Consider the following 56456-nt stretch of genomic DNA (forward strand, 5'->3'; position numbering starts at 1 on the left):
TCCGCACCTCGGCGCGCATGGTCAGCGACGTCCGGCCGAAGCGGGTGGCGCGCAGCCCCATCTCGACGAGGTCGCCCTGCTGAGCGGAGGAGACGAAGTTGATCTCGGAGATGTACTTCGTCACGACCTTGCCGTTGCCGAGCTGCAGGATCGCGTAGATCGCGGCCTCCTCGTCGATCCAGCGCAGCAGGCTGCCGCCGAAGAGGGTGCCGTTGGCGTTGAGGTCTTCCGGGCGGACCCACTTCCGCGTCCGGAAGTTGATGCCGTCCTCATCGGGTGTGGTGGGTTCCATGTCAGGACAACCTAGGGGACGACTCCCGGTCCGTGGGCACCGCGGTGGGCGCACCGAAGACGACGTGCGCCGGGGCGGGGCGGGCGATGTGGAAGCCCTGCAGCCCGTCCACGCCCAGCCGGCGCAGCTCCCGGGCCTGCTCGGCCGTCTCCACCCCTTCGGCGGTGACGCGCACGCCGAGACCGGCGCCGAGGTTCGTCAGCAGTTCCACGACGGCGCGGTCGCCGTCGCGCGTGAGCATCCCGCCGACGAACGAGCGGTCGATCTTCAAGCCCTGCACGGGGAACGCGGACAGGTGGCGCAGGCTGGACGCGCCCGCGCCCATGTCGTCGACGACCAGGGCGATCCCGGCCCGCGCGAGCCGGTGCAGGCGCGGCGCGGCGGCCTGGACGGTGCCGAGGGAGGCCGTCTCCGGCAGTTCCAGCCGGAGACGGTCGGGGGAGGTGGCGTGCCGGTGCAGCAGCCCGAGGAGGTCCTCGTCGAAGGTCGGCGACTCCAGGGCGGCCGTCGAGACGTTCACGTTGATCGAACCGGGGGCGCCGGGGCGACCCCGCCAGCGCGCCTGCTCGGCCAGGGCCAGGCCGAGGACGTGCAGGTCCAGCTCGACCGACAGCCCCTCCTCCCGGGCCGCCCGCAGCACTCGGTCGGCCCCGAGCAGCCCGGCCCGGGGGTGCTGCCAGCGCACGAGCGCCTCGGCGCTGAGCAGCCGGCCGTCGGCGGCGCTCACGATCGGCTGGAAGTGCAGCACCACCTCCCCCGCCGCCAGCGCGCGCGCCAGACCCCCGTCGGGGGCGGCCTGCGGGTCGACGCGCTGCACCGGCGCGACCCGGTCCCCGCCGGCCTGCTTCGCGGCGTACATCGCGGCGTCGGCCTCGCGCACGATGGCGTCGACCTGCACGTCCTCGTCCAGGGGACCGGACAGGGAGGCGCCGATGCTCGCGCTGCTGCGCGCACCCGCGGCGAGGTCCCCGTCGGTCAGGCGCACCGCCTCGAGGTGGCGACGGGCGACGGCTTCCAGCGCCAGCGCGGCCGCCCCCGGGGACGTCTCCGGCAGCCGGCAGGCCACGGCGAACTCGTCCCCGCCCAGGCGGGCCACGAGGTCCTCGGGCCGCGAGGCCGCCCGCAACCGCCGTGCCACCGACCGGATGAGCGCGTCACCGGCGTCGTGGCCGTGGGTGTCGTTGACGGCCTTGAGGCGGTCGAGGTCGATGAAGACGACCCCGACGCGGGCGCCCGGCTCCGAGCGGGCCGTCAGGACCAGGTGCTGCAGGTGGCTGAAGAACGCGCTGCGGTTGGCCAGGCCGGTGAGCCCGTCGCGGCTGGCGTGCCAGGCCATCCGCGAGGCCGCCGCCTCCAGCACCGACGTCACCGGCAGGCGCCGCCACTGCCGGTCGTCGCGCAGGACCAGGTCGTCGTAGCGGCGCTGCTCCGGTCGCTCGAACACGGCGGCCAGGGCGTCCCCGAGCGAGGCGGTCGCCGGCAGCGCGGCACCGTCGACGTCGGCGACCGCCGTCACCGACCGGCGCGCGAGCAGGGCCCGCCCGAAACCGAAGGGGCCGCTCATCGCCTGCTCGAAGCGCCCGCGCTGGACCGAACCGACCCGGCGGCCCCGGGAGTCCAGCACCACGACGCTGGAGTCCTCCTCCGGCCGCCCGGCCCGGAAACGCGCGTCGAGCTCCCCGCACGTGGTGGACGCGGGCACCACCCACGCCGGGACGGACAGTTCCCACAGCGAGGCCGCGGACTGCGCGGGCAGCGAGCTGAGGGCCACGGCGTCGATGATGGTCACGTCGCCGCGTTCGGCACCTCCGTCGCTCGGGTCCAGTCCCGACGTCGGGAGTTCACCTGGGGACACGGTCAACCACCTGTTCGGACGAGCAGCACACGGCGTCGTCGCGACGTTACCCGGTGTGCGGAACGAGGGGCGTCGAGGGGTCCGGGCAGAACTCCCACGACGCCTGTTCCTCCGGTGTTCACCCCGGGGACACCCGGACGACGAGTTGCGACACCCCGACCGCAGTTCCCTGCCAGCCGTGCAGCTCACCCCTGACCCGGGAATGTCCGTCCGGGACGACGAGGACGAACCCGAACTCCTGCTGGCCGACGGCCGGGCCGTCGACACCTGGCGCGAGGACTACCCCTACGACGCCCGGCTCGGTCGCGCCGAGTACGAGCACGACAAGCGGCTGCTGCAGATCGAGCTGCTCAAGCTCCAGCGCTGGCTGAAGGACTCCGGCGAACGGCTCGTCGTCCTGTGCGAGGGCCGGGACGCGGCCGGCAAGGGCGGCACCATCAAGCGGTTCATGGAGCACCTGAACCCCCGCGGGGCCCGCGTCGTCGCCCTGGAGAAACCCAGTGAGCGCGAGTCGACGCAGTGGTACTTCCAGCGCTACGTGCAGCACCTGCCCGCCGCCGGGGAGTTCGTCCTGTTCGACCGGTCCTGGTACAACCGCGCCGGCGTCGAGCGCGTCATGGGGTTCGCCACCCCGCAGGAGTACGACCGGTTCACCGCGCAGGTCCCGCTGTTCGAGCGGATGCTCGTCGACGACGGGATCCACCTCGTGAAGTTCTGGTTCTCGGTGACCCGCGCCGAGCAGCGCACCCGGTTCCTCATCCGCCAGATCGACCCGGTGCGGCAGTGGAAGCTGTCCCCGATGGACCTGGCGAGCCTGGACCGCTGGGACGAGTACACCGCGGCCAAGGAGGTGATGTTCACGCGCACGGACACCGACGTCGCGCCGTGGACCGTCGTCAGGACGAACGACAAGAAGCGCGCCCGGCTGGCGGCGATGCGGCACGTCCTGGCGCGGTTCGACTACACCGGCAAGGACGCCGAGGTCGTCGGGCGCCCCGACCCGCTGCTCGTCGTGCACGCCCGCACGATCCTGGAGGCCGACCGGCGTCCGGAGACCACGGCCCCCTGAACCTGCGTGCAGCCGGCGTTCACCGGGAGTTCCCCGAGTCGGGTGAACTCACGGTGAACTCTCCCGCGCAGGCCCTTTTCGGGTTCCCGGGGCAACCGCAACGGGTGCAGCCTCTCCCTCGTGGAGACCGCAACCGTCATCCTCGTGCTGGTCGTGGTGGTCGCTCTGTCCTTCGACGTCACCAACGGCTTCCACGACACCGCCAACGCGATGGCCACGTCCATCGCCACCGGAGCGCTCAAGCCCACGACGGCTGTCGCTCTCTCCGGGATCCTCAACCTCGTCGGGGCCTTCCTGTCCGTCGAGGTCGCCCTCACCGTCACGAACGCCGTCGTGAAGATCCAGGACTCCGACGGGTCACCGAAACCCGAACTCTTGCAGGGCGGTGGGTCCGCCCTGCTCCTCATCGTGCTGGCCGGCCTCGTCGGCGCCATCGCCTGGAACCTGCTGACGTGGCTGCTGGGTCTGCCGTCCAGTTCGTCGCACGCCCTGTTCGGCGGCCTGATCGGGGCCACCGTCGCCGGGCTCGGCTGGGCGGGCGTGAACTGGAACGGCGACGGCACGACGATCGACGGTGTCGTGGGCAAGGTCGTCATCCCGGCGGTCGCGTCGCCGGTGCTGGCCTGCGTGGTGGCGACCGTGGGCACCTGGCTCGTCCACCGCGTCGTCTCCGGCGTCTCGCAGCGCTTCACCGACCAGGGGTTCCGCTGGGGCCAGATCGGCTCGGCGTCCCTCGTCTCCCTGGCCCACGGCACGAACGACGCGCAGAAGACCATGGGGGTCATCACCCTCGGGCTCATCGCCTCCGGGCACTGGAGCGACACCGGGTCCGTCCCCTTCTGGGTCAAGGCCGCGTGCGCCCTCGCCATCGCCTCCGGGACCTACCTCGGCGGCTGGCGCATCATCCGCACCCTGGGCAAGGGTCTCATCGAGATCACCCCGCCCCAGGGCATGTCCGCCGAGACGTCGTCGGGGGCCGTCATCCTCATCTCCAGCCACCTGGGGTTCGCGCTCTCGACGACCCACGTGACGACCGGTTCGGTCCTCGGGGCCGGCGTCGGCAAACCCGGCGCCACCGTCCGCTGGCGGGTCGCCGGGCGCATGGTCGTGGCCTGGGTCATCACCATCCCGGCCGCCGGTCTCGTCGGCGCCCTCACCTGGTGGATCGGGCACGCGCTCGGGGGTGGTGTCGCCGGGGCGCTCGTCATCAGCCTGCTGCTGCTGGCCTTCGCGGTGGCCGTCGTGCGCCACTCGCACGAGAGCCCCGTCCACGCGGACAACGTCAACGACGAGTGGGACGCGACCGCGGGTGCCGAACGCACCCCGGCCACCGTCTGACCGGGAGGAACGCACGTGACGCAGACCCTCGTCCTCGTCGGGGACGCCCTCTGGAAGATCCTGCTGGCCGCCCTCGTCCTCGGGGCCGGTCTGCCCGTCCTGTTCTCGGCCGGCGTGCGCGCGATGGCCTTCGGGGCCGGTGGTGACGCCGAGACCGACCACGCACCCGGCCACCCGGCGGGCACGGTCCTCGCCGCCGTGTGCTTCGCCGTCGTCGTGGCGGCCGTGGCGCTCGGCATCACGTTCATCGTCGCCGGTGGGTTCGGCAAGGCGCTGAGCTTCGAGCACGTCTACCCGACCGTCGTCGACCAGTGAGGGGAACCCCTCGATGACCTCCACCACCCTGGCCGGCCGCGTCCTGGACTGGCTGCGCGCCGGCTACCCCGGCGGGGTCCCGCAGCAGGACTACGTCGTGCTGCTGGGCCTGCTGCGCCGCGAGCTCACCGACACCGAGGTCCGCGAGATCGCGGCCGAGATCGCCGGCCTCGCCCGGCAGGGGGAGGTGACGACCGTCGCCGACGTCGAACGCCTCGTCACCGCCGCGACCCTCGACGAGCCGTCCGAGGCCGACGTCGCCCGCGTCTCCTCCCACCTGGCCGCGGGGGGCTGGCCGCTGGCCGACCGGCCCTCCTGACCCCCGCCCGCCACGGGCCCGCGGACCGCGCGCGGGCCTGTGGCAGGGTGGCGCGCGTGACGGCCCCGCACCGCGACCCGCGCCTGGTCCTGCTGGTCGCGGCCGGCGGCGCGGCGGGCACCCTCGCCCGCTGGGCCGTCTCGGACCTGGCGCCCGCGACGGGTGCGCTGCCCGCGGCCACCCTGACCGTCAACGTCGTCGGGTCGTTCGTGCTGGGGCTGCTCCTGGAACGGCTGACCCGCCGCGGCCCGGAGACGGCGGCGGGCACCCGGTGGCGGCTCGGGGTGGGCACGGGGTTCTGCGGCGGCCTGACGACCTGGTCGAGCTTCGCGGTGGAGGTGGACCGGCTCGCCAGCACCGGCGCGGTCGGGACGGCCGCCGGGTACGCGCTCGTCTCGCTCGCGGCGGGGCTGCTCGCGGTCCTGGCCGGGGCCGCCCTCGGGGGGCGGGCCGCGCGGTGATCGTCCTGCTGACCCTGGCCGGGGGAGCCGGCGCCGCGGCCCGCTACGTCCTGGACGGCGAGGTCCGCGCGCGCCGGCCGTCGCAGTTCCCCTGGGGCATCCTCCTCGTCAACGTGCTGGGCTCGCTGCTCCTGGGGTTCCTCACCGGGCTGGTGCTGACCGGGGCCGACCCGCGGTGGGCGCTGGTCCTGGGGACGGGGTTCTGCGGCGGGTTCACCACGTTCAGCACGGCCGTGACGGACACGGTCCGCCTCGCGCGCGGCGGGTCGGTGCGCCTGGCCGCGGGGAACCTGCTGGGGAACCTGGCGGCGACGGTGACGGCGGCGGCCTTCGGGCTCGGTCTGGCCGTCCTGCTCTGAGGACGGCCAGATCCGTGCGCCGGCGAGGCAACCGGGAGCCGGTCCCCGTCGTCCTCCCCGGCGTGGGGGAGGAGTTCGAGGAGTTCGTGACCGCCGGCAGCGACCGCCTGCTGCGGCTGGCGCTGCTGCTCACGGGCGACCGGGCGCTCGCGGAGGACCTCCTGCAGGACGTGCTCGAACGCGTGTACGTCCGGTGGCGGCGCATCGAGGACCCGCACGCCTACGCGCGCACGGCCCTGGCCCGGCGGGTCACCGACCGCTGGCGACAGCGGGGCCGGCGCCCGCGGGAGGTGGCGCTGGAGGACTGGCACGGCGAGGCCGTGGCCGACGGGGCCGCCGAGCGCGCCGAGCGGTCCCGGGTCCTCGAGGCGCTGCGCGCGCTGCCGCCGCGCCAGCGCGCGGTCATCGTGCTGCGCTACTTCGAGGACTGGTCCGAGGAGCAGATCGCCGACCAGCTCGACGTGTCGCGGGGAACGGTCAAGAGCCAGGCGTCCAAGGGGTTGCGGACCCTGCGGACCCTCGTCGGGGAGGAGGTGGGTGCACGGTGGACGACCGGTTGAGCGCCTGGGAGGAACGGCTGAGCCGCGAGCTGGACCAGGCGGTGCGCGAGGTGCGGGCGCCGGCCGGCCTCGCCGCCGCGGCGCGCGCCGGTGGGCGGCGACGCCTGAGCCGGCGCCGCGCCCTGGTGGCCGTCCCGGCCGTCGTCGCCGCCGCGGGCGGCGCGGTGTGGGCGGGGACGTCCGGTCCGGCCCCGCAGGCCACGACACCGGCGGCCCCGTCCCCGGCCACCCCGTCGACCACGCCCTCCACGGCGCCGCGGACCCCGGTTCCGCCCGCGGACCCGCAGGCGGGGAAGCCGGCCGAGGAGATGGCGGCCGTCGACCGGTTCTACGAGCAGTACCGGTACAGCGACGCCGAACGGCTCGCCGGGGTGTGGAACGTCGACACCTGGGAGGCCAAGGTCAAGGGCGGCCGGCTGCTGCTGTCGGGCGGCGAGATCCCGGCCGCTCCGTGAGCGCGCCGGGCAACCCGGGACGGTCCGGCGGCGTCTGGACGGGCATGAGCCGCACACCGCACCGCACCCCCGCCCAGCGCCGCGCCGCCCGCGCCGTCACCGCCACCGTCGTGGCCGGCGGCCTGGCGCTGGCCGGCGGCAGCGCCTACGCCCAGGTCCGCGACCCCGGGACGGACCGTCCCGCCCCGGTCGCGGCGGAACCCGCCGCGGCAGGCGTCGCCGAACCCGTCGCCGAACCCGTCGCCGAACCCGTCGCCGAACCCGTCGCCGAACCCGCCGCCGAACCCGTCGCCGAACCCCTCTCGCCCGACGCTGCGTCCGACACCGCGTCCGACGACGCGGCCCGGCAGACGTACTTCGCGGCCGGGTACACCTACGACGACGCCGTCGTCCTCGGCGGCCGCTGGAACCTGGACTCGTGGGAGGCCAAGGCCGAGGCGGGACGGCGGCTGGCGGCGGGGGAGGCGCTGCCCGTCGCCCCGGGGTTCAGCCCGGTCGCGGACCCGTCCCTCGTGGAGGGTGACGGGTCGGTCGCGGCCGTGGACGCGTTCTTCGCCGCGGACCACGACTACGACGACGCGCTCGCGCTGGCGGCGGTGTGGAACGTGGAACCGTACGAGGCCAAGGTCACCGCCGGGCGGCTGCTCCTGGCCGGGGAAACCCTGCCGGTGGTCCCCTGAACGTTCTGCCCCGCACAGGGTTCGAGGTCGAGCTGCTCGCCCCGCGGGGGGCGAGCCGGCTCGACCTCGCCGTCGAGCTCGCCCGCCGCTGCGCGGGGCGGGTCCTGTGGCGGTTCCACGTCGACACCGAGTCCTCCGCGGCGCCGGGTGTGCGCACGTTCTGGCACCTGACCCCCGCGTTCGACGTCCTCGACGGCGCCGGACGGCTGCGTTGCTCGCTCGTGGACGACACGACGATCGTGGCCGACCTGGACGCGACCGCGCCACCGCGGCCGGGGTGGTTCCGCGTGCTGAGCGACGACCCCCGGTTGCTGCGGCTCGTGCAGCGGTACGCCGACCCGGAGGAGGGGATCGGGTCGGTGCTCGCGCCGGTCGCGGAGGTGTTCGGGGCACCGGTCGTCGAGGTCGGTGGCGTGCACCGCCTCGACGACGTCGCCGGGGCCACGATCGCCCTCGCCGCGCCCCTGCCGGGGGAGCGCGAGCGCCCCTGCGAACTCGTGACGCCGCCGTTCACCGAGGACCACGGGGAACGTCTCGAAGAACTGCTCGGGCCGGCCCGGGACCTGGGTTTCTCGGTGCCGCTGGAGGCGGCCGTCCACGTGAACCTCGATGCCGGGCCGTTCCGGGACGTGGCGGTGTTCCGGCGCCTCGTGGAGCTCTTCGCCGGGCGCGAGGACCTGCACCGGCGGTTCGGCACGAACCCGCACTGCCGCCGGCTGGGAGCGTTGCCCCCCGACCTGGTGGACCTGGTCGGCGCCGAGTGGGCGGGCTGGGAACCCCTGCGCGCCGCGGCGGCGCGCACGGCGGTGACGAAGTACTGCGACGTCGACGTGACCCGCGTGCTGGGGGTCCGGTCCGGGCCGGACGTGCTGGAGGTGCGGCTGCTGCCGGGGTCGGACGACGGGGTGGCCATCGCCCGGCAGGCGGCTCAGCTCCGGGGGTCCCTGCGTTCGACGAGGTAGGTGTGCCCGCCCCGGGTCACGCGTTCCCACTGCGCGTACCCGGCCCGGGCCTCGGCCTCGGTGCGCGGTCCCCGCTGCGGGCCCTCCTCGTGGGAGACCTGGGCCGGGCCGGTGAAGCTGAACACCGCGTCGAGGAACAGGTCCACGACCTTGTTCTTCGACGTCGGCCGGCGCAGCCGCACCGGGGTGCCGGCGTCGTGCCGGGGCGCCGGACCGGGAGATCGTTCGTGCATGAATCGTCAATGTACGCGCGTGGGCCGCACCCCTCAACGCGAGCTGCGTCACGTCCGGCCGGTGGGGCGCTGACCTGCGCGGATGGTGGCCCGTTCACCACCCCGTGGTAGGTGTGTGCCCATGCCGTCGCCCCGCCTGGCCCTCACCCGCACCTACCTCGCGCCGTCGGCCGATCCGGCGCCCGGTGGCGGGGAACTGCCCGGCGTCGCCGACGTCCGGGCCGAGGTCGAGGTGACCAGCGAGGAGACGCACTACGACACCAGCGACCTGGCCCTGGCCGCGGCCGGGGCCTCGGTGCGTCGCCAGACGGCCGCGCGCACCAGCCCCGCCCCCCGCGGCTGGATCCTGGAACTGCCCGGCCGCGGCCCCCGCACGCACGAGGTCCGGCAGGCCCTGGGGCGCGCTGTCCGGACGGCACCGGCTGCGCTGCAGCGCCTCACGTGGGCCGCCGCCCGCGGGCGCACCCTCGGCCCCGTCCTGGAACTGTCCACCACCGCCCGCCAGCGCGACCTGCTCGACGCCGAGGGTGACGTCGTCGCGCGCCTGACGACCCGGCAGGTGCAGGCGCGGGCCCTGGCCCCGGAGGACTCCTCCCCGCAGACGTGGGCGGAGTGGCAGGTCGAGGTCGTCGACGGCCGCCGCGACCTGCTCGACGCCGTCACCGACGCCTGGGAGGCCCTCGGCGCCGAGGAGTCCGACCGCACCGCCCAGCTGCGCACCGTCCTGGACGGCCCCGACGACGAGGACGGCCTGGACGCCGTCTCCGTCGACGACAGCGCCGGGGCGGTCGTCCTGGCCCGCCTGGCCCAGGACGTCGGCTGGCTGCTGTCGCAGGACCCGCTGGCCCGCATCGACGCCCCCGACGCCGTGCGGTCGCTGCGCGTGGCCGCCCGCCGCCTGCGCAACGTCCTGACCACCACCGCCCCGCTGTTCACCGAGGGCGCCACCGCGCCCCTGCAGGACGAGCTCGCCTGGATCGTCGAGGTCACCACCCCGGTCCGCGACCTCGACGTCCTGGCCGAGAAGCTGCTGGAGGACCTCGACGAGGAGGCCGCCGGGCACACCGCCGGGTCCGGCACCGGGGACCCGGCCGTCGTCGCCGACCGCGTCCGCGCCGTCCTCACCGACCGCGCCGCCGCCGCGCACACGGCCGTCCTGCAGGCCCTGGACTCCCAGCGCTACCGCGACCTCGTCGCCGCGCTGGAGGCCTTCGTCGCCGACCCCCCGACCCTCAAGGCCGCCCGCCGCGAGGCCCGCAAGGTGCTGCTGCCCCTGGTCGCGGACGCCCACCGCGCCGCCCGCGAGGCCTACCGCGACGTCGACCTCGACACCGACCTCGAGATCGACCACGACGTCGACCACGTCACCGCCGACGACGCCGGTGCCCTGCACCGGCTGCGCGAGGCCGTGGCCGCCGCGCGCGACGCGGCCGGGGTCGTGGCCCCCAAGGTCGGCGAACCCGCCGAGGAGTACGTCGACGTCCTCAAGGAACTGCTCGACCTGCTCGACGACCACGCCGACACCGTCCTGGCGCGGGAGTTCCTCGCCGGTCTCGTCGACGAGTTCGGTTCCGGTGCCTTCGTCCTGGGCCGCCTGCACGCCCTCGAGGAGGTCCGCTCCGCCGTCGCGTTCCACGACGTCGAGGAAGCCTGGGACGCGGCGAACCGCAAGAAGTTGCGCAAGTTCCTCAAGTGAGGTCCCCCGGGTGAGCGGTAGTTGCCCGGGGTGGTGCGTCGGTAGGGTCGCGGGGTGAGCGAGATCGCGGACCCCGTGCCCCTGACCGGTGACCGTGTCGCCCTGGAACCCCTGTCGGCCGCGCACGCCCACGGCCTGCGGGCCGTGGTCGCCGAGGACGACCTGCACCGCACCTGGTACACCCGCATCCCCGCCCCGGAGCAGGTCGACGCCGAGATCGAGCGGCGGGTGCGCCTGCAGCGCGAGGGGACGATGGCGCCGTGGGCCGTGCGCCGCCTCGACACCGGTGCGGTCTGCGGCACCACCACGTTCATGAACGTCCAGGCCGACGTCCCGCGGGTGGAGATCGGCTCGACGTTCTACGCCCCCAGCGCGCAGCGGACCGGGATCAACGCCGAGACCAAGCTGCTGCTGCTCACGCGCGCCTTCGAGGACCTGCGCTGCATCGCGGTGGAGTTCCGCACGCACTGGCACAACCACGCCTCCCGCGCCGCGATCGCCCGCCTCGGCGCCCACCAGGACGGGGTGCTGCGCAGCCACCAGGTGCTGCCCGACGGGTCGCTGCGCGACACCGTGGTCTTCTCGATCGTGGCCGCCGAGTGGCCCGCGGTCCGCGCCGGCCTGCGGCACCGGCTGGCGCGCGGGGGTGCCCGGTGACCCCCCAACAGCCCGCCGGTCCCGCCCTGGCCCTGCGCGGCCTGGTCAAGCGGTTCGGGGAGAAGGTCGCCGTCGACCACCTCGACCTCGACGTCCCGGCCGGGTCGTTCTACGGCGTCGTCGGCCCCAACGGCGCGGGCAAGACGACGACGCTGTCGATGGCGACCGGGCTGCTGCGCCCCGACGCCGGTCACGCGGCCGTCGCCGGCGCCGACGTCTGGGCCGACCCCGTCGCCGCCAAGCGCGCCCTGGGCGTCCTGCCCGACGGGGTGCGGCTGTTCGACCGCCTCTCCGGCCTGGAACTCGTGCGCTACTCCGGCCTGCTGCGCGGGATGCCGCGCGCCGTCGTGGAGGAACGCTCCCGCGAACTGCTCGACGCCCTCGGCCTCACCGACGCCGCGCACACCCTCGTCGTCGACTACTCCGCGGGCATGACGAAGAAGGTCGCGCTGGCCTGCGCCCTCGTCCACGCCCCCCGCGTCCTCGTCCTGGACGAACCCTTCGAGGCCGTCGACCCCGTGAGCGGGGCCACCATCCGCGCCATCCTCACCGGCTACGTCGGCGGCGGCGGGACCGTCGTGCTGTCCAGCCACGTCATGGACCTCGTCGAACGGCTGTGCACCCACGTCGCCGTCATCGCCGGCGGCCGGGTCCTCGCCGCCGGTGACCTCGCCACCGTCCGCGGGCAGGGGACCCTCGAACAGCGGTTCGTCGACCTCGTCGGCGGGACCCGCGACGTCACCGGCCTGGACTGGTTGCGGTGAGCGCCGCCGCGACGGGGCAGCCGGGCGTGGGGACGTTCGTCCGCCTCAAGTTCACCCTGCTGCGCAACGGGTTCCGCCGCAGCCCCTGGCAGGTGGTGGCCTTCGTCCTCGGCGCCCTCTGGGCCCTGGGCGTCACCGCGCTCGTCGGCGCGGGCCTGCTAGCCCTGCGGTTCAGCGCGGCCGACGTCGCCGGGCCCGTCGTCGTCGGCGGGGGGACGCTGCTCGTCCTCGGTTGGGCGCTCGTCCCGCTCGTCGCCTTCGGCGTCGACGAGACGCTCGACCCGGCGCGGTTCGCCACCCTCGGCGTCGCCCGCCGCCGGCTCGTCCCCGGGCTGCTGCTGGCCGGGCTGCTCGGCCTGCCCGGCGTCGTCACCGTGCTGCTGGCCGCGGCCACCGTCGTGGCCCTGTCGCGGACCCCGGCCGCGACGGTCTTCGCGGTGCCGGCGCTCGCGGTCACCGTGCTCACCGCCGTGGCCGCCTCGCGCGCGACGACGACCGCCGCGGCCGCCCTGCTGCACCGGCGCCGCACCCGCGACGCCGTCGCGATCGTCGGCGGGCTCGTGCTCGTCTCGTTCGGGCCCCTCGCCAACGTCGCCCTCGGCCGCGCCGGGTCCGGGCTGAACGCGCTGGCCGACCTCGGCCGGGCCGTGGCGGGGGTGGCGGGCTGGACCCCGCCGGGGCTCGCGGTCGCGGCCGCCGCCGACGCCGCCGGCGGGCGGTGGGGCCCGGCGGTGCTGCGGTTCGTCCTGGCCCTGCTCGTCCTGGGTCTCGTCCTGGCGGCGTGGGCGCTCGCGCTCGGACCCGCCGGGACGGGCCCGGCCACGCACGCGGCCGCCTCGGCCCCCGCCGACGACCGGCGCCACCGGCTGCTGGACCGGCTGCCGGACTCCCCGGCGTGGGCGCCCGTGACGGCCGTGGCCGTGCGGTGCACGCGGTACTGGCGGCGGGACCCGCGCTACCTCGTCAGCGCGGCCTCCCTCGTCGTCATCCCGCTGCTGCTCGTCGTGCTGCCGCTGTCGCAGGGCGGGCAGATCGGGTCCTGGCCGGTGGCGGCGGGCCCGGCCATCGCCTTCGTCATGGGCTGGTCCCTGCACAACGACGTGGCCTTCGACCACTCCGCGTTCGCCCTGCACGTCGCCACCGGGGTGCGCGGCCGCGACGACCGCGCGGGCCGGGTGCTCGCCGCCGGCCTGTGGCAGCTCCCGCTGCTGCTCCTGGCCGCCGTCGGGGGCTGCCTGCTGGCCGGGCGCGCGGAGCTGGTGCCCGCCGTCCTGGGGGCCAGCCTGGCGCTGTTCGGCGCCTCGCTGGGGGTGTCGTCGGTGGCCAGCGCCCTCGTGCCCTACCCCGCCCCGGCGCCGGGGGCCAACCCGTTCCAGACCCCCAAGGGGGCCGCCGCCGCCACCGTCGGCGTGCAGTTCGGGACCTCCGCCGCGACGACGGTGATCGCGCTGCCGACGCTGGTGCCCGCCGTCGTCGCGCTCGTCGGCCCGGCCTGGGCGGGCTGGATCGCCCTGCCGGTGGGGCTGGTGACGGCGGTCGTGGCGACGTGGGCGGGGATCGTCCACGGCGGGGCCGTCCTGGACCGGCGCGGCCCGGAGGTGCTGGCGCGGGTGAGCTCGTCGTGAGCGCGCAGGGGCGGGGACGGGCCTGACCGTGGGCGCCCCGGTGCTGCCCGTGGCCGGTGCGGTGGTCCTGCTCGCCGGGCTCGCCGTGGGGGTCGGGGCGTTCGGGGGCCTGCGCCACGGCCGGGACGTCGTCACGGCCGTGGCCCGGGCCGTGGTGCAGGTCCTGGCGGTGGGTCTGGTCCTCGGGGCGGTGCTGCGGACCCCGGCCCTGGCCCCGCTCTACCTGGCGCTGGCGCTGGGGGTGGCGAGCTGGACGTCGGCGCGCCGGCTGCGCACCGACGGGGTGGCGCTGCGGCGGGTGTGGCCGGTGACGGTCGTGGCCATCGGCACCGGGGCGGGCGCCGCGGCCGGGGTCGTGCTCGCGGTCGGTGCCCTGCCGACGCACGTGCTGCAGGTCGTCCCGTTCACCGCGCAGCTCGTCGGCGGGGCGATGACGGCCACGACGCTGGCCGGGCGCCGGATGCTCGACGACGTGGCGGCGGGCTGGCACGAGGTCGAGGGGTGGCTGGCGGTCGGGGCCCGCACGGGCGAGGCGGTCGCCCCGCTGGGCCGGACCGCGGCGGGCCGTGCCCTGGCCCCGGCGCTGGACCAGACCCGGACGGTGGGGCTGGTGACGTTGCCGGGGGCGTTCGTGGGGCTGCTGCTGGGCGGGGCGAGCCCGCTGGAGGCGGCCCGGGTGCAGCTGCTCGTGCTCGTGGGCCTGCTGGCCGCCGAGACGATCGCCGTGGTCGTCGTGACGCGGGGGATCGGGCGGTTCCTGGGCGTCCGCCCCGGCGCGCGGGGCTGAGCGCGTCCCGGTTCAGCCCGCCGACGACGCAGGGCCCCCACCCCGGCCGGGGTGAGGGCCCTGCGTGAACACTGCCGTCAGCAGGTCAGAGCGCGACGACCGACTCGGCCTGCGGGCCCTTCTGGCCCTGGGTCACCTCGAACTCCACGCGCTGGTTCTCCTCCAGCGAGCGGTAGCCGCTGCCACCGATGGCGGAGTAGTGGACGAAGACGTCGGGGCCGCCGCCGTCCTGTTCGATGAACCCGTAGCCCTTCTCGGCGTTGAACCACTTGACGGTGCCCTGAGCCATGCTTTCTCCAACACGTTTCCAGTCGGTCAAGTCCCACGCTCGTGCGGGACTCGGGCTGAGTGGAACGCCACGACGGGCCGGTCTCCCGGCCCGCGCGACGCCCGCAACACACTCCGCGGGCGTTCAGAACGATCGAGGAGCTGCGGTGAGCTGCAGCCGTGGGGAAGCTAACACGCAAGGAGCAACCCTGCGCAAGACCTCCACGCCGCCCGATCACCCCCGGACCGTTCCCGCGCCTGCCCCGCGCCCGAGCGTGTCGGGACGGGCCCGCCGGTCCGGTTGCCGGTCCGGCAACCCCGTGCCGGTCCCGGCCGGACGCTCGGGGACACTCGCAGACGTGGGGGAGGCCGGGAGCGTGCACGAGGCCGTGGCGGCGGTGGGGCCGCGGTTGCGCCGGCTGCGCGTGGACGCGGGCCGGACGCTGGCCGACGTCAGCGCCGCGACGGGCATCTCCGTCAGCACCCTGTCCCGGCTGGAGTCGGGGGGCCGCAAGGTCACCCTGGAACTCCTGCTGCCGCTGGCCGAGCACTTCGAGATCGGCCTGGACGAACTGGTCCGCCCGCCCCGCCCCGACCGGCGCCCGGCGCGGCGCTCGACGTACCGCGGGGTGACGTTCCTGCCCCTGTCGGCCGCCCCGGGCGGGTTGCGGGCCTACAAGCAGGTCCTGGACCCGGGGGCGGGGGAGGAGTCGGACGAGCAGAAGGTCCACGAGGGGTACGAGTGGATCTACGTCATGGCCGGGCGGTTGCGGTTGCGGCTGGCCGAGGACGACGTCGTCGTCGCGGCCGGGGAGGCGGCCGAGTTCGACACCCGCCTGCCGCACCGGGTGAGCAACCCCGGGACCACCCCCACGGAGTGCCTCGTGCTGTTCGGGCCCCAGGGCGAACGGATGCACGTGCGGGCCCGGCCGCGGTCGGCCCGTCTCAGGTCGCGGTGAGTTCGCGCACGACGACGGGGCTGAGCGGGCGGTCGGCGTAGAGCAGGCGGACGGCGGCGGGGTCGGGGTTGCCCGCGTCCGGTCCCCGCCACACGAGGTCCAGCCCGGCGCGCTCGGTCGCGGACCTGGAGCGGGTGTTGTGCTCCAGCAGGTAGGCGGTGACGGGGATGTCGGACCGGACCCGCTGCGCCGCAGCCAGCGCGGCGCGGGCCACCTCCTGGGCGAACCCCTGCCCCCACGACGCGCGGGCCAGCCGGTACCCGAGGTTCCACGCCAACCCCAGGCGCAGGTCGCACCCGCCCGTCCCGACGAGGGTGCCGCCGGTGTCGCGCGCCACCCAGCTGCCCAGGCCCACGAGCCGCCAGCTCTCCTCGATCGCGTGGAGCAGCAGCCGCGTCGTGGTCGGGTCGGTGTGGCGCCGGCTGGGGAAGTGCTCCCACACCGCCGGGTCGGAGTACAGGGCGAAGACGTCGTCCAGGTCGGCCGGTGCGGGCCGGGTCAGGACCAGCCGGTCCGTGCGCACGATCTCCTCGGTCACGGGGTCACCCTGCCAGCCGGCGACGCCACCGCCGCGAGCGGCCCGCAGTGCCGGGAGCGGTCCTCCGGCGCAGACTGGAACGGTTGCTTCGAGAAACGAGAGGACGACGATGCGCACCCGCCGCACACGAGGACTGGCCCTGACCCCACTGACCTCGCTGACCGCCCTGGCCCTGGCCGCGGGGTGCTCGGGCGCCGCGGACAGCCCCGAGGCCGACGCCACCACCACCACCTCCACCACCGCCGCGTCCACCGGCACGAGCACCCCTGCGTCGCCCTCCTCGACGGGCGCCGCCGCCCCCGGTTCCCCCGGCCCCACCGCCGGGGTCCCCGACGGGGCGGGGAGCGCGACGACGGTCGACCTCGACGGCGACGGGCGGCCGGACACGGTGTGGCTGGCCGGCGACGCCGAGGGGCACCGCAACCTCGGTGTCACGACGACCTCGCACGGGACGGTCTTCACCGGTTTCACCTCCGCCGCCCCCCAGACCGCGTCGGCGAGCGCGGCCGTCCTCGCCTCCGGTGCACCGGTCGTCCTCCTCGACACGGGCCGGTCGGTGGAGCTGTACGTCTACCGCGTCGAGGGCCCGTCGCTGGGCCCGGTCCGCGGGGTGGAGGGGGACCCGTACTCCTTCAGCCTGGGGTTCACCCCCTACGGCACGGGCCTGACGTGCGAGGCGCAGGGCGACGGGCTGCACCTGTACGGCGAGAACGCCGTCGCCGACGGGGACGCGTTCACCGTCACCCGCACCGAGGTCCACGTCAGCGCCGAGCACTCCGTGGCCCAGAACGGGGAGCAGACCACGGTGGGCACCGGGTTGTCCGCCGACGACCCGGTCGTCAAGGCCGCGCACGGGACGACGTGCGGGGACGGCGGGGTCGCGCACGAACCCCGGTGAGAGCCCGCGCCGACCCCGCGGGTCCACCGGGACTCACCCCCCGTCCGCCGCGTCGGCCCTCACCGCGGCACGATCGAGCACCCGGACGCTCGTCGTGTTGCGGCCCGCCGACGTCGACAGGTACACCGCCTTGTCCGCCTCGGAGGTCAGGGTTTCGAGCAGGTGCCCCGCCCCGTCGGAGGGACCGCACTCCGCAGCCGGGACGAGGGCGACGCCGAGGCTCGCCGTGACGAGGAAACCCACGACCTCCTGGATCTCGACCTCGAGCCTGCGGCGCAACGCGGACGCGGCCGTGAGAGCCTGCGCCGGGTCCGCCCAGGTCGAGCACCAGATGAGTTCCTCACCGCCGATGCGGGCCAGGACGTCCCCCTCGCGGGCCGTGCGGCGCATCACCTCCGACACGGCCACCAGGGCGGCGTCCCCGACCGCGTGCCCGTGGGTGTCGTTGACGGCCTTGAAGTGGTCGAGGTCCAGGAGGACGACGCCCAGGTGGTTCGGGCCCGTCGTCCCCGAGCGGACGAGACGCTCGAACTCCAGCCGCAGTCCGCGACGGTTCAGCAGCCTCGTCAACGGGTCGCGGTGGGGGTCGCGACCGCGGCGCTGCTGGAGACGAAGGCGCACAGGGTCGACGCGCTCCACCCCGTGGACTGTTCCCAGGCGATCACGAGCGCACCGGACAGCGCGAGGAGGAGGAGGAACAGCGAGCTCCTCGTGCTCCCGCTCAGCAGGACGCAGACGATGGGCACGCCGGCGAGGGCGGTCATGCAGACGGCGGCCTCCACCGCGACCCCGGAGAAGGCCCCGACCGACGTCAGCGCGCAGATCGTCATCGCGAGGGCGATGACCACTTCGACCTGGCTGATGTCCTCCGACCGCACCGCCAACCACACGGCGACCGCGGCCCAGACGAGGGTCGCGGCGGCGATGAGGGGACGTCGGCCCGGCTGGCGGGGTCCAGCCGGTTGACGACGGCCAGCCACAGCGTGAGGAGCGTGACCGCTGCGGCGATGCCGCTGGCCAGCCGGTAGCGGACCACGCCCACGTCGACGACGGTGGTCAGGGCGAGGGTGGAACGGTCCAGGCGCGGCCAGCGCCACCGGTTCCGTCCCATGCGTCCGGTGGTCGGCACCCGGTGCCACCGTCTTGAACGACGGGCGCCGCGGTTCGCCCGGGTGGGCGCACCCCGGGGCGGGTCAGTGGAACCGGCGGCCCTGGTCCCGGCGGATCGCCCAGACGGCCACGGCGCCCAGGACCACGCCCCAGCCCAGGAGCACGGGCACGACGTGGGTACCCGCGTCCAGGCCGGTGACCGCGCTCGTCACGAGGTCCCGGCCCGCGCGCGTCGGGGTCCAGACCGAGATCGCCTGCAACCAGCCGGGCATCCCGTCCGGTGGCACGAACAACCCGCCCGCGAAGGCCAGCGGCAGCAGGAGGACCTGGGCCAGGGCCAGCGCCGCCTTGGCGGGCAGGGAGTACCCGATCGCCAACCCCAGCGCGAGCAGCGGGACCCCCGCGGCGAGCAGGGCGAGCAGGGCCCGGAGGAACTGCGCCGGGGTGACGGTGGCGCTCGTCAGCAGGGCCGAGACCAGGACCAGCGGGACGAGCCCCAGCACGGTGAAGAACGCCCCCATCACCACCCGCGCGACGAACCGCGGGGCGGCGCCGACCGGCAGCGTCCGCAGGTGCGTGTCCCAGGGCAGCGCGCGGTCCTCGGCGATGCCCGCGCCGTGGGTGAACAACGCCACGCTCATGGCGGAGAACACCGCGAGCTGCGCGGTCGCCGCCGTCGCCGCGACCGGGGACATGCCCCCGGCCTGCGGGACGACGAACACGGCGAAGACGAGGGCGGGGAACACGGCGGTGCTCACCACGACGACCGGGACCCGCAGCGTCTCCAGCACCTGGTAGCGGGTGTGCAGCCACGTCAGCCGCAGCGGGCCGGCGACCCCGGTCACCCCGGTCACGACCGGTCCCCGGGGGTTCCGGTGAGGGCCAGGAACGCCTCCTCCAGGGAGGCGGCGGCGACCTCGAGGTCGTGGAACGCCACGTCGCGGCGCACGAGGTCGCGCACGAGGCCGTCGGCGTCGGGGACGAGGAGTTCGACGCGGTCGCCGTCGTGGACGAGCACCTCCGCGCCGGCGAGCAGGTCGCCGGGCACGTGCGCGGCGCGGAACCGGACGCGGCGCACGTCGGTGCGCCCGCGCACCTGCGCGACGGTCCCGGCGACCAGCACGCGGCCGTGGTCGACGACGACGACCCGGTCGGCCAGGGCCTCGACCTCCTCGAGGTGGTGCGAGGTCAGCAGCAGCGTCCCGCCGCCGGCGACGAAACCGCGCACGGCCTCCCACAGCGCGAGGCGGGCCGGCACGTCCAGCCCGGTCGTCGGCTCGTCGAGCAGCACCACCTGCGGACGGCCGACGAAGGCGAGGGCCACGGCCAGGCGCCGCTGCTGCCCCCCGGACAACCCGCCGCACTGCCGCCGGGCGAGGTCGGTGAGGGCGAAGCGTTCCAGGACCTCCCGCCGGGGGACGGGGTCGCGGTGGTGGCCGGCGACGAAGTCGACGACCTCGCGGACGGTGAGGGTCTGCGGCAGGCCGGTGGCCTGGGGGGTCACGCCGAGGCGGCCGCGGGCGCGGGGTTCGCGGGGGTCCCCGCCGGCGACGCGGACGCTGCCGCGGTCGGGGCGGCGCAACCCGGCCAGCAGGGACAGCAGCGTCGACTTCCCGGCGCCGTTGGGGCCCAGGACGCCGACGGCCTCCCCGGCTTCGACGTGCAGGCTGACGTCGTCCAGCGCCGTGACGGGGCCGAAGGTCCGGGTGACGCGGTCGACCTCGACGGCGGGTGCGGGCACGGCTCCACCCTGCCGGGCGACGTCGGTGGGGACAACCGGGGTGGGGAGCGCACCGCGTGCCGGTCGAGGCCCCTCGGAGGGGCGCGGGTGCGCTCCCCGGTTCAGGGGCGGGCGTAGCGGCGGCGGAACTTCTCCACGCGGCCCTCGGTGTCCAGGACGCGGGCGGTCCCGGTCCAGAACGGGTGGCTGGCGGCCGAGACGTCGACGTCCCACACGGGGTAGGTGCGGCCGTCCTCCCACTCCAGCGTCGGCAGGTCGCGCGTGACGATCGTCGAGCGGGTGAGGAACGCGGTGCCGGCGGACTTGTCGCGGAAGACGACGGCTTCGTAGACGGGGTGGATCGCGGGGCGCACGGCGAACTCCTGAGCAATGTCGGGAATGGTTGTCAGTAGCGGTAGTGTTGCACAGACCGCACGGCGACCAGGAGGAGATGACGTGTCGGCTCGATGCCAGGTGACGGGGGCCGAACCCGGGTTCGGCAAGTCCGTCTCGCACTCGCACCGCCGGACCAACCGGCGCTGGGACCCCAACGTCCAGCGCAAGAAGTACTTCGTGCCCTCGTTGGGCCGCACGGTCACGCTGACCGTGTCGGCACGGGGCATCAAGACCATCGACCAGCGCGGCATCGAGTCCGTGGTGGCGCAGATCCGAGCGCGAGGGGAGCGCATCTGATGGCGAGGACCGCCGACGTCCGTCCGGTGATCAAGCTGAGGTCGACCGCGGGGACCGGGTACACGTACGTGACCCGCAAGAACCGCCGCAACGACCCCGACCGCATGGTCATCCGCAAGTACGACCCCGTCGCGCGCAAGCACGTCGACTTCCGCGAGGAGCGCTGATGGCCAAGACGTCCAAGATCGCCCGCAACGAGCAGCGTCGGGCCGTCGTCGAGCGCTGGGCCGACCGCCGCGCCGAGCTCAAGCGCACCGTCGCGAACCCGCACCTGCCGGCCGAGGAGCGGGCCGCGGCCCAGCTCGCGCTGCAGAAGCTGCCGCGGGACGCGAGCCCGACGCGGCTGCGCAACCGCGACGCCGCCGACGGCCGGCCCCGCGGGTACCTGCGCAAGTTCGGCCTCTCGCGCGTCCGGTTGCGCGAGATGGCCCACGCCGGGGAACTGCCCGGCGTCACGAAGTCGAGCTGGTGAGGCTGTGAAGGTCGTCAAGTCGCTGAAGTCGCTGAAGCAGAAGGACGGTTCCATCGTCGTCCGGCGGCACGGGAAGGTGTTCGTCATCAACAAGCGCAACCCGCGGTGGAAGGCCCGGCAGGGCTGACACCATGCACGGGTGACCGTCGCTGAACTGCACGAGGAACCGCCCGGCGGACCGGCCGGGCGGTTCCTGCGCACCGCGTTCTGGGCCGAGACGGCCGCCGTCACCGGGCTCCCGCTGGGCGGCGGTGCGCCGCGGTCGGACCTGACGGACCTCACCGCCCCGCACGGCGCGTTCGTCGTGGCGGGGGAGCGGCTGGGGTGCGTCGGGGTGCGCTTCCTGCCCGACGGCGCGGCGGAGGTGAAGCGGTTGTTCGTCACGCCGCAGGCGCGCGGCACCGGTCTGGGCCGGCGGTTGCTCACCTGGTGCGAGGACTGGGCCCGCGACCGCGGCGCGACCCGGCTGGTCCTGGACACGCACGGGACGTTGACCGCCGCCCGCTCGCTCTACCTGTCCGCGGGTTTCGAGGAGGTCGCGCCGTACAACGACAACCCGCACGCGCAGCTCTGGTTCGCCAAGGACCTGCCGCCCGGAGCGCTGCGCCACCACTGACCGGTCGCGATCCGCGATCGAACCGGATCAGTCTGGAGCAGCTTCGTGACGGTGTCGGCCAGGTCTTCCTGGGACCTCGTAGGTGCCGGCTCGGAGCTGGCGAGCCATCTCCTCCGCTGTGGCCATCGTCCGCTGTGCCGGGCTCACTGGACGAAGGGACTGGCGGCGGTGTTCCTCGCCGTGTCGTTGAGGCGTCGGGCGATCACCTGCCGAGACGCCTCCTCCTCGTGCGGACGGGTCGAGGACCCCGAGGTTGCAGCCCTCCGATCGTCCGCTCTCGACAGCCCCTTCGTCGTGAACGCGTGCGAGAAGTCACCGCCGGAGCGTGCTGGTGAGGCGCTGCCGCGTGAAAGCCTCAAGAAGCAGGCGCTGACGGTCGATGGTTCTACCGCTGACGAGTGAGCTGGGGACCGAGCTGGAGGAGCGATCTGTGGCTGGAGTCACCACCAAAGCGAGGACGCGCGAGATGCCGTCCACGGAATCCCTGCCGCAGCTCGTCGAGTTCGTCGAGGGCGCATACGGACACATCGTCTTCGGTGTGGACGGGACTTGTGTCGCGATCTGGCAATTGACGCCGAGCGGCCGACCCAGCAACGCCTGGCGCATCGATGACCTGGACAGCCTCTCCCCGGAGCGCGCCCGAGGACTGCTGGGCGGAATGGAGCGGCGGCTCGTCAGCGGCACCGCCGATCATCGAGAGCGCGACCTGCGAGTCCTTGACGTCCTCGCCGCCCGGGCCGAGGTCGTCGTGCCTGAGGTGTACTCCGAGGCGTGGCTGGATCTCGCGCTCGTGGAGCGCTTCGTCGCTGTCGAGCGGGAGGCGATGGCGGAAGGAGTGCGTCATCAGCAGACGCGGGCGACGTCGAAGTTGGCGACCCTGAGCTACGATTTGGACCTCCCACGATGTCCCGCCGGCTCAGACTTGGCGACCCTGCTGACCGCCTACCGGATTCGCCCTCGTCCCGGCCGCACCGCCGAGGTCGGTGAGGCGCTTCAGCAAGCCCAGGTCCTGGCCGCTGCCGGGGACTTGTGGCGTGACACCGAGGTCAGCAGGATGCGTCGGAAGTACCTCCGTCCACCGGCGGGACCGGCTGTTCGGGTGATCGCACCGGCGTGGCTGGACTGCCACCTCAAGGTCTCTGCGACGCCGTTCGACTTCTCGGTGACACCCCTCGTCGAGGGGTGATCACGAGAGGGGGTCGACGTGCTCGGGTACGCCGTCATCGACGTGGAGACGACGGGCTTCCACGCCAATGGGACTGACCGTGTCGTCGAGGTCGCAGTCGTGCAGGTCGATCCGGGAGGGGCAGTGGAAGAGGAGTGGCACACGCTCCTCAACCCCCACCGCGACATGGGACCTCAGCACATCCACCGCATCCGTGCCGCGGAGGCGGCCGCAGCACCGACCTTCGACCAGATCATGGGGCATCTCGTCGATCGCCTCGCCGGACGTGTCCTGGTGGCGCACAATCTCCCCTTCGACGTCCGGTTCATCGACGCGGAATTTCGACGGGCGGGGGTCAGGGCCCCCGTCGTCGAAGCCCCAGGGCTTTGCACGATGGAGTTGAGCGACCAGTACCTGTTCGCCGATGGACGCAGCCTCACGGCGTGCGCGCAGGCGGCGGGGATCTCCCACGTCGACGCCCACATGGCTCTGGCGGACGCACACACAGCTGCCGCGCTCCTTCGTCACTGCTTGCGTTGCGCGGAACCAGGTGCTGCGTGGACCTCGTTCTACCGCCGCGCGGCATCGGCCCCCTGGCTGGGGGTGATCCCCGCCCACCGCACGGCCAGGGAGGCGCATCGTCGACCCGTCGCCCATCGCACCCCGCCGCACCAGATCGATGCGGCCTCGACGCGAGCTGTTCGTCTTCCTCTCGGAAGCTCCATCGTGCTCACCGGGCAGATGAGGTACTCGCGTGAGGAGTACGTCGAGATGGCAGAGCGCGCCGGGTTCCGAGTTGCGGAGAGGGTGACCAAGAAGGTCGACGCCGTAGTGGCTGCAGATCCGGACTCGCTGTCGGGGAAGGCGCGCAGAGCCCGTCAGTACGGCATCCCCGTCATCAGCGAAGAATCTTTCGGGGCTCTCCTCTCCCAGCCGCTGCCCACCTGAGACGCCCGGCGCAACTGGAACGACGCAGGTCGTGGTTCCACCTCTGCTGCTGTGTCCGGGCGGTGAGAACCTGCCTCCGTCGTGGTGGGGTGTGGGTCGGTGGGTGGCAGCGGCCCGGTGCTACCCGACTCGTCACCACCTGGCGCGTTGCGCCAACCCGAGGGCGTAGGAGGGCCACCACGTCCCTGCTGCCGGCTCGCCACGTCCGCACTCCCCGTCGCTCTCCCCGACGCGCTTGACCCACAGCAGGGCGTCGAGGTTCGGGCGGCCTGTGGAAGCGGTGGGCGGGGCACCGAGCGCGCGTCCGGGCGGGTTGCACCAGGTCCCGTCCGTGCCGTTGCCGTTGCGGCTGGTGTCCACGACGTAGGACGCACCGCCGAGCAGGGACGAGAGCCGGGCGCCGTAGGCGGCCTCCTGGTCGGTGGTCCCGAAGTTGGAGACGTTGAGCGCGAAACCGCGCGCCTGGCCCACCCCGGCCTCGCGCAGCCGCTGGGCCATCGTGTCGGCGGGGATCCAGCGCGAGGTCCCGGCGTCCAGGTACGTCACGGCGCCCGGGGCCCCGGCGAGGACCCCGACGGCGTCGCGCAGCACCGCGCTGCGGACCCCACGGGCGGTGGGGGGCAGGCAGTCGTACTGCGCCAGGGCGTCGGGTTCGAGGACGACGACGACCCTGCTCGTCCCGATCCCCGCTGCGACCTCCCGGATCCAGGCGCCGTAGGCGGCGGCGTCGGGCAGGCCGCCGGCGGAGTGGTTCCCGCAGTCGCGACCGGGGACGGCGTACAGGGCGAAGACCGGCACGGTGCCGGCCGCGGTGGCTGCCCGGACGACGTCGGAGACGCGGCCGCGGACGTCCTGGGTGCGGTTCCAGTCCCCGAGCCAGACGGTGGAGGGCTGATCGGCGATCTTGGCGAAGGCGGCCGCCGTCGAACCGGTGCTCCTCGTCGCCTCGCGGCGCGCGTTCGAGTCGGGGTCGACCCAGAACCGGGCACCGGCCAACGGGTTCGACCCCACTGGGAGCGGGGTGGGGCTGGTCACCACGGGCGCGGCGGCGAAGGTGAGCTCGTCGAGGCGCAGGTTGCGGTCGCACCCCGCCTGGTGGTCGTTGGTGAAGCCCACCGCGACCCGGTGGCTGCCGGCCGCCCAGTTCCCTCTCACCGTCAGGGTCGTGAAGGTGGTGGACGTGACGGTGGTCGTGGCGACCCGCTTCCCGTCGACGTCGACGGTGGCGTTCGGGGCGCCCTGGCACTGGTCCCCGCGCCAGACGACCTGCAGGTGCGTCGCGGCCCGCGGCAACTGCACGGTCCCGTTGGCGGTGCCGTTCGTCCAGATCAGCAGCTCGGCACCGGCGGATGCCCCGGGGTGGGGCTGGACCCGTCCGAGGGTCGAGGCGAGCGAGAGCGTCTCGGCCTCCCGGGCGGCCACGACCTCCAGACCCGCCCCGGCGGTGGTCCCGGCGACGACGGTGGGTGCGGCGAGGACCCGGGACCCTCGCAGCACCTCGAGGCCGGCCCCGGCGCTCGCGGACGGAGCGGCGGCGAGCGTGGCCGCGAGCAGCGCGACGGCGCCCGCGGCTCCCAGGAGACCGACGCGGGTCCGGGGGCGGGACGCGGTGGGTGCGGCGGTTCTGCCCCTCCTGGTCTTCACGCCATGTAGTCAAGCACTTACTCAATGTCAATGCACAGGGGTCGAGGGACGACAACGCCCCGCCGCCGGTGAGGCGGAGGGGCGTCGTCGGGACGGGGTGCCGGTCGGTCAGGCCGGCCCGGAGACGTGCACCCACTTCGCCTGGGAGGGGACGCCGGCCGCGGTCGTCACGAAGAGCATGTACCAGCCGTCCGGGACGATGCCGGCCTCCCCGGGCACCCCGACGGTGAGCTGGTCCCCGGTGCGCTCCACCTCGAGGGCGACGGTGCGCTGCTCGACGTCGGTCGAGTGGGTGACCGCGCTGGGGCGCATGAGCTTGGCCGTGGCGACGCGTTCGTCGCCCCCGAGGGTGAAGGTCGCCGTGCCACCCCGCCTGATCTCGTCCGGCCCGGCTGTGAGCGCCGGCTGCGTCCCGTCGAACAGGTACGGCGGGGAGTAGACCTCGATGCGCTGTTCGAAGTCGGCGGGGACGGTGTTGTCCTCGTCGGCGAAGAGCGGGTTGGAACCGAGGACGACGACGCGGCCGTCGGGCAGCAGCAGCGCCTCGGTGTGGTAGTCCCGCCCGACCCGTTGGGAGGCCACCTGGCGCATCGCGCCCGTCGCGGCGTCGTAGAGCAGGCTGGTGCGGTTGTCGCTGTCGCCCTTGCCGCGGTAGTCCTTCGAGCCGCCCGTGATGAGGGTCTGGTCGTCGGGCAGGTTGACCAGGTTGGGGTAGCGGGTGCCCTCCGGGAGCGAGGGACCCGTGACGTAGTGCGGGTCCGCGGCCGTCAGGTCGACCGTGGCCGTGCGGGCGGAGGACTTCGGGGATTCACCGACACCGCCCCCACCGACGATCATCGCCGTCTGGTCCTGGACCGGTGGCAGCATGACCGAGCCGCTCGTCTCGAGCTGGTCGGCGTCCGCCAGTCCGGGAACCGGGTCGAAGGTGTTGTCGGTCAGGTCCCACACGCCAGGGGTGCGGCCGGCGTCGGCCGGCCCGTACCCGGTGTTGGACCCGCTGTAGAACAACCGCCCGTCGGCCATGGGGTACAACCACGGGTACGTCGGGAAGTACCGCGTGAGGTCGACGCGCTCGGCCCACGTCATCGTCTTCGGGTCGAACACCTCGGTCTGGCCCGTGAGGACCTGGCCGGTGCCGTCCAGCCCGGAGTTCGCCAGCAGGCTGCCGTCCTGCAGGGCCACGACCGTCGGGTACCAGCGCTTGTACTTCATGTCCGCGACCCGGTCGTACCTCTCGGTCCTGGGGTCGAAGACGTACGTGGTCTGGGTGCCCTGGTAGTCCTGCTTGTCGAGGGTCATCTTCTCGGCCAGGCCGTAGACGTCGTCGGCCTGGGACCCGCTGAGGCCGCCGACGGCGTACTGCGCGCGCTGCAGGGTCACCGGACCGGTGCCCGCCTCCAGGGCCTCGACCCAGACGACGACCTCACTGGCGTGGATCATCACGTCGCCCCCGCCGTGGTCCACCTTGGTGGCCGGCGGCAGGGTGAAGGCGTTCGTGGCCTGGTAGACGTGACCGTCCGGGGAGGTGAACCGCGTACCCTCGGCGAACTCCAGCGGCGCGGAGTCGGGGTTCTCGTTCTTCACCGTCATGGCGCCGGCGGCGTGGGTGACGTCGCCCTCGAGGATCTCGTACCGCTGCGTGCCGCCGGCCACGACGAGGCGCCCGTCGGGCAGGAAGGCGTGCCCGGAGCAGAACATGTCCTCCGGGGTGGGGATCTCCTCGAACGTGTTCCCCGCCGGGTCCCACACGATGGATCGGAACGTGCCTGCCGCGAAGTTCTCCCGGTCGTTGCCCGACCCGGCGATGATGAGCACCTTGCCGGTGTTCAGCAGCGCGGCGTGGATCGCGTTGATGTGGACGTCGGCCGGCATGTCCAGCGTCGACCACGAGCCGTTGGCGGCCTTGTACCCGTTCGTGCGGACCTCCACCGCCGTGTACGCGGACCGGGCGCCCCCGACGGCGGGACCAGCGTTCACGGCCAGCAGTCCCACGGTCGCCAGACCGGCGAGCAGGACTCGTCGTCGTCTGCCGGTCAGGTGCGGGGTGCGGATGGTCACGAGATCTCCAGGGTGGTGGCGGTGAGGGCGGTGGTGGCCAGGGCGGGCACCGGCCGGCGGGGGACGGGGGTGACGTGCCCGGAGCGCAGGTCGAGGACGGTGGGTCCGGTCGGGTCGTCCGGCAGCCGCGCCGAGGACCGGCGTTCGCGTCGGGCGATGAGCACGGGAGCGATCAGCACCGCCGTCGACACCAGCGGCCACAGCAGCGACGCCGGGGTCGCGTGGCCCAGGACCAGCGACAGGACGACGGCGACCGAGAACCAGGCGAGCCAGAACAGCTGGATGCGGAACGTGAACCACCCGTCGACCCCGGCCTGCCCACCCTTGGGGGTGACGGCGAACTTGGCCGGGCGGCGGAACACCGTCTTGAGGAACGACCCCGCGTAGATCGGCGCGGCGAAGACCGACATCAGCATCCCCGACAGGCCGAACGAACCCTGCCGCTCGAAGGGGCTGACGTTGTAGCGGCGGTTGGCGACGTACAGCCAGAGCTGGAACAGCGTTGCGTCGAGGAAGAGGGCGAGCCAGATCTGCGGGGGCACGCTCAGCCCGCCGGCGCCCACGACCGCCTGCACCATGACGCAGACCGCTCCCAGCAGCCAGGCGATCGCCATCGACGGGTAGAACGTCGTGATGAGGGAGTAGTGCAGCAGGTGCCCGGGCCGCAGCTTCCAGGCCAGTCGCCACATGTCCTTGAGGAGGACCTCGAACGTCCCGCGGGACCAGCGGTCCTGCTGGCTGAAGAAGTCTCCCCAGGACGTCGGGCCCTCCCCGACGGCCAGGACGTCCGGAGTGTAGGCCGACCGCCAGCGGCGGCCGGTCGCCGGGTTCCTGCTCGTGTGGAACACCAGGCCGGTGGCCATGTCCTCGGTGACCGAGTCCTTCAGGCCGCCGATCGCCCGCAGGGCCGACAGGCGCATCGCGTTGTTCGTCCCGACGAGCATGGCGGCGCTGTAGGTGTTCGCGGCGCGCTGGATGACGGAGTGGAAGGGGAACTGCTGGCTCTCGGCCCCCATGGGGACGAACCCCGCGGCGCTGTTGCCGTAGTCCTGGGGACCGACGACGAAGGCGACGTCCGGGTCGTGGAACGGGCCCAGGATGCGTTCGGCGTAGTTGGGCGTGGGTCGGTGGTCGGTGTCCACCGACAGCATCACGTCGTAGCGCTCGTACCCGACGGCGTCGAACCACGCGTTGTAGTTCCCGTGCTTGCTCCTGGCCTTGTACGTGCCGCGCGGCTGGTTGTAGCGGTCGATGCCGTGCCGGCTGAAGTGGTGCACGCCCAGGTCGGCGCACAGCGCGCGGACCTGGGGATCGTTCCCCTCGTCCAGGACCCAGCTGTCGATGCCGCCGCCCGCGGGGTCCTGCACCGCGCGGATCGAGCGCAGCGTGCCTTCGAGCATCTCCAGGGGTTCCTTGCCGGGGACGAAACTCGTCACGAAGGCCAGGCGCAGGTCCCGCGGGGCGGTGACCGGAACGGGGTCGCGGGCGATGACCGAGGCGACGGACAGGGACACGACGTTCACCAGCCGCAGTAGTTCCACGGTGGCGACGGCGCAGATGACCGCGATGTTCGCGACCAGCAGGGGTGTGCTGTCGACGACCCGCGGGTAGTGGGTCGGCCAGAGCAACCAGACGGCGAAACCCAGTTCGAAGCAGATGTTGAGGACGGCCAGCAGCAGGGTGCGGCGGTGTCGGCCGTGGTGGCCGCTCAGGTGCCGCCAGCGCAACCGGAACCCGCCCGGCCCCGCTGCGGGTTCCTCGACCGGGCCGGCGATGAGGCTGTGGTCGGGCGCGGCGTGCTCGGCGGGGCGCACCCCCTCGGCGGCGTGCGCCGGTGCGACGTTCGACAACTTTCCCCCCGGGACGTGTGGTGCGGTCGGACCCGGACCCGAGGTCACGCCGCCCGCCGCGACGTCGACCGTCGAGGTGGCGGCGTCGTCAGCGGGCCGTTTGTTACTCGGAGTCACCGGATGGCTACAGATCCTTTGTGTCGCAACCGGTTTTTCCTCAGTGCAACGTCCCCATCATCGTCCTGCGGGGACGGCTCGTTACACCGGGAACACCTGTTCGCCGGAGAATTGACTCGCTGCTCATGCAATGTCACGGGGGGTGGTTTTCTGGTGCGCGCCGAAACCTTCGTCACCGTCCGTCGCGGTGTTAGGCTCCACAGGCGTCACGTCGTGGCTCCTCGATGCTCCAGTCGGGGTGGTTCCGGCTCCGCGCCTCGCGGTCCAGGCGTCATCCTCTTCCCACGACGCACCACCGTTCCCTCGTCCCGAGCCGTTCCCGTCGGCGTGCGTCGACCCCCGTTCCCGCCGGAACCCCCGGCCCGTCGCCCCGGAGGCTCCCGCCGTGCTCCGTCCCCGCGCTGGACGCCGTCTCGACGGTCGTCACAGCACCCGTGCCGGCCGGCCCGTGCTGGACGCAGGACGCCGACCGCGGTGGTCCGGGCGTCGGTGGGTCACGCTCGCCGCGGCGGGGCTGCTCGTGGCCACCGGTTCCACCGCCGCTGCCTCCTCCCTGCTCCCGGACGGTGACCGCAGCGGCGGTCAGCCCTCCGGCGACCCGTCGAGCCCGGCCCCCCGCAGTCCCCTCGCCGGCGCGGAGTTCTACGCCGACCCGACCGGGCACGCTCCCCAGCAGCTGCGCGAGTGGGACGCGGCCGGCGATGCCCGGGCCGTGTGGTTGCGCCGGTTGGCCGCGGTGCCGACGGCGGTCTGGTTCGCCGGCGGCGAGGACCCCGCCGCGCGGGCCGCGGAACTGACCACAGCCGCCCAGGCGGCCGGGCAGGTCCCGGTCCTGGTGGCCTACGACGTCCCGGGCCGGGACTGCGGGCTCTACTCCGACGGCGGGGCTCCCGACGGCGCCACCTACCTGGACTGGGTGCGGTCCCTGGCGGCGGGGGTGGGCGACCGACCCGCCGTGGTCGTCCTCGAACCCGACGCCGTCGCCCAGGCGCTGGACGGGTGCCTCGCCGTGCGTGGCGAGCAACCGCAGGACCGCTACGCCCTCCTGCGCCAGGCGGTCGAGATCCTCGGCGCGGGCGCGGGGACCCTCGTCTACCTCGACGCCGGCAACCCCGGGTGGGCGCAGGACGAGGCGGCGCTCGCCGACGCCCTGCGCGCCTCCGGCGTCGAGCAGGCGGCCGGTTTCGCCGTCAACGTCTCCAACTTCCAGTCGACGCAGGACAGCGACGCCTTCGGGCGCCGGCTCTCCGACCGGCTCGGGGGTGCCCGTTTCGTGGTGGACACCTCGCGCAACGGCGTCGGCCCGGACACCGGTGACGACTCGGGCCTGAACTGGTGCAACCCGCGCGGGCGCAGCCTCGGCCCGGCACCCACCGGCGACACCGGGCAGGACCGGACCGACGCGTACCTGTGGATCAAGGTGCCCGGTGACTCCGACGGCAGTTGCCGTCCCGGCGAACCCGCCGCCGGCACGTGGTGGCCGGACTACGCGCTGGACCTCGTCATGCAGACGACGATGGGCCACTCGTGGGCGGGCCACTGATCAGGCCCGCTCCTCGCGCCGACGTCGTCTCGGCGCCACCGGGGCCGGTGCGAGGTCGTGGGGCGCGCTGCACCGGCGAGCAGCCTCGTCCTGGTCCGGACGTCCGAGGTGGAGGTGGTCCTGCGTGCAGGCGGGTCACCTGGACCTCGCCGCCGCCCGGGATTCGCTGCTCGACCGGTCGAGGACGCCGGACCTGCCCGACGCCCCGCGAACCACCCTGCTGCGGGCCCTGTCGGGTGCGGTGACCACGATCGACCGCGCCGCACCGCCCGAACAGCTCCTGCTCGGTGAACCGGTGTGAACCGTTCGGGGTCGCACCGCGTCCACCCGGCCCGCCGTGCCCCGGACCCCTCAGGTCAGGTGGTGGACGAGGACTTCCCGGCGGGCGTGGTCGTCCAGGCCGGCGGCGACCTCCCTGTCCCGGATGCCCCGCAGCTCCGGCCCGGGTCCGGGGTGGGGCACGAACCCGCGCCGACGGTAGAACGGGCCGTTCCACGCCACGTCGGGGAACGTCGTGAGCGTCACCTGGCCGAAACCCTGCTCCCGGGCCCAGTCCAGGGTCGCCGCCAGCAGTGCCGCGCCCAGCCCCCGACCGCCGTGCTCGGGGCGCACCGACAACTGCTCCAGGTGGGCGGACCCGTCCACGACGTCGATGCGGGCGAAACCGACCGGCGGGCGGCCGACGACGAACACGCAGGCCGCGGCCCGCAGGTCCGCCACCGACCCGTTCTCCGGGGGCAGCGGCACCCCGATCGCCTCGAACATCGCGTCCCCGGAACCCTCGACGTCCGGCAGCAGGAACAGGTCGTCCGGCTCGGCCCTGCGCACGGCGTCGTGGTCCACCCGGACATGGTGGCAGCACGGGGCCGACCGTGTCCGCGACCCCACCCCGGGAACGGTCAGAGCCGGCGCGCGAGCTCCTGCGCGGCCTCGCGCGCGGCGGCGAACTCGGCGTCGCCGCGCTCGCGCAGACCGGCCAGCTCGGGCAGCCGGTCGGCCAGCGTCGCGCTGGTCTGCACGACGTGGACGTCCATGCCCAGGGAGTTCCCCAGGACGATCCGCAGGACGGGGACGCCGTGGTCCCAGCCCTCGGTGGGGCTGCCCGCGTCGTAGGTGGCGCCCCGGGAACTGACGACGACGGCGGGCCGGCCCGCCAGGGGCTGGGAACCCTCCCCGGCCAGCGCACCGGGGATGTGGACGTGGTCGAGCCACACCTTCAGCGTCGAGGGCACCGTGTAGTTGTAGAGCGGGGCGCCCACGAGGAGGACGTCGGCGGCGAGCAGTTCGTCGTGGATCCGCGCCGTCAGCGCGTCCTGGTCGGCGGGGACCTGCGCCCCGGGCAGGCGGTCCGCGGCGGGCCAGTGCTGCTCGTTCGTGGCGAAGTGCGGCAGCGGGTCGCGGTGCAGGTCGCGGTGGGTCACGGTGAACCCGTCCCCGCGAGCGGTCCAGGCCTCCGCGAAGGCCGCCGTCAGGGCGCGCGAGCGCGACGTCGCCAGGTCGGCGGAGGAGTCCAGGTGCAACAGGTGCGGCATGCCCGGAGGCTACCCAGTGGGCAGGTGCTGCGAGGTCGCGGTCGCCGGCCGGGGTAGGAAGGCGTCGGCGAACTCGCGCGCCGGCAGGGGGCGGCTGAACAGGTAGCCCTGGCCGTAGCGGACCCCGAGCCGCAGCAGCTGCTCGCGCTGGGCGGCCGTCTCGACGCCCTCGGCCAGCACGTCGAGGTCGAGGGCGTCGGCCATCGCCTGCACCCCCGCCACCAGGGGTGCGTCGTGGTCGGAGCTCGCCGCGACCACCGAGCGGTCCAGCTTGAGCAGGCGCACGGGGAAGCGGCTGAGGTAGTCCAGCGACGTCCAGCCCGTCCCGTAGTCGTCGAGGTGGACGTGCACGCCGGCGTCGTCGAGCAGGCCCAGGGTCCGCGTCGCGGGGCCGTCCTCGTGCAGCCGTTCGTGCTCGGTGATCTCCAGGTGCAGCAGCGACGGGGCGACGCGCGCGCGGGCCAGGGCCGCGAGCACCCGGTCGGCCAGGTCCGGTTCGCGCAGGCTGTCCGGGGTCAGGTTGACGCTGACGGGCAGCAGGGCCCGGCCCTCCTCGCGCCAGCGGACCACCTGGTCCAGGACCTCCTCGAGCACCGCGGCGTCGAGCGCGACGTCGAGGTCGTTGTCGGTGACGAGGTCGAGGAAGCGGTCCGGGGCCAGCAGGCCCTGGCGCGGGTGGCGCCAGCGGACGAGGGCCTCGGCCCCCACGCACCCGCCCGAGGCGAGGTCCACGAGCGGCTGGTAGTGGATCTCCAGCGCGCCGACCTCGTGGGCCCGGCCCGCCAGGAGCTGGCGGATCTCCCCGCCGAGGGTGTAGCGGTGCGCCACCGCCGAGCGCATCTCGGGCCGGAACACGACCGCCCGGCCGCCCCCGGAACCCTTCGCGGTGTACATCGCCACGTCGGCGTGCGTGAGCAGGTCGGCGAGGCGGGCCGGCCCGGGGGTGCCGGTACCGCCCTGGGTGCCGTCCTCGTGCGCGATGCCGATGCTGGCCCCCACCCGCAGGACGAGGTGGTCCAGGACGACGGGCGCGGCGAGCGCGTGCAGCAGCGCGTCGGCCACGGGCCGGGCCCCGCTCGCGGGGGTGAGGACGACGAACTCGTCCCCGCCCAGCCGCGCGAGCAGACCGCGGCGGCCGGTGGCGGCCAGGAACCGGTCGCGGACCTGCAGCAGCAGGGCGTCGCCCGCGTCGTGGCCGTGGGTGTCGTTGACCTGCTTGAACTGGTCGAGGTCGACGAGCAGGAGGCTGTGGGCGGTGCGCTCGTCGCGCTCCTCGAAGGCCCGGGCCAGCCCGCGCCGGTTGGCGAGGTCGGTCAGCGGGTCGTGCTCGGCGAGGTGCTCGCTGGTGCGCAGGGCCTGCGCGGCGCGCAGCAGGCACAACCCGGCGATGAGGGCGCCGGTCGCGGGGAAGGCCCAGCCGGGCAGCCCGGGAACCCCGGCGGTCTGCGCCACCCACCAGGTGCCGCCCGGCACCAGGACGAGGGGCAGCATCCCCAGCAGCGCCCCGGAGGGCCGGCGCCGGCGCGCGAAGGTGCGCTCGGAGAAGGCGAGCACCATCGAGGGGTGCAGCGCCGCGGCGGCCGGCAGCGCGAGGCAGAGCACGCCCAGGGCCTGCTCCGGTTCCCCCGGCAGGGCCAGGCGCCGGCCCTGCAGCGCCGAGCCCAGGTCGTACGCGACGGTCAGGCACGCCGCCAGCAGGAGCAGCCACGACGAGGGGGGCAGGCCCCGGCGCGTCAGGGCGAAGCGCAGCAGGACCCCCAGGAGGGCGACGTCCACCGTCGCCACGACCACACCCGTCACGTCGCCGCCACCGGCGGCCAGGACCGCGAGCAGTTGCGCCGCGGCCAGGGCCAGGACGGCGCCGATGACGACGAGGTCGAGGCGGGTGGCGCTGGCGGTCTCCCGGCACCGTCCGTCCGCCCGGCCGCTGCGGGCCACGTGGACGGTGACCGTCACCGCGGCCGCCTGCCCGGCCCACACGAGCAGCGTCGACGTCGTGTCGAGGTGGCCCCGGTGCCCGACCAGGACGACGCCGGCGGCCCACACCGCCATCATGAGGACGAGCAGCGGCCACGCGGCCCCCCGGGGCCGGTGCACGAGCGTCCCGGCCAGGGTGAGCAGGGCGGACGCGCACACGGCCACGACGGCGGTCGTCGGGCGCAGGGCGGGCACCAGCAGGCACGCCGCGGCCCCGGCGAGCGCCAGGACCACGAACGCCCAGGCCGACCGGGCGGACCAGGGGGCGTTCGTGGACGGCACGTCGTGGTGTCGGCAGCCGCTCCAGCCACCTTGAGGAACTGCCTCCCGGAAGGGTCAGACCGTCTCGGCGACGACCGGCCGGGCCGCCTGCGGCCGGGCCGGGGGGCGGCGCACCCGCGCCACGACCCGGCACACCAGGTAGATCGTGAACGAGACGGTCGTGACGTAGGGGCTGATGGGCACCGAGGACCCCAGCGACAGCAGCATCCCGCCCACCGTCGCCGTCAGCGCGAACCCCACCGACAGCAGCGGCACGACGAACGGCGAGGAACTGACGCGCGTGGCGGCGGCGGCCGGGGTCACCAGCAGGGCCAGCACGAGCAGGGCCCCGACGATCTGCACGCTCATCGCCACCGACAGGCCCAGCACGAGCATGAAGACCGGCGACAGCGCCCGCACGGGCACCCCGCGGGCGGCGGCCACGTCGGGGTCGAGGGAGGCGAACAGCAGGGGCCGCCACATCACCACCAGCGCGAGCAGGACCACGACCGACAGCACCGCCAGGGAGACGAGCTGCGGGTTGTCCACGGCGACGATCTGTCCCGTCAGCAACCCGAACTTGTTGGCCGAACGGCCCTGGTAGAGCGCCAGGAACAGCACCCCGAGCCCCAGCCCGAACGGCATGAGGACGCCGATGGCGGAGTTGTGCTCGCGGGCCCGGTTCCCGAGCACCCCGAACAGGACGGCGGCCAGCACCGACCCCACGAGGGAGCCCAGGACGACGTTCACGCCGATGAGCAGGGCGAACGCGGCCCCGGCGAAGCTGAGCTCGGCGATCCCGTGGACGGCGAACGGCAGGTCGCGCGCGACGATGAAGACCCCGACGAGCCCCCCGATGAGGCCGAGCAGCGCGCCCGCCCACAGGGAGTTGTGGACCAGCTCGAGCAGGGCGCCGTAGTCGGAGAAGTCGAAGACCCGGTCCCACGCGATCGCGCTGGGCATCAGGAGACCTCCTCGTGAGTGGGGTCGTGAGGGTGTTCGCTGGGGGCCGCGCCGCCGGCGACGAGCAGCCGCCCGCCCGAGCGCAGCACCTCCACGGGGGACCCGTAGAGTTCCGAGAGCGTCTCGGAGTTCATCACGGCGTCGGGAGTGCCGACGCGGAACCGCCCACCGGCCAGGTAGAGCACCCGGTCGGCGTACGGCAGGACGGGGTTGACGTCGTGCGTGACGAACAGCACCGCGGCCCCGGTGCGCAGGCGCGACTCGTGGAACAGCGCGCTCACCGCCGCGGCGTGGTTGAGGTCCAGGGACAGCAGGGGTTCGTCGGCCAGCAGCAGGTCGGGGTCGCCGACGATGCTCTGCGCGACCCGCAACCGCTGCTGTTCCCCGCCGGAGAGCAGGCCCACGGGGGCGTCGGCATAGCCCGTGGCCCCCACGGCGGCCAGCACGCGGTCGACCGTCCCGCGAGTCCGCCGGGACGGAAGCAGCGGCCCCCACCGGTGCCCGTCGAGCCCGAGGCGGACGAAGTCGCGGGCGCGCAGCGGTGTGGCCGGGTCCAGACCCTTCTGCTGCGGGACGTACCCGATGCGCCGGTCACCGCGCCGCGCGGGCCGACCGGCGACCTCGACGCTCCCGCGTTCGAGGGGTTGCTGACCGAGGACGACCTTGAGGAGGCTGGACTTGCCGGCCCCGTTGGCCCCCAGGACGGCGATGAACTCCCCGGGGGCGACGTCGAGGTCGAGCCCGGACCAGAGCCGGCGCTCGCCGTAGGCCAGTGACGCCCCGCTCAGGCGCAGAGCGGAGGGTGCCGACCTCACGACCGGTTCAGGGCCGCGGTGATCGCGTCGACGTTCCCCGTCATCCACGTCGTGTAGTCCTCGCCCTTGGGCAGCGTCTCGGTCACCGGCACCACCGCGATGTCGTTCTCCTTCGCGGCGGCCAGGACCTGCTCGGTCTGCGGGCCGGTGGTCTGCTCGTTGTAGACCAGGGCCTGGACCTGGCGGCCGGTGAACAGCCCCAGGGTCTGCTGCAGCACGTCGACCGGGACGTCGGTCTCCTCCTCGATGGCCTCGGAGAACTCCTCCGGCGTCTTGTTCTCGGCGCCGAGGGCCTCGAGCAGGTAGAGCGGCACGGGTTCGGTGATGGCAACGGCCTTGCCCTGCGTGGAGGCCTTGTCCTCCTCGATCTTCTGCTCCAGGGTGTCCAGGCCGCTGTCGAAGCTCTTGAGGTTGGCCTCGAACGTCGAGGCGTCGTCGGGGGAGGCCTTCGCGAGGGTGGTCTCGATCTCCTGGGCGACCTTGCGGACGGTCTCGACGTCGTACCAGACGTGCTCGTTGAGTTCCTCGCCCGCGGCGGCCTCCTTGCCGGAGATGTCCACGGCGTTCAGGACGGTCGCCTTGGACGAGGCGGCCGAGAGCATGGTGTCGACGAAGTCGTCGTACCCGCCGCCGTTCTCGACGACGACGGTCGCCCGGGACAGTTCGAGCTGGGTGCGGGTGTTCGCCTCGTAGCTGTGCGGGTCGGCGCTGGGGTCGTCGATGATCGAGGTGACCGTGGCCTCGTCCCCGGCGATGGAGGAGGCGACCGAGCCCCACACGTTCGTCGAGGCCACGATGCTCAGGCCGGTGTCCGCGGACGAGGACGCGGTGGAGGAGGACGAGGCGCTGCCGTCGTCGCCGCAGGCGCCGAGGACGGCGGTGGCGGTCAAGACGGAGGCGAGGGCGAGGGCGGGGCGGCGCGACAACATGCGACGACTTCCTGACGATGGGAACGATTCGCAGGAACTGTACGCCTGCCGCGGTGCCGCGCGCGCCGGGGTGCGGGTCAGACCCGCCCCGACAGCGTGCCGCGCAGGACGCTGTCGGAGGAGTGCCCGGGATCGCCGTCCAGCGGTTCGCGCGAGACGTCCACCACGGCGAACCGGGTCAGGTCGAGGCCGGTGGGCACGGTCACGGTCGTGTCGTCACCGGCCACCGTCCCCAGGGACACCATCCCGCCGTCGGCGTCGAGCAGCCACGCCTCGAGGTAGCCGTCCTCGGGGGCGACGACGCCGTGCACCCGCAGGTGCAACCGGACGGTGCCGTCCTCCTCGGCGACCTCGGCGCTGCCGCCGGGACCGTCGGCCCCCTCCGTCGTCCCGCCCGGGGGGCGCAGGGTGGCGCTGGAGACGGCCACCGTCCGGGCCGCGGCGGCGGGCTCGCCCGCGCTGGACAGGCGCGTCCCGAGGACCCCGGCGCCCCCGCCGACCAGCAGGCCCACCACGGCGGCCGCGGCCACGGCGGGCCAGGCCCGGTCGGCGGGGCGGCGCACACGGGGGTGCCCGGCCGGGACCGGTCCCGAGGTCGGTCCCGAGGCCGGTCCCGAGGCGGGGACCGCCTCCGGGGCGGGGGCGGTGAGGGTGGCCGCGCCGACCCCGGTCTCGCGGGCGATGCGGTCCCACGTCCCCGCCGGCGGGGCGAGCGCCTCGACGTCCTCGGCCACCCGGGCCGCGCCCAGCCGGGCCCAGCCGGTGACCTCGGCGCGGCAGCGCGCGCAGTCGGCCAGGTGCTGGTGGGCGGCCGCGCCCAGGGGTTCGCCCAGACCGGCCAGCACCGCCTCGTCCTCGTCCAGGTGCCGGACCCCGTTCGGCTCAGAGGGCGGCACGGTCGGCCTCCAGGCGTGTGCGCAGCCGGTGCAGCGACCGGCGCAGGTGGCTCTTGACCGTGCCCAGGGGCAGACCCGTCCGGGCGGCGACCTGGGCGTGGGTGAGGTCGTCGAAGAAGGCCAGCCGCACGAGGGTGCGCTGGGGTTCGCCCAGCTCGTCGATCTCGGCCAGCAGGACCACCCGGTCGGCGGCGGCGTCCTGGGGCAGCGGTTCGTGCAGCACCGCCGCGTCCCCGCCGTGCAGCCGGGCCGGTTCGGTGACGACCTCGGCGCGGTACCGCTGGGCCAGGGCGTCGGCGACGCGGTGGCGGGTGATGCCCACGAGCCAGGCCGCGAAGGAGGAGCGCTCGGGGTCGAACCGCTCGCGCGAGCGCCAGGCGGCGACGAACACGGCCTGGACGACGTCCTGGGCGTCCTGCTCCCCGAGCCGGCGCCGGGCCAGGCCGTTGACGAGGGGGGCGAAGCGCTCGTAGGCCTCGCGCAGGCCGCGCTCGTCCCCGGCCCGGACGGCGCGTCCGACGGCGGCGTCGTCCCACGTGGCCGGTGCGGTCCAGTCGCCGGACCGCTCCGTCCCGGCCGGGGACTCGGGCCGCGGGCTCACGGGACCACGGTAGGGCGGTCCCCCCGGCACGCCACCCGGGCGAGCCCGCCGGGGCGGGTGCGAGGCTGTTTGAGCGAAAGTCCACCGGGCTGATCGATCGATCCTGGGTGATCGATCGCCCTTGACCGGTCGTGCTCCGGCTGCGACGTTCTAGCCCGGTTCCAGCCGACCGACCGTTCGACAACTCGTCGTTGAGGAGTCTTCATGCCACCGCCCCCGACCCGGGCGCCACTGACCCGTCGGCACGTCCTCGCCGGTGCCGGAGCGGCCGCGGCCGTCGGCGCCACCGGCGCGTGCGGCGCGGCCACCACCGGTGGCGCCGACGGGCCGCTGACGTTCTGGTCCTCGCTGCGCGGGACGGAGAACGTCGTCGCGGCCTGGAACGAGGCCCGCCCCGACGCCCCCGTGCAGTTCAGCACCGTCCCCTCCGGCGGCGCCGGCGGGAACGCCAAGCTGTCCAACGCGGCCCGGGCCGGCAACGCCCCGGACGTGACGTCGATGGAGTACGCCGACCTGCCGGGTTTCACCCTGGACGGGGTCACCACCGACCTCACCGACCTCATCAGCCCCTCGTTCCGGGACGCGATCCTCCCGCAGGCGTGGGACACCGCGACGTTCAGCGGACGCACCTACGCGGTGCCGCTCGACGTGGAACCGATGGTGTTCCTGCACCGGCCGGACCTGCTGGCCCGGGCCGGGCTGGACGTGCCGACCACCTGGGAGGAGTTCGCCGAGGCCTCCGCCACGCTGAAGTCGCGCACCGGTGTCGACCTGGCGTCGTTCTTCCCCAACGGCTGGCCGTGGCTGGCCGGGTACGCCCAGCAGCTGGGCGCCCGCTGGTTCCAGACCGACCCCGACGCCGGGGACGGCGGGGAGTGGGTCGTGGACCTGCTCGACGAACCCACCCAGCGCGTGGCGACCCTGTGGCAGGGCCTGGTCGACGAGCGGAACGTGCAACTGGTCCCGCAGGGCAGCCAGGAGTGGCTCGCGTCGCTGGCCAACGACAGCACGGCCTCGTTCATCGTCGGGGCCTGGGGCGCGGCCAACCTCATCACCGCGGTGCCCGGCGGGGCCGGCAAGTGGCGCGCCGCGCCCCTGCCGCAGTGGGCCGGGCAGACCCCGTCGCTGGGCGTGCAGGGCGGGTCGGTGCACGTCATCACCGCCGACAGCCCCCGCAAGGAGCGGGCGATGGAGTTCCTGGAGTGGATGAGCACGTCCCCGGACAGCGCCGTCGCGCGCCTGTCCAGCGGGACCTCGGCCATGTTCCCCGCCGCCCCCTCGCTCATCGGGCCGGCGGCCGACCAGCTCGACACCTCCTACTACTCCGGCCAGGACTACTACGGCTTCGTCAGCGGCCAGTCCGAACTGCTGGACGTCGGCTGGTTGTGGGGGCCGCGGATGCAGGCGACCGGGGCCTCGCTGCAGGACGGGCTGGCCCGCCTGGAGTACGGCACGACGATCGAGGAGGCCCTGGCCGCGGCGGAGGAGGCGACGCTGCCCGACCTGCGCAGCCTCGGGCTGGGGGTGCGGCGCGGATGAGCACCACGGGCACCACGAGCACCACGAGCGGTGGACCCGCGGTGGTCCACGACTCCGTCCGCCCCTCGCGCCGCTCCCAGCGCATCGCCGTCGCGGCGCTGCTCGGGCCGTTCTCGCTGCTGCTGGTGGCGGTCTTCCTGGTCCCGGTCAGCTACGCGGCCTACCTGAGCTTCTTCTCCCGCACCCACACCGGACTGGGGTTCGGCAACGGGGAGACGACCTTCGCCGGGCTGCGCAACTACGCCGCCGTCCTGGCCGACCCGAGCTTCCTGCAGGGCGTGGGCATCACGCTGCTGTACGTCGCGTTCTTCATCCCCGTCGTGGTGGTCCTGGCCCTGGCGCTGGCGCTGCTGATGGACTCCGGGCTGGTGCACCTGCGCCAGGTCAGCCAGACGATCCTGTTCGTCCCCCACGCCGTGCCCGGGGTCATCGCCGCGGTCATCTGGCTGTACCTCTACACGCCGGGGCTGTCCCCGGTGACGGCCGCGCTGGAACGGCTCGACCTGCAGATCAACTTCCTCGGGCTCGAACTGCTCGTCCCCTCGCTGGTCAACATCGCCCTGTGGAGCGGTCTGGGGTACACCACCGTCATCTTCTTCGCCGCGCTGCGGGCCGTCCCCGGTGAACTCCTCGAGGCGGCCGCCATCGACGGCGCCGGACCGGTGCGCACCGCGTTGCGGGTCAAGCTGCCGCTCATCCGCTCCACCGTGGTCACCGTCGTGATGTTCACCGTCATCGGCGCGCTGCAGCTGTTCACCGAGCCCCTGCTGCTCGGCGAGGTGACCCCCCTCATCGGAAGCAGGTTCACGCCGAACATGTACATCTTCGACGCCGCGTTCACCCGCAACAACTACGGCCTGGCCTCGGCCGCCTCGATCCTGCTGCTGATCGTGTGCTGCGCGCTGTCCTACCTGGTCTCGCGCGGGGCCTCCCGCGGGTCCCGTCGTGCGGGGGAGGACCAGGCGTGAGCACCACGGCGAGCACCACGACGAGCACCCGGTCGGAACCCGACGTCGACCGGACCCCGCCCGGGAGGGTGCGACGGGTCCGGCGGGCCAGCCCGACGGGGCGGATCGTCGCCAACGCCGTGGTCGGGCTGGGCGCGCTCTACGCGCTCCTGCCCCTGCTGTGGCTGCTGCTGGCGGTGACGAAGGACGCCGAGGCCCTGTTCGCCTCGCGGCTGCTGGACTTCTCCTCCTTCGCCCTCCTCGACAACGTGCGTTCGCTGGTGTCCGAGGACGGCGGCGTGTACCTGACGTGGTACCGCAACAGCATCCTGTACGCCGTGGTCGGCGCCGCCGTCGGCGCGCTGCTGAGCACGGCCGCCGGGTACGTGTTCGACAAGTTCGAGTTCGCCGGCAAGAAGGCGCTGTTCACGCTGGTGCTGGTGTCGGTCATGGTGCCGGCCACGGTGCTCGGCCTGCCGCTGTACCTCATGGCCTCCGAGCTCGGGGTGGTCAACACGTTCTGGGCGGTGTTCATCCCGGTCCTGTTCAACCCGTTCGGGGTGTACCTGGCCCGGGTGTTCTCCGAGTCCTACGTGCCGAACGAGGTGCTGGAGGCGGCCCGTATGGACGGGGCGAGCGAGCTGCGCAGCTTCTTCCTCGTCGGGCTGCGGATGCTGGGCCCGGGGTTCGTGACGATCTTCCTGTTCCAGCTCACCTCGATCTGGAACAACTTCTTCCTGCCCCTGGTGATGCTGTCCGACACCTCGCTGTACCCGCTGAGCCTGGGCATCTACAGCTGGAACTCCTCGGCGCCGGTCTTCGCCGAGTACTACCCGCTGGTGGTCATCGGCTCGCTGCTGGCGCTGCTGCCGCTGGTCATCGCCTTCGTCCTCCTGCAGCGGTTCTGGCGCTCGGGCCTCACCGCCGGCAGCGTGAAGTAGGCGTGAAGTAGGCGTGGAGCCGGCGTGAGGTGAGCGCCCCCCGCCCGGGACGGTCCCGTCCCGGGCGGGGGGCGCCGTCAGGTCCGCGCGGTCTCCTCCTCCACCACGCGCGTGGTGCAGGCGATGAGCAGCGGGACGGCGAGCATCGCGCCGACGGCCGGGACGGCGGCCCCGGAGTCGTTGACGGCGAAGCCCAGGACGAGCAGGACGAGCAGGCACGCCAGCCCCGGCTTCAGGACGGGGTGGCGGGCGTAGGCGCGTTCGAGCACCGCCACCCCCAGCACCCGCGGCCGCGCGAGCACGACGGCGATGAACACCGCGGCCAGCGCGAGGACGAGGCTGAGGATCCAGTTGCTGAACAGGATGCGCAGGTTCTGCGCGCCCTTGCGCTCGATGACCTGCCACGCCCCGCCGTCGACGAGGGTCTGCACGAAGCGCCCCAGGTGGGTCTGGTCGTCGGTGGGGCGCAGCCAGTCGGCCACGGAGATGGCGGCCAGGACCAGGACGGTGGCACCGAGGATGAGCACGACCCGCTGCCAGGTGATGCGCACCCCGGCCACGACGAGGGTCAGCAGCCCGAACGCGGGCAGGATCGCCGGCGGGCCGCCGAAGTCCGAGCCCAGCACCCCGTCCACGTACGTCGCGACCAGCCCGACGGCGGCCACGAACACCACCGCCGGGCGCCGCCGGCCGCTGCGCACGAGCCAGTCCGCGACCGCGACGGTGAACAGCAGCGCGCCGGTGGCGAACAGGGCGAACTGCTGGTTGCCCAGGCCGTAGAACCGCCCCGCCACGACCGGCTGCAGCCCGTTGAGGCTGGAGGTGATGAGCCGCGAGCCGGTCGCGGCGTCGACCGCCAGGACGGCCGCGACGACGAAGCCGACGAACCCCAGCGGCCCCAGGGCGTGCCGGCGCCAGGGCCCCAGCAGGGCCAGCGCGGTGATGATCGCGACGTACAGGGCGACGGCGCCGGTGACGGCCAGCAGGTGGCTGCCCGTGGAGTCCCCCGCCCGCCACCACGGGATCGTGTTGGCCAGGAACGTCGCGGCGCACACGGCGCCGAACGCGACGGCCACCCCGCGCAGCCAGGCCAGGACCCGCCGCCGCCCGGCGGTACCGCCCCAGGCCGTGCGCAGCGCCAGGGTCGCCGCGGCGTACAGGACGATCTGCGCGATGCCCCACACCGTGAAGAAGGGGCCCACGAGCGGCTGGACGGCCTGCGCGGCCGCGTCGAGGTCGCGGACCTTCTCCACGCGGTCGGCCACGGACGTGTCGGCGTCGGTGCTCGTGACCGGTGCACCGACGAGCCCGGCGGTGCCGTGGTCGGAGCCGAGGGCCAGCGCCAGGAGGGTCGGGGTCAGGTCGGTGGTCTGGACGATGGCCGTCTGGCGGGTCGAGCGCGACCCCAGGAAGCCCTCGTAGTCCCCCGACCCCGGCTGCGGCCCGGTCGCCGCGGCGAACTGCAGGTGGGCGGTGCGGCCGGCGTCGGCCAGGGAGGCGGCCAGCAGCGTCGTCGCCCCCGTCCCGGTCGAGTCCGCCACCGCCCGCTGGACGGCCGCCAGGCGGGCGTCGACGGCGGCGACCTGCTGGGCGCGCGGGAGCGCCGGGGCCGGTTCCCGCCGGGGCAGGTCCCCGGGGTCGCGCACGACACCGGCGTCCACGACGACCACGCGGGTGCCGTTCTCCAGGGCGTCCTGGACGTAGCCGCCGATCTCGGCCGGCGTGGTCGCCGCGACGTGGTCGGGGACCCGGCCGGAGGTGTCGGCCAGCGCGAGCGCGGCCCCCGGGCCCACCGCCAGGGAGTCCACCGGGGCCAGGGCGGAGCCGAGGGTGCCGGGGACGGCCCCGAAGGTGCCGGCGTCGGCGATCCGGCGGAACTCCTCGAACCCGGGCACCGTGGCCGGGCCGGTGGGCCCGTCCCCCGTGCCGACCGGAGCCGGGACCGGCGCGCAGGGGGCGTTGACGTGCTCGGCGGAGGTGCCGTCGAAGTCGGTGGCGCGCCGGCCCGCGGACAGGCCCAGCCAGCCGTCGGCCGGGCACGCGGCGGTGAAGACGCTGCGCACGGCGACGGTCCCGACCGCCCCGGACGTCATCGAGGCCAGCGCGGGGGTGTCCCGCTCGGAGACGTCGGTCCAGCGCACGCCGGAGAACCCGACGACGACCAGCGGTGCCCGTCCGTCCGCGCCCGTCGCGGCGTGGGCCGGGACGGCCGTCCCCAGGAGCACCGCCAGCGTCGCCGCGACCGCCAGGGCGGCGGCCAGGAGGGTCGGGCGCGGGGCGCGGTGGACGGGTGGGGCGGGGATCGGGTGGAGCACCCCACCAGGCTAGGGGTGCCGATGGTCGGGACCTGTGTGTCGCTGGGGGAGGATCGGGGGGTGCTGACGCAGGGGACCGCTGAGCCGGCCGGACCGACGGGAGCGCGTCCCCGGGGGCGCTCGGGCCTGTGGCGGGCGCTCGGGGTGCTCGTCGTGCTCGCGGCCGTCGCGCCGATCGTCCACCGGTACCTCGTGGCCTACCCCGACGACCAGTGGCAGGTCGACCTGGAGGTCTACCGGGAGGCCGGGCGCTCGCTGCTCATCGGCCGGCCCGTCTACCTCTTCCAGACCGAGGTGCCCCAGCTCCTGCCCTTCACCTACCCCACGTTCTCGGCGGTGCTGTCGATCCCGCTGGCGCTCCTGCCGTGGACGGTGGCCGGCTGGGTGTGGACGGGGTTCCAGCTCCTGCTGCTGCACGCGATCGTCGGCCTGGCCTTCGGCCCGCTGCTGGCGCGCGCGGGCCGGTGGTCGGGCCTGGCCCACGGGCTCGTCGTCGCGGCGTGCGTGTGGATCTCCCCGGTGGGGGAGAACATCCGCTTCGGGCAGGTCAACGCGGTCCTCGTCACGCTGTGCCTGCTGGACCTCGTCAAGGGTGCCGACGGGGTGCGCCTCGGCCGGTTCACCCTGCGCTGGCCGCGCGGGGCCCTCGTCGGGATCGCGGTGGCGATCAAGCTGACGCCGGGGGTCTTCCTCGTCCACTTCGCGGTGACGAAGCAGTGGCGCGAGCTGCGCAACGCCGTCCTGGCCGCGGTCGGGGTGACGGTCGCGACCTTCGCCGTGGCCCCGGAGGGCTCGCTGGAGTTCTGGACGTCGGCGCTGCTGAACTCCGACCGCCTCGGCCCCAACGCGGGCTCGTCCAACCAGTCGCTGCGCGGGTTCGTCCTGCGCCTGTACCTCTCGGACGGGGCGACGACGGCGCTGTGGGGCGTGCTGGCCCTGGCCGCGGCGGTGGCCGGTTTCGCGCTGGCCCGCGCGCTGCACCGGCGCGGGGACGTCGTGGGGGAGGTCGCGGCCTGCGGGCTGGTGGCCCTGCTCGTCTCCCCGGTCTCCTGGCTGCACCACTACCTGTGGGGGGTCGTCGTGCTCGGCGCGCTCGTGGGGGACGCGCGGGTGCGGGCGCGGGTCGTGGCCGCGGTCGCGGGTCTGCTGCTGCTGTGGGTCGCCTGGCCGTGGTGGGGTGCGAACCTGCTCGCCGAGCGCAGCGTGCCGACGGTGCTGGCGCGGGTCGTGCAGAACGGGGACCTGTGGTGGGCGTGCGCCGCGGTCGTCGTCCTGTGGCGGCTGGTCGTCCGACACACCCCTGTTCAATCACGGGTAGTGACTAACCAGTCGCATAGCGTTTAGATTTTTCCCCGACAGGGCACTACCGGTCCACAGGACCACTACGTGACCGCCACGGGCCACCGCGCCACGTGACACCTGAGGGGGGCAATGCCGTGAGTGAGACCAGCAAGGGACTCCGCCCCACGGTCGAGGCCTGGGAGTGGCAGCTCTCGGGCGCCTGCCGGGACGCCGACTCCGAGCTCTTCTTCCACCCCGAGCTCGAACGGGGAGCGGCCCGCCAGCACCGCGACGCCGCGGCCCTGGCCATCTGCGCCGAGTGCCCCGTCCTGCGCCAGTGCCGCGAGCACGTGCTGACGCACCGCGAGAACTACGGGGTGTGGGGCGGGCTGACCGAGGACCAGCGCGACGCCATCTGGAGCGGGCGCACCGACAAGCGCAGGCTGCGCCGGGCCGGCTGAACCCGCGCCCGGGTCGTCCCCGCCGGGGGAGGGGGACGACTACTGTGCGGGACCGTGCTGCGCTACGCGTTCTTCGGACCCGTCGGGACCTTCACCGAGGCCGCCCTGCGGACCGTCGTCGGCGACGCGCCCGCCGAGCCGTTGCCCAGCGTCGACGCCACCATCGAGGCCGTCCGCCGCGGGCACGCCGACGTCGGGTGCGTGCCCATCGAGAACTCCGTCGAAGGGGGCGTGCCCGCCACCCTCGACGGCCTCGCGGTCGGTGACCCGCTCGTCGTCGTCGCCGAGGTCGTCATCCCCGTGACGTTCGTCCTGGCCGCCCGCCCCGGGGTCGGCCTGGGCGACATCACCCGCGTCAGCACCCACTCCCACGCCCACGCCCAGGTCCGGCGCTGGCTGAACGAGCGGCTGCCCGGCGTCGGGTACGTCCCGGCCACCTCCACGGCCGCCTCCGCCCAGGCCCTGGCCGACGAGGCCGCCGGGGGGGAACCGGCCGGTTTCGAGGGTGCCGTCTGCGCCCCCTTCGCCGCCGCCCGGCACGGCCTGGACGTCCTCGCCGAGGGCATCGAGGACCGCGAGGGGGCCCGCACGCGCTTCGTCCTGCTCTCCCGACCGGGCGCCGGCACCACCCCCGCCCCCACCGGCGACGACAAGACCTCCCTCGTCGTGTTCCTGCGCGAGGAACGGCCCGGCGCCCTCGTCGAGGCCCTGGAGCAGTTCGTGACGCGCGGGATCAACCTGACCCGCATCGAGTCCCGCCCCGCCGGCGACGCCCTCGGGCGGTACTGCTTCTCCATCGACTGCGACGGCCACGTCGCCGACGCCCGCGTCGGGGAGGCCCTCATGGGCCTGCACCGCGTCTGCGAGCGCGTCCGCTTCGTGGGCAGCTACCCGCGCGCCGACGGCGGGCGCGCCGCCAGCGGCTCCGGCCCGAGCGAGGGCGACTTCGCGCGGGCGCGCAGCTGGCTCGACCGGCTCCGCGCCGGCGCCGCCTCCTGACGCCGCCTCCTGACGCCGCCTCCTGACGCCGCCTCCCGGCGATCCCCGACCCGGCCGTCCCGCCACCACCCGCACGGCGCATCTAGAAGCGGGCGGTGCTGTGCCGATGCACAGGACGTGACCAGCCTGATCTCCCCCGCGGCACCGCCCGCGGCCGACCCCGCCGCGCTCGCGCTGCAGGCCGAGCTGCCCGCGGCGATCGCCGACGGTCAGCTGCGGGTGCACTACCAGCGCATCGTCGCGGCCGGCACCCACCGCGTCGTCGGCGTGGAGGCCCTGGTGCGCTGGCAGCACCCCGAGCACGGGCTCCTGGGGCCGGGGGCGTTCGTCCCGCTGGCCGAGGGCACCCCGACGATGGTCGCCCTCACCACCTGGGTCCTGGAACGGGCCGCCGCCCAGTGCGCCGCCTGGCGGGCGGCGGGTCACGACGTCGGCGTCTCGGTCAACCTGTCCGCCGCCCTCGTCCACGACCCCGGCCTGCTCGGCACGGTCCGCGCGGTCCTGGCCGAGCACCGCCTGGACCCCGGGGTCCTCACCCTGGAGGTCACCGAGACGGCCCTGCTGGCCGACCCGTGCGGGGCCGCCGCGGTCCTGGCGGGCCTGCGCGCCGCCGGCGCCCGCGTCTCCCTGGACGACTTCGGCACCGGCTACACGTCGCTGACGATGCTGCGCCAGCTCGAGGTCGACGAGCTCAAGATCGACCGGACCTTCGTCGCGGCCGCCGCGCAGGCCCCCGTGGACGCCGCCATCGTGCGCGCCCTCGTCGACCTGGCCCACCGGCTGTCGATGGAGGTCGTGGCCGAGGGCGTCGAGGACGCCCGCACCGCCGAGCTCGTCCGCGGTCTGGGGGCCGACGTCCTGCAGGGCTTCCACTTCGCGCGGCCGGTCCCGGCCCCGGAGGTGTTCACGGCCGCCGACGCCGCCCCGGTCGACTTCCCCCGGCCGCACCCCGGCGCGCGGCTCGCCGGTCCGACCCCCGCCCCGCGACCGGCCGACGAGGCCGAGCGCGTCCAGCTCGCCCGCCGGGTGCTGGCGGCGGCGACCGGCTCGCAGGGGCTCCTGCGGCGGACGACCGCCCTGGCCGCGGGCCTGGCCGGGGCCGAGTTCGCCAGCTTCAACGTCGTCGGTGAGGACCACGTGCACCTCCTCGGCGCCCACGGCCACTCCTTCACCCGCGTCGCGCGCGACGGCTCCCCCTGCGCGTGGACGGTCCTGCAGCGCGACGTCCTGGAGGTCGACTGCGCCGAGGACCACCGCACCGCCCGCGGCGACGTCGCCACCGCCGGGGTCCGCCACTACCTCGGGGTCCCCGTGCTCGACGCCCTCGGCCGCGTCCTCGGCGTCCTGTGCGTCTACGACCGCCTCCCGCTCACGGTCGACGCCGCCCGGCGCGAGCAGCTGCGCCTGCTCGCCGGGGTCCTCGCCGACCACGTCGAGGGCGTCGAGGCGGCCGGTCAGCTCGACCGCGTCCACGCGATCCTGCAGGCCACCACCGAGGTGGACCGCGCCGACGGCGAGAGCGGTGTCGTCGACGTCCTGGCCCGCGCCGTGCACGACCTCACCCGGCCCGACTTCACCGTCCTCGTCGGCCGCGCGGCGGGGGAGGCGCGCTGGACGGTCCTGACCGGCTACGGCGACGCGCCCCGCGCCGTCGACGGTGCCGGCTACGACGAGCACGGCCGCAGCGCCGTGGCGCGGGCCCTGGCCACCCAGCGGCCCGTGTGGGTGCCCGACACCCGCACCAGCTCCGTCGTCGACACCGACCTGGCCCGGCGGTGGGGGGCCGCGGCCGTCCTGGCCGTCCCCGTCGTCGCCGCCGACGGCGCCCGGTACGTCCTGTCCCAGTGCTGGCGCCGGCCGCAACCGGACCTGCCCGCGGTCCTGCGCGACGCGGCCTTCGCGGCGGCCTCCTTCGCCGCGCACGCCGTCACCGCGCGCTCGCTCAGGGCAACGGCGGACAGCGCACCAGCAGCGCTCCCGGGTCCACGCTCAGCGTGATGCGCCGGGCGGGCCCGATCGGGTCCCCGTCCAGCTGGACCTCCTGCGGTTCGGCGCAGCGGACCTCGAACCGCCGCCCGCTCAGGTGCTGCACCCGCCGCTGACCGCGCCGGTCGCGGGTGGCGATGGCCCACGCCACCTCGCCCCAGCCGATCCCGCCGCGCGGGGACAGCACCACGGCGTCGAGCACGCCGTCGTCGATCCGCGCGTCGGGCATGAGCACGAGCTGACGGGTCAGCTTCCCGCAGTTGCCGACGATGACCGCCCGGGTGCGCGAGGGCGTCGGCGTCTCGTCGTCGACCGCGATCTGCACCTTCGCCTGCGGGCCCCACAGCGCCCGCGCCCCCGACACCACGTACGCCCCGTAGCCCAGCCGCTGCTTGAGGCGGTCCTCGACGCCGGCCATCATCGCCGCGTCGAACCCCAGCCCCGCCATGACGAGGAACAGGTGCCGCTCGGGGCCCCCGTCCCGCCCGTCGTCCCGCTCCCCGTCCGGCCCCCGGTCCACCTCCAGCCAGCCCACGTCGACGCGCCGGTCCTCCTCGGTGAACACCAGGTCCAGCGCCGCGGCGAGGTCGGTGTGCGGCACGTCCAGGTTGCGCGCCAGCAGGTTCCCCGTCCCCGCCGGCAGCAGCGCCATCGGCGTCGAGGTCCCGGTCAGCCCCTCGGCGACCGCGCGCACCGTCCCGTCGCCGCCGGCGGCCAGGACGAGGTCGACCCCCCGCGCCACGGCCTCCTGCGCCTGCTGCCGGCCGTGCTCGGCCGGGGTGGTCTCGAACCACAGCGGGTCCTCCCAGCCGTGGGAGCGGAACACCGCCGCCACGTAGGCCTGCCGTCGGCGCAGGGCGTGCTCGTCCAGGGAGGAGAACTTCGTCGGGTTCACCACGATCGCGGCGCGCCGCTGCCGGGTGGAGGGGAGGTGCGGGGCCGTGGGCGGGACCTGCACGGCCCGCAACCGGCGGGTCGTGCGGCGCTCGCGGGCGAGCAGGGTGAACACCACCACCAGGGCCAGCGCGAGGACGACGGCGACCACGCCGGTGTCGATCAGGTCCACCACCGTCATCCGGCCACGCTAGCGGGCCGGGAGGGAGGAGCCGCGGGCCGGCGACTCGCTCGGACCGGGCGGGGCGGACCCGTTAGTGTCGTCCCGTGATCGACCTGCGACTCCTCAGGGACGAACCGGACGTCGTCCGGGCCAGCCAGCGGGCCCGCGGCGAGGACGAGACCGTCGTCGACCGCGTCCTCGACCTCGACGCCCGGCGGCGCACGGCCATCGCCCAGTTCGAGCAGTTGCGCGCCGAGCAGAAGTCCCGCGGCAAGGAGGTCGCGGCGGCCACGGGCGAGGAGAAGCAGAAGATCCTCGCCGGGGTGCGGGAACTCGCCGAGCGGGTCAAGACCGCCGAGGCCGAGCAGGCCGCGGTCGCCGAGGAGTTCGAGGCCGCGCTGCGCCTCATCCCCAACGTCGTGGAGGACGGCGTCCCGGCCGGCGGTGAGGACGACTACGCCGTGCTGGAGGAGGTCGGCACCCCGCCGGAGCTGCCCGCGGGCCTGGACGCCTGGCGCGACCACCTCGAACTCGGCGAGCTGCTCGGCGCGATCGACACCGAGCGCGGCGCGAAGGTGTCGGGGTCGCGGTTCTACTTCCTCACCGGGGTGGGGGCGCGCCTGGAACTGGCGCTGCTGAACCTGGCCGTGGCCAAGGCCGTGGAGAACGGGTTCAGCCCGATGATCACCCCGACGCTGGTGAAGCCGGAGGTCATGGCGGGCACCGGGTTCCTCGGCGCCCACGCCGCGGAGGTCTACCACCTGCAGGAGGACGACCTCTACCTGACGGGGACCAGCGAGGTCGCGCTCGCCGGGTACCACGCCGAGGAGATCCTGGACCTGTCCGACGGCCCGAAGCGCTACGCCGGCTGGTCGGCCTGCTACCGCCGCGAGGCGGGCTCGTACGGCAAGGACACCCGCGGCATCATCCGGGTGCACCAGTTCCACAAGGTCGAGATGTTCTCGTTCTGCCGCCCCGAGGACGCCGCGGCCGAGCACCAGCGGCTGCTGGGTTTCGAGAAGGACATGCTCGCCGCGGTCGAACTGCCCTACCGGGTCATCGACACCGCCGCCGGGGACCTGGGTAGCTCGGCGGCCCGCAAGTACGACTGCGAGGCGTGGGTCCCCACGCAGGGGACGTACCGCGAACTCACCTCCACGTCGAACTGCACGACGTTCCAGGCCCGCCGCCTCGGGGTCCGCGAACGCCTCGCCGAGGGGTCCGGCACGCGCCCGGTAGCGACCCTGAACGGAACGCTGGCGACGACCCGCTGGCTCGTGGCGATCCTGGAGAACCACCAGCAGGCCGACGGTTCGGTCCGCGTTCCCGCTGCGCTGCAGCCGTTCCTCGGCCTGGACGTGCTCACCCCGGTGCGCTGAACCCCGGCCGCCGGTCCGCGGTGGCTACGGTGGGGCCGTGGACGCCGCACCTCGATCGAGGCCCGAACAGACCCGTACCTCCCCCCGCCGGGTCCCGCTGGACCTCGTCCGCGGCGGGCTCATGGGGTGCGCGGAGGTGGTGCCCGGGGTCAGCGGCGGCACGGTCGCCCTCATCACCGGGGTCTACGGGCAGCTCATCGACTCCGCCGGCCACGTCGTCAGCGCCGCCCGGGCCGGGCTGACGGGCGGGCCGCGGGCGGCGCGCGAGCACCTGCGCCAGGCGCACTGGTCGGTCCTGGTCCCCGTGCTCGTGGGGATGCTCGTCGCGGTGCTCGTCGCCTCCAGCGTGCTCGAACCCCTCGTGACCGAGCACCCCGTGGGCTCGCGCGCGGTGTTCTTCGGGCTGGTCCTGGCCTCGGTGGTCGTCCCGGCGCGGATGGTGGCCCGGTGGTCCCCGGTCCGGGTGGTGACGGCCGTCGTCATGGCCGTGGCGGCGTTCGCGCTCACGGGCCTGCCCGCCGGGACGGTCTCGAACCCGCCGCTGGTGCTGGTCGCCGCGGCGGCCGCCGTCGCGGTCTGCGCCCTCGTCCTGCCCGGTGTCTCCGGTTCGTTCCTGCTGCTGACCCTGGGGCTGTACGAGGTGACGCTGGCGGCCGTCAGCGAGCGCGACCTGGCCTACCTGGGGGCGTTCGCCCTCGGCGCGGTGGTCGGCCTGGCCTCCTTCGTGCGGGTGCTGCAGCACATGCTGTCCCGGCACGGGGACCTGACCCTGTCCATCATGACCGGGCTGCTGGCGGGCTCGCTGCGGGCGCTGTGGCCGTGGCAGGACGGGGACCGGACGCTGCTGGCCCCCGGCCCGGACGCCGGGGCCGTCGCCGCGCTGGCCCTGGCCGGTGCCGCCGGGGTGGTGGTGCTGCTCCTCGTGCAGTCCCGGCTGGAGGGCCGGGCGTCGCGCTGACGCCCCGTCCCCCGTGCGGTCCCCCGTGCGGTCCCCCGTGCGGTCCCCCGTGCGGTCCCCCGTGCGGTCCCCCGCGCGCCCGGACGGCGCCGGTGCGGGCCCACCCGTAGGCTGCCGGTCGTGAGTGGGGGGTTGCAGGGCGTCCTCGTGGCGCTCGACGTCGACGGGACCGTGGTCGACCTGGACGAGGCGTTGTCCGACCGCGTCCGCGCGGCGGTGGGCCGGGTGGCCGCCGCCGGGGCCCACGTCGTCGTGGCGACCGGGCGCTCGCTGCACGGCACCCTGCCGGTCCTGCAGCGGCTGGACCTGCACGAGGGGTTCGCCGTCTGCTCCAACGGGGCGGTGACCGTCCAGCTCGACCCCGCGGCCGAGGAGGGCTACCGCCTCGTCTCCCGGCACACCTTCGACCCCTCCGCGGTGGCGCAGCTCCTGCGCGAGCACCTGCCGACCGGGTTGTTCGCGGTGGAGGTCCTGGGCCGCGGCTACAAGCTGACCGCCCCCTTCCCCGACGGCGAGCTCACCGGCGAGATGGAGATCGTCCCGTTCGACGAGCTGTTCGCCGAACCGGTGATGCGCGTCATCATCCGCAGCCCCGAGCACACCTCCGCCGAGTTCTCCCGCCTCGTCGACGAGATCGGCCTGCACGGCGTGGCCTACTCCGTGGGCTGGACGGCCTGGCTGGACCTGGCCCCCGACGGGATCACGAAGGCGAGCGCGCTGGAGGAGGTCCGGATCCGCCTCGACGTCGAGGCCGGGAGCACCCTGGCCGTCGGCGACGGCCGCAACGACGTGGAGATGCTGCGCTGGGCCGGGCGCGGGGTGGCGATGGGCAACGCGCCCGCCGAGGTGCGCGCCGCCGCCGACGAGGTGACCGGGACGGTCACCGAGGACGGGCTCGCGCAGGTGCTCGAAGACCTCGTGGCCCTGGGCCCGGCCGCCTGACCCGCCCGTCCGCCTCCTCCCGCCCCACCCCCTCTCACCCGTCCGCAGCAGTCAAGGCCCCGCCGTCGCCGGCCGATGACCACTGGGCTGGAAGAGACCGGCCTGGCAACGTCGGCGCCCGCGCCCACCGGGGCCACGGGGCCGGAGACGGGGTGTCCCATGTTCCGAACCACCGCTGCCCGCAGGGCGGCCGACCTCGCCGCGGACCAGGTGCAGGCGGCCGGGGCCGACCTCGACGCCGTCACCGACCTCGTCCGCGTCCTGCAGGACGCCCGCACGCCGGAGGCGGCGGTGGAGACGGCGCTGGAGACCATCCGCTCCCGCTTCGGCTGGGCCTACGGGTCGTTCTGGCGGCTGGACCGCGGCACCGGTGCCGCCCCCGTCCTCGTCTTCGCCCAGGAGAGCGGGCACGCGGGCGAGGAGTTCCGCCGCGTCACCCTGTCGGCGTCCTTCGCCGAGGGCGTGGGGCTGTCCGGGCGGGCCTGGCGCCGGCGCGACCTCGTCGAGGTCGCCGACCTCGGTGAGCTGACCGACTGCGTCCGCGCCCCCGTGGCCCAGCAGGCCGGGATCCGCTCCGGCGTCTGCTTCCCCGTCCTGGAGGCGGGGCAGGTCGTGGGGACGATGGACTTCTTCACCACCGAGCGCGTCGCGCTGTCGCCGGGGCGGGCCGCGGTGCTGCGCACGGTGGCGACGCTGGTGTCCTCGACGCTGGCGCGGCTCAGCGAGGCGGTGCGGCAGGAGAAGGCGGCCCAGGACGTCGCGGCGGTCTCGACGCTCATCCGCGAGCTGACGGCCGCCACCAGCGAGGAGCAGGCCCTGCGGGTGGCGCTGGACACGATCCGCTCGGAGTTCGACTGGCAGTACGGCTCGTTCTGGCGGCTGGACGAGGACGGCCCGGCGTCGGGGCACGTCCTGCGCTTCGCGCTGGAGTCCGGCGACGCCGGCCCGGAGTTCCGGCAGGTGACGCTGCAGGCCTCCTTCGCCAAGGGCGTCGGCCTGTCGGGCCGGACGTGGGCGGCCCAGGACCTCGTGTTCGTGGAGGACCTGGGGGAGATGACCGACTGCGTCCGCGCGCCCGTCGCGCAGCGGGCGGGGGTGAAGTCGGGCGTCTGCCTGCCCGTCGTCGTCGGTGGCCGCGTCGCGGGCACCATGGACTTCTTCGCCACCCGCACCCTGCTGATGGCCGAGAGCCGGCGCGCGGCGCTGCGCAACACCGCGTTCCTCATCGGGCAGGCGATGGAACGGTTCGCCGCGGCGGGCCGGTTGCAGCAGGCCGGTGGGGACCTGCTGGCCTCCATCGAGGAGGTGGAGCGGAACGTGGTCGCGGCGACGGGTGTCGCCGCGCACGGGGAGGCCCTGGCGGCGGAGGCGAACGCCGAGGTGGCCGCGCTGGAGGAGGCCTCGGCCGAGATCGACGACGTCGTGCGGGCCATCCAGTCCATCGCCGCGCAGACGAAGCTGCTGGCCCTGAACGCCACGATCGAGGCGGCCCGGGCCGGGGAGGCCGGGCGGGGTTTCGCGATCGTGGCCGAGGAGGTCAAGGAACTGTCCGGGGAGACCGAGCGCGCCACGAGCAGCGTCGGCAGCCGCGTCACCGCGATCCAGGCCCGGGTGGGGGCCGTGACGTCCTCGCTGTCGCAGATCAGCGCCGCGGTGGGGGAGATCAACCAGACGCAGACGATCATCGGCGGTGTCCTGACCGAGCAGTTCGCGGTGACCCGCGAGATCCTGGGGTGAGTCCGTCGTGACGGCTCCGGTGGAGGGGGACGTGCGCGGACCGCGTGCGGGGGTGACGAGTTCGCTGGGCCTGCAGGCGGTCCACACGGCCGAGCGCGAGGTGTTCGGCTACGAGCTGCTGCACCGGTCGGGGGCGGCGAACCGCACCCGGTTGTCCGGGGAGGCCGAGCACGACCGCGCCACCGCCCAGGTGGTGGCGGCCACCTTCGGGGAGTTCGGGGTCGAGGAGCTGTCCGGGGGCCGGCCCCTGTTCCTGAACGCCACCCGCTCGTTCTTCTCCGGGCAGGTGCGGCTGCCGTTCCCGCCGGGGTCGGTGGTGCTGGAACTTCCGTGCGAGGTGGACGTGGACCGCTGGGTCATGGCCGGTCTGGCCGACCTGCGCCGCCGGGGTTTCGCCGTCGCCGTCGACGACTTCGACGGGGACGTCTCCCGCGTCCCGGCCGTGCGGCACGCCGACTACGTCAAGGTCGACCTGCGCACGACGGCGCAGCGGCTGCCCGAGGTCGTCGACCTCGTCCGGAGGGTGAACCCGGGGGCGGTGCTGGTGGTCGAGCGCGTCGAGACGCAGGAGGAGTTCGACGTCTGCCGCGGACTGGGTGTCGACCTGTTCCAGGGGTACCTGCTGCACCGGCCCGAGGTCCTGCAGCGCCAGCGCCTCACCCCCTCGCACCTGACGTGCGTGCAGCTCGTGGCGCTGCTGTCCGACGCCGCCGCCGACGTGGGGCAGGTGGTGGAACTGCTCTCGCAGGACCCGGCGCTGAGCCTGCGCGTCCTGAAGACGGTGGGGTCGGCGGCCCACGCCCCCCGCAGCGGCATCACCTCGCTGCGGCAGGCGGTCGTCATGCTCGGCCGGCGCGAGCTGACGAGCTGGCTCCTGCTCGTGCTGCTGGCCGGGGCGGGGTCCGCGCGGGTGCC

The 56456-nt window shown here is 74.5% G+C and carries 60 protein-coding genes and 1 pseudogene (2 of these 61 cut by a window edge); 38 read left to right on the forward strand and 23 right to left on the reverse strand.

Features of this window, described 5'->3' with window-relative positions; genetic code table 11:
• Nucleotides 1-292, reverse strand: the 5' portion of a protein-coding gene (locus AB2L27_RS01165; protein ID WP_370439617.1) for an acyl-CoA thioesterase. It extends 143 nt beyond the left edge of the window; only the first 292 of its 435 coding nucleotides appear in the window; the start codon lies at nucleotides 290-292; the stop codon falls past the left edge of the window.
• A 1-nt stretch (nucleotide 293) separates the two neighbouring features.
• Nucleotides 294-2081, reverse strand: coding sequence for a putative bifunctional diguanylate cyclase/phosphodiesterase (locus AB2L27_RS01170; protein WP_370439618.1), 1788 nt, complete (start codon nucleotides 2079-2081; stop codon nucleotides 294-296).
• A gap of 268 nt (nucleotides 2082-2349) precedes the next feature.
• Between AB2L27_RS01170 and ppk2 the strand changes: the two genes are divergently transcribed.
• From ppk2 to AB2L27_RS01220, 10 genes are all read left to right on the forward strand, one after another.
• Nucleotides 2350-3216 carry a polyphosphate kinase 2 gene (gene ppk2 / locus AB2L27_RS01175; RefSeq protein ID WP_370439737.1) on the forward strand — a complete coding sequence of 289 codons (867 nt, stop codon included), beginning with the start codon at nucleotides 2350-2352 and terminating at the stop codon, nucleotides 3214-3216.
• Nucleotides 3217-3336: 120 nt separating this feature from the next.
• Nucleotides 3337-4554 carry an inorganic phosphate transporter gene (locus AB2L27_RS01180; RefSeq protein ID WP_370439619.1) on the forward strand — a complete coding sequence of 406 codons (1218 nt, stop codon included), beginning with the start codon at nucleotides 3337-3339 and terminating at the stop codon, nucleotides 4552-4554.
• Between the two features lie 15 nt (nucleotides 4555-4569).
• A complete protein-coding gene (locus AB2L27_RS01185) occupies nucleotides 4570-4869 on the forward strand; it encodes a hypothetical protein (RefSeq protein WP_370439620.1) in 300 nt (99 codons plus the stop codon).
• 13 nt (nucleotides 4870-4882) lie between these two features.
• Nucleotides 4883-5188: a DUF3349 domain-containing protein gene (locus tag AB2L27_RS01190; RefSeq protein ID WP_370439621.1), complete on the forward strand. Its 306-nt coding sequence runs from the start codon at nucleotides 4883-4885 to the stop codon at nucleotides 5186-5188.
• Between the two features lie 56 nt (nucleotides 5189-5244).
• Nucleotides 5245-5649: a fluoride efflux transporter CrcB gene (gene crcB, locus AB2L27_RS01195; RefSeq protein WP_370439622.1), complete on the forward strand. Its 405-nt coding sequence runs from the start codon at nucleotides 5245-5247 to the stop codon at nucleotides 5647-5649.
• Nucleotides 5646-6008: a fluoride efflux transporter FluC gene (locus tag AB2L27_RS01200; protein ID WP_370439623.1), complete on the forward strand. Its 363-nt coding sequence runs from the start codon at nucleotides 5646-5648 to the stop codon at nucleotides 6006-6008. Before crcB ends, AB2L27_RS01200 begins: the two co-directional genes overlap by 4 nt.
• 14 nt (nucleotides 6009-6022) lie before the next feature.
• Nucleotides 6023-6568 carry a SigE family RNA polymerase sigma factor gene (locus AB2L27_RS01205; RefSeq protein ID WP_370439624.1) on the forward strand — a complete coding sequence of 182 codons (546 nt, stop codon included), beginning with the start codon at nucleotides 6023-6025 and terminating at the stop codon, nucleotides 6566-6568.
• Entirely contained in the window at nucleotides 6553-7023 is a 471-nt protein-coding gene (locus AB2L27_RS01210) for a hypothetical protein (RefSeq protein WP_370439625.1), read from the forward strand. Before AB2L27_RS01205 ends, AB2L27_RS01210 begins: the two co-directional genes overlap by 16 nt.
• Before the next feature lie 44 nt (nucleotides 7024-7067).
• Nucleotides 7068-7703: a hypothetical protein gene (locus AB2L27_RS01215; protein WP_370439626.1), complete on the forward strand. Its 636-nt coding sequence runs from the start codon at nucleotides 7068-7070 to the stop codon at nucleotides 7701-7703.
• Complete coding sequence (locus tag AB2L27_RS01220) at nucleotides 7622-8665, forward strand: amidoligase family protein (protein WP_370439627.1); 1044 nt, start codon at nucleotides 7622-7624, stop codon at nucleotides 8663-8665. Before AB2L27_RS01215 ends, AB2L27_RS01220 begins: the two co-directional genes overlap by 82 nt.
• Here the strand turns inward: AB2L27_RS01220 and AB2L27_RS01225 are convergent.
• A complete protein-coding gene (locus tag AB2L27_RS01225) occupies nucleotides 8632-8898 on the reverse strand; it encodes a hypothetical protein (RefSeq protein ID WP_370439628.1) in 267 nt (88 codons plus the stop codon). The two genes, AB2L27_RS01220 and AB2L27_RS01225, sit on opposite strands and share 34 nt — an antisense overlap.
• Nucleotides 8899-9019: 121 nt before the next feature.
• On the opposite strand from AB2L27_RS01225, the gene AB2L27_RS01230 reads away from it, so the two are divergent.
• From AB2L27_RS01230 to AB2L27_RS01250, 5 genes are read left to right on the forward strand one after another with little or no spacing between them, the layout of a single operon-like run.
• A complete protein-coding gene (locus AB2L27_RS01230) occupies nucleotides 9020-10594 on the forward strand; it encodes a CYTH and CHAD domain-containing protein (RefSeq protein WP_370439629.1) in 1575 nt (524 codons plus the stop codon).
• Nucleotides 10595-10648: 54 nt separating this feature from the next.
• Nucleotides 10649-11251, forward strand: a complete 603-nt coding sequence (locus AB2L27_RS01235; RefSeq protein ID WP_370439630.1) for a GNAT family N-acetyltransferase — start codon at nucleotides 10649-10651, stop codon at nucleotides 11249-11251.
• Complete coding sequence (locus AB2L27_RS01240; protein WP_370439631.1) at nucleotides 11248-12015, forward strand: ABC transporter ATP-binding protein; 768 nt, start codon at nucleotides 11248-11250, stop codon at nucleotides 12013-12015. Before AB2L27_RS01235 ends, AB2L27_RS01240 begins: the two co-directional genes overlap by 4 nt.
• Complete coding sequence (locus tag AB2L27_RS01245) at nucleotides 12012-13640, forward strand: hypothetical protein (protein ID WP_370439632.1); 1629 nt, start codon at nucleotides 12012-12014, stop codon at nucleotides 13638-13640. The genes AB2L27_RS01240 and AB2L27_RS01245 overlap by 4 nt, the downstream gene beginning before the upstream one ends.
• Before the next feature lie 28 nt (nucleotides 13641-13668).
• Nucleotides 13669-14427, forward strand: a complete 759-nt coding sequence (locus AB2L27_RS01250; protein ID WP_370439633.1) for an ABC transporter permease — start codon at nucleotides 13669-13671, stop codon at nucleotides 14425-14427.
• Nucleotides 14428-14512: 85 nt separating this feature from the next.
• Here the strand turns inward: AB2L27_RS01250 and AB2L27_RS01255 are convergent, their stop codons facing one another.
• The gene (locus AB2L27_RS01255; protein WP_370439634.1) at nucleotides 14513-14716 is read right to left on the reverse strand and encodes a cold-shock protein; all 204 of its coding nucleotides are present in this window, start codon (nucleotides 14714-14716) and stop codon (nucleotides 14513-14515) included.
• Between the two features lie 337 nt (nucleotides 14717-15053).
• On the opposite strand from AB2L27_RS01255, the gene AB2L27_RS01260 reads away from it, so the two are divergent.
• Nucleotides 15054-15653, forward strand: coding sequence for a helix-turn-helix domain-containing protein (locus AB2L27_RS01260; RefSeq protein WP_370439635.1), 600 nt, complete (start codon nucleotides 15054-15056; stop codon nucleotides 15651-15653).
• On the opposite strand, the gene AB2L27_RS01265 is transcribed toward AB2L27_RS01260, so the two are convergent.
• Nucleotides 15640-16191 (reverse strand): GNAT family N-acetyltransferase, encoded by a 552-nt coding sequence (locus tag AB2L27_RS01265; RefSeq protein ID WP_370439636.1) that lies wholly within the window; start codon nucleotides 16189-16191, stop codon nucleotides 15640-15642. The genes AB2L27_RS01260 and AB2L27_RS01265 overlap by 14 nt on opposite strands.
• Nucleotides 16192-16300: 109 nt before the next feature.
• Here AB2L27_RS01265 and AB2L27_RS01270 point away from each other — a divergent pair, with 109 nt between their 5' ends.
• Nucleotides 16301-17089: a hypothetical protein gene (locus AB2L27_RS01270; RefSeq protein ID WP_370439637.1), complete on the forward strand. Its 789-nt coding sequence runs from the start codon at nucleotides 16301-16303 to the stop codon at nucleotides 17087-17089.
• Nucleotides 17090-17122: 33 nt separating this feature from the next.
• Here the strand turns inward: AB2L27_RS01270 and AB2L27_RS01275 are convergent, their stop codons facing one another.
• From AB2L27_RS01275 to AB2L27_RS01295, 5 genes and pseudogenes are all read right to left on the reverse strand, one after another.
• The gene (locus AB2L27_RS01275) at nucleotides 17123-17659 is read right to left on the reverse strand and encodes a GGDEF domain-containing protein (RefSeq protein WP_370439638.1); all 537 of its coding nucleotides are present in this window, start codon (nucleotides 17657-17659) and stop codon (nucleotides 17123-17125) included.
• The gene (locus tag AB2L27_RS01280) at nucleotides 17656-18069 is read right to left on the reverse strand and encodes a hypothetical protein (protein ID WP_370439639.1); all 414 of its coding nucleotides are present in this window, start codon (nucleotides 18067-18069) and stop codon (nucleotides 17656-17658) included. Before AB2L27_RS01280 ends, AB2L27_RS01275 begins: the two co-directional genes overlap by 4 nt.
• Before the next feature lie 213 nt (nucleotides 18070-18282).
• The gene (locus AB2L27_RS01285) at nucleotides 18283-19053 is read right to left on the reverse strand and encodes an ABC transporter permease (RefSeq protein WP_370439640.1); all 771 of its coding nucleotides are present in this window, start codon (nucleotides 19051-19053) and stop codon (nucleotides 18283-18285) included.
• Nucleotides 19050-19868, reverse strand: a pseudogene (locus tag AB2L27_RS01290) (ABC transporter ATP-binding protein); the annotation flags it as partial. The pseudogene AB2L27_RS01290 and the gene AB2L27_RS01285, both read right to left, overlap by 4 nt.
• A 173-nt stretch (nucleotides 19869-20041) precedes the next feature.
• Entirely contained in the window at nucleotides 20042-20293 is a 252-nt protein-coding gene (locus tag AB2L27_RS01295; protein WP_370439642.1) for a type B 50S ribosomal protein L31, read from the reverse strand.
• 82 nt (nucleotides 20294-20375) lie between these two features.
• Here AB2L27_RS01295 and rpmB point away from each other — a divergent pair, with 82 nt between their 5' ends.
• From rpmB to AB2L27_RS01330, 7 genes are all read left to right on the forward strand, one after another.
• Entirely contained in the window at nucleotides 20376-20612 is a 237-nt protein-coding gene (gene rpmB, locus AB2L27_RS01300) for a 50S ribosomal protein L28 (RefSeq protein WP_370439643.1), read from the forward strand.
• On the forward strand, nucleotides 20612-20779 hold the full coding sequence (gene rpmG, locus AB2L27_RS01305; RefSeq protein ID WP_370439644.1) for a 50S ribosomal protein L33: 168 nt from the start codon (nucleotides 20612-20614) through the stop codon (nucleotides 20777-20779). Before rpmB ends, rpmG begins: the two co-directional genes overlap by 1 nt.
• Nucleotides 20779-21084, forward strand: a complete 306-nt coding sequence (gene rpsN, locus AB2L27_RS01310; protein WP_370439645.1) for a 30S ribosomal protein S14 — start codon at nucleotides 20779-20781, stop codon at nucleotides 21082-21084. Before rpmG ends, rpsN begins: the two co-directional genes overlap by 1 nt.
• 4 nt (nucleotides 21085-21088) lie before the next feature.
• Nucleotides 21089-21211 carry a type B 50S ribosomal protein L36 gene (gene ykgO / locus AB2L27_RS01315; protein WP_370439646.1) on the forward strand — a complete coding sequence of 41 codons (123 nt, stop codon included), beginning with the start codon at nucleotides 21089-21091 and terminating at the stop codon, nucleotides 21209-21211.
• Between the two features lie 12 nt (nucleotides 21212-21223).
• Nucleotides 21224-21700 carry a GNAT family N-acetyltransferase gene (locus AB2L27_RS01320; RefSeq protein ID WP_370439647.1) on the forward strand — a complete coding sequence of 159 codons (477 nt, stop codon included), beginning with the start codon at nucleotides 21224-21226 and terminating at the stop codon, nucleotides 21698-21700.
• A 430-nt stretch (nucleotides 21701-22130) separates the two neighbouring features.
• Complete coding sequence (locus AB2L27_RS01325; RefSeq protein WP_370439648.1) at nucleotides 22131-22886, forward strand: DUF6218 family protein; 756 nt, start codon at nucleotides 22131-22133, stop codon at nucleotides 22884-22886.
• 18 nt (nucleotides 22887-22904) lie between these two features.
• Nucleotides 22905-23813: an exonuclease domain-containing protein gene (locus tag AB2L27_RS01330; protein WP_370439649.1), complete on the forward strand. Its 909-nt coding sequence runs from the start codon at nucleotides 22905-22907 to the stop codon at nucleotides 23811-23813.
• Between the two features lie 132 nt (nucleotides 23814-23945).
• Here the strand turns inward: AB2L27_RS01330 and AB2L27_RS01335 are convergent, their stop codons facing one another.
• The 3 genes from AB2L27_RS01335 to AB2L27_RS01345 all read right to left on the reverse strand — a co-directional run bounded on the left by AB2L27_RS01335 (nucleotide 23946) and on the right by AB2L27_RS01345 (nucleotide 29365).
• A complete protein-coding gene (locus tag AB2L27_RS01335) occupies nucleotides 23946-25457 on the reverse strand; it encodes a glycoside hydrolase family 6 protein (RefSeq protein ID WP_370439650.1) in 1512 nt (503 codons plus the stop codon).
• Between the two features lie 108 nt (nucleotides 25458-25565).
• On the reverse strand, nucleotides 25566-27515 hold the full coding sequence (gene glxA / locus AB2L27_RS01340) for a radical copper oxidase GlxA (protein ID WP_370439651.1): 1950 nt from the start codon (nucleotides 27513-27515) through the stop codon (nucleotides 25566-25568).
• Nucleotides 27512-29365 carry a glycosyltransferase family 2 protein gene (locus AB2L27_RS01345; protein WP_370439652.1) on the reverse strand — a complete coding sequence of 618 codons (1854 nt, stop codon included), beginning with the start codon at nucleotides 29363-29365 and terminating at the stop codon, nucleotides 27512-27514. The genes glxA and AB2L27_RS01345 overlap by 4 nt, the downstream gene beginning before the upstream one ends.
• A gap of 637 nt (nucleotides 29366-30002) precedes the next feature.
• Here AB2L27_RS01345 and AB2L27_RS01350 point away from each other — a divergent pair.
• Entirely contained in the window at nucleotides 30003-31025 is a 1023-nt protein-coding gene (locus tag AB2L27_RS01350) for a glycoside hydrolase family 6 protein (RefSeq protein ID WP_370439653.1), read from the forward strand.
• A 124-nt stretch (nucleotides 31026-31149) separates the two neighbouring features.
• Nucleotides 31150-31326 carry a hypothetical protein gene (locus AB2L27_RS01355; protein ID WP_370439654.1) on the forward strand — a complete coding sequence of 59 codons (177 nt, stop codon included), beginning with the start codon at nucleotides 31150-31152 and terminating at the stop codon, nucleotides 31324-31326.
• Nucleotides 31327-31376: 50 nt separating this feature from the next.
• On the opposite strand, the gene AB2L27_RS01360 is transcribed toward AB2L27_RS01355, so the two are convergent.
• The 8 genes from AB2L27_RS01360 to AB2L27_RS01395 all read right to left on the reverse strand — a co-directional run bounded on the left by AB2L27_RS01360 (nucleotide 31377) and on the right by AB2L27_RS01395 (nucleotide 38999).
• Complete coding sequence (locus tag AB2L27_RS01360; protein WP_370439655.1) at nucleotides 31377-31868, reverse strand: GNAT family N-acetyltransferase; 492 nt, start codon at nucleotides 31866-31868, stop codon at nucleotides 31377-31379.
• A 56-nt stretch (nucleotides 31869-31924) separates the two neighbouring features.
• A complete protein-coding gene (locus AB2L27_RS01365) occupies nucleotides 31925-32557 on the reverse strand; it encodes an FMN-dependent NADH-azoreductase (protein WP_370439656.1) in 633 nt (210 codons plus the stop codon).
• Between the two features lie 9 nt (nucleotides 32558-32566).
• A complete protein-coding gene (locus tag AB2L27_RS01370) occupies nucleotides 32567-34816 on the reverse strand; it encodes a putative bifunctional diguanylate cyclase/phosphodiesterase (protein WP_370439657.1) in 2250 nt (749 codons plus the stop codon).
• A gap of 54 nt (nucleotides 34817-34870) precedes the next feature.
• Nucleotides 34871-35758, reverse strand: coding sequence for a metal ABC transporter permease (locus AB2L27_RS01375; protein WP_370439658.1), 888 nt, complete (start codon nucleotides 35756-35758; stop codon nucleotides 34871-34873).
• Complete coding sequence (locus AB2L27_RS01380; RefSeq protein WP_370439659.1) at nucleotides 35758-36573, reverse strand: metal ABC transporter ATP-binding protein; 816 nt, start codon at nucleotides 36571-36573, stop codon at nucleotides 35758-35760. Before AB2L27_RS01380 ends, AB2L27_RS01375 begins: the two co-directional genes overlap by 1 nt.
• Nucleotides 36570-37502 carry a metal ABC transporter solute-binding protein, Zn/Mn family gene (locus AB2L27_RS01385; protein WP_370439660.1) on the reverse strand — a complete coding sequence of 311 codons (933 nt, stop codon included), beginning with the start codon at nucleotides 37500-37502 and terminating at the stop codon, nucleotides 36570-36572. Before AB2L27_RS01385 ends, AB2L27_RS01380 begins: the two co-directional genes overlap by 4 nt.
• A 77-nt stretch (nucleotides 37503-37579) precedes the next feature.
• Entirely contained in the window at nucleotides 37580-38398 is an 819-nt protein-coding gene (locus tag AB2L27_RS01390) for an anti-sigma factor domain-containing protein (RefSeq protein WP_370439661.1), read from the reverse strand.
• A complete protein-coding gene (locus AB2L27_RS01395; protein ID WP_370439662.1) occupies nucleotides 38385-38999 on the reverse strand; it encodes an RNA polymerase sigma factor in 615 nt (204 codons plus the stop codon). The genes AB2L27_RS01390 and AB2L27_RS01395 overlap by 14 nt, the downstream gene beginning before the upstream one ends.
• 204 nt (nucleotides 39000-39203) lie before the next feature.
• On the opposite strand from AB2L27_RS01395, the gene AB2L27_RS01400 reads away from it, so the two are divergent.
• The 3 genes from AB2L27_RS01400 to AB2L27_RS01410 all read left to right on the forward strand — a co-directional run bounded on the left by AB2L27_RS01400 (nucleotide 39204) and on the right by AB2L27_RS01410 (nucleotide 42426).
• Complete coding sequence (locus tag AB2L27_RS01400) at nucleotides 39204-40538, forward strand: ABC transporter substrate-binding protein (RefSeq protein WP_370439663.1); 1335 nt, start codon at nucleotides 39204-39206, stop codon at nucleotides 40536-40538.
• On the forward strand, nucleotides 40535-41506 hold the full coding sequence (locus AB2L27_RS01405) for a carbohydrate ABC transporter permease (protein ID WP_370439664.1): 972 nt from the start codon (nucleotides 40535-40537) through the stop codon (nucleotides 41504-41506). The genes AB2L27_RS01400 and AB2L27_RS01405 overlap by 4 nt, the downstream gene beginning before the upstream one ends.
• Nucleotides 41507-41574: 68 nt before the next feature.
• Nucleotides 41575-42426 carry a carbohydrate ABC transporter permease gene (locus tag AB2L27_RS01410; RefSeq protein ID WP_370439738.1) on the forward strand — a complete coding sequence of 284 codons (852 nt, stop codon included), beginning with the start codon at nucleotides 41575-41577 and terminating at the stop codon, nucleotides 42424-42426.
• 77 nt (nucleotides 42427-42503) lie between these two features.
• On the opposite strand, the gene AB2L27_RS01415 is transcribed toward AB2L27_RS01410, so the two are convergent.
• Nucleotides 42504-44741, reverse strand: a complete 2238-nt coding sequence (locus tag AB2L27_RS01415; protein WP_370439665.1) for a hypothetical protein — start codon at nucleotides 44739-44741, stop codon at nucleotides 42504-42506.
• 60 nt (nucleotides 44742-44801) lie between these two features.
• Here AB2L27_RS01415 and AB2L27_RS01420 point away from each other — a divergent pair, with 60 nt between their 5' ends.
• From AB2L27_RS01420 to AB2L27_RS01435, 4 genes are all read left to right on the forward strand, one after another.
• Nucleotides 44802-46085, forward strand: a complete 1284-nt coding sequence (locus AB2L27_RS01420) for a glycosyltransferase 87 family protein (RefSeq protein ID WP_370439666.1) — start codon at nucleotides 44802-44804, stop codon at nucleotides 46083-46085.
• 92 nt (nucleotides 46086-46177) lie between these two features.
• Nucleotides 46178-46483, forward strand: a complete 306-nt coding sequence (locus tag AB2L27_RS01425; protein WP_370439667.1) for a WhiB family transcriptional regulator — start codon at nucleotides 46178-46180, stop codon at nucleotides 46481-46483.
• Between the two features lie 54 nt (nucleotides 46484-46537).
• Nucleotides 46538-47482 (forward strand): prephenate dehydratase, encoded by a 945-nt coding sequence (gene pheA, locus AB2L27_RS01430; RefSeq protein ID WP_370439668.1) that lies wholly within the window; start codon nucleotides 46538-46540, stop codon nucleotides 47480-47482.
• A 117-nt stretch (nucleotides 47483-47599) separates the two neighbouring features.
• On the forward strand, nucleotides 47600-49480 hold the full coding sequence (locus AB2L27_RS01435; protein WP_370439669.1) for an EAL domain-containing protein: 1881 nt from the start codon (nucleotides 47600-47602) through the stop codon (nucleotides 49478-49480).
• On the opposite strand, the gene AB2L27_RS01440 is transcribed toward AB2L27_RS01435, so the two are convergent.
• Entirely contained in the window at nucleotides 49425-50543 is a 1119-nt protein-coding gene (locus tag AB2L27_RS01440) for a diacylglycerol/lipid kinase family protein (protein ID WP_370439670.1), read from the reverse strand. The two genes, AB2L27_RS01435 and AB2L27_RS01440, sit on opposite strands and share 56 nt — an antisense overlap.
• A gap of 86 nt (nucleotides 50544-50629) precedes the next feature.
• Here AB2L27_RS01440 and serS point away from each other — a divergent pair, with 86 nt between their 5' ends.
• From serS to AB2L27_RS01465, 5 genes are all read left to right on the forward strand, one after another.
• Nucleotides 50630-51904 (forward strand): serine--tRNA ligase, encoded by a 1275-nt coding sequence (gene serS / locus AB2L27_RS01445; RefSeq protein WP_370439671.1) that lies wholly within the window; start codon nucleotides 50630-50632, stop codon nucleotides 51902-51904.
• Between the two features lie 37 nt (nucleotides 51905-51941).
• Complete coding sequence (locus tag AB2L27_RS01450; RefSeq protein WP_370439672.1) at nucleotides 51942-52862, forward strand: DUF368 domain-containing protein; 921 nt, start codon at nucleotides 51942-51944, stop codon at nucleotides 52860-52862.
• Between the two features lie 120 nt (nucleotides 52863-52982).
• Entirely contained in the window at nucleotides 52983-53804 is an 822-nt protein-coding gene (locus AB2L27_RS01455; protein WP_370439673.1) for an HAD family hydrolase, read from the forward strand.
• A 159-nt stretch (nucleotides 53805-53963) separates the two neighbouring features.
• The gene (locus AB2L27_RS01460) at nucleotides 53964-55541 is read left to right on the forward strand and encodes a GAF domain-containing protein (protein WP_370439674.1); all 1578 of its coding nucleotides are present in this window, start codon (nucleotides 53964-53966) and stop codon (nucleotides 55539-55541) included.
• 31 nt (nucleotides 55542-55572) lie between these two features.
• Nucleotides 55573-56456: the 5' portion of an EAL and HDOD domain-containing protein gene (locus tag AB2L27_RS01465; protein WP_370439675.1), read on the forward strand. It continues 433 nt past the right edge of the window; the window shows 884 of its 1317 coding nt (coding positions 1-884); it begins with the start codon at nucleotides 55573-55575; its stop codon lies beyond the right edge, outside the window.

The organism is Kineococcus halophytocola (genome assembly GCF_041276425.1).
Taxonomy (GTDB): Bacteria; Actinomycetota; Actinomycetes; order Actinomycetales; family Kineococcaceae; genus Kineococcus; species Kineococcus halophytocola.

Bases quoted from the DNA above. Each gene is read 5' to 3' on its own strand.
- AB2L27_RS01215 (WP_370439626.1), top strand. From the start codon at position 7,068: ATGAGCCGCACACCGCACCGCACCCCCGCCCAGCGCCGCGCCGCCCGC.
- ppk2 (WP_370439737.1), top strand. From the start codon at position 2,350: ATGTCCGTCCGGGACGACGAGGACGAACCCGAACTCCTGCTGGCCGAC.
- rpsN (WP_370439645.1), top strand. From the start codon at position 20,779: ATGGCCAAGACGTCCAAGATCGCCCGCAACGAGCAGCGTCGGGCCGTC.
- AB2L27_RS01255 (WP_370439634.1), bottom strand. From the start codon at position 14,716: ATGGCTCAGGGCACCGTCAAGTGGTTCAACGCCGAGAAGGGCTACGGG.
- AB2L27_RS01405 (WP_370439664.1), top strand. From the start codon at position 40,535: ATGAGCACCACGGGCACCACGAGCACCACGAGCGGTGGACCCGCGGTG.
- AB2L27_RS01400 (WP_370439663.1), top strand. From the start codon at position 39,204: ATGCCACCGCCCCCGACCCGGGCGCCACTGACCCGTCGGCACGTCCTC.
- AB2L27_RS01190 (WP_370439621.1), top strand. From the start codon at position 4,883: ATGACCTCCACCACCCTGGCCGGCCGCGTCCTGGACTGGCTGCGCGCC.
- AB2L27_RS01365 (WP_370439656.1), bottom strand. From the start codon at position 32,557: ATGCCGCACCTGTTGCACCTGGACTCCTCCGCCGACCTGGCGACGTCG.
- AB2L27_RS01385 (WP_370439660.1), bottom strand. From the start codon at position 37,502: ATGTTGTCGCGCCGCCCCGCCCTCGCCCTCGCCTCCGTCTTGACCGCC.
- AB2L27_RS01225 (WP_370439628.1), bottom strand. From the start codon at position 8,898: ATGCACGAACGATCTCCCGGTCCGGCGCCCCGGCACGACGCCGGCACC.
- AB2L27_RS01440 (WP_370439670.1), bottom strand. From the start codon at position 50,543: ATGACGGTGGTGGACCTGATCGACACCGGCGTGGTCGCCGTCGTCCTC.
- AB2L27_RS01375 (WP_370439658.1), bottom strand. From the start codon at position 35,758: ATGCCCAGCGCGATCGCGTGGGACCGGGTCTTCGACTTCTCCGACTAC.
- AB2L27_RS01230 (WP_370439629.1), top strand. From the start codon at position 9,020: ATGCCGTCGCCCCGCCTGGCCCTCACCCGCACCTACCTCGCGCCGTCG.
- AB2L27_RS01270 (WP_370439637.1), top strand. From the start codon at position 16,301: ATGCGCACCCGCCGCACACGAGGACTGGCCCTGACCCCACTGACCTCG.
- rpmG (WP_370439644.1), top strand. From the start codon at position 20,612: ATGGCGAGGACCGCCGACGTCCGTCCGGTGATCAAGCTGAGGTCGACC.
- AB2L27_RS01460 (WP_370439674.1), top strand. From the start codon at position 53,964: ATGTTCCGAACCACCGCTGCCCGCAGGGCGGCCGACCTCGCCGCGGAC.